56 protein-coding genes and 2 pseudogenes (2 of these 58 only partly in view) are annotated in these 57,502 nt (G+C 48.6%); 24 read left to right on the top strand and 34 right to left on the bottom strand.

Features of this window, described 5'->3' with window-relative positions; all coding sequences use genetic code 11:
* The 6 genes from DWZ45_RS08205 to DWZ45_RS08180 all read left to right on the top strand — a co-directional run.
* Positions 1-147, top strand: partial view of an Asp23/Gls24 family envelope stress response protein gene (locus DWZ45_RS08205; protein ID WP_118468531.1) — the 3' end only. 243 nt of this gene lie to the left of the window's left edge; the window shows 147 of its 390 coding nt (coding positions 244-390); its start codon lies beyond the left edge, outside the window; its stop codon occupies positions 145-147.
* A 562-nt stretch (positions 148-709) separates the two neighbouring features.
* Positions 710-1,846 (top strand): sodium ion-translocating decarboxylase subunit beta, encoded by a 1,137-nt coding sequence (locus DWZ45_RS08200; protein WP_107001324.1) that lies wholly within the window; start codon positions 710-712, stop codon positions 1,844-1,846.
* Positions 1,847-2,193: 347 nt separating this feature from the next.
* The gene (locus tag DWZ45_RS08195) at positions 2,194-3,366 is read left to right on the top strand and encodes a M14 family zinc carboxypeptidase (RefSeq protein WP_107001325.1); all 1,173 of its coding nucleotides are present in this window, start codon (positions 2,194-2,196) and stop codon (positions 3,364-3,366) included.
* A gap of 259 nt (positions 3,367-3,625) precedes the next feature.
* The gene (locus DWZ45_RS08190; protein WP_107001326.1) at positions 3,626-4,591 is read left to right on the top strand and encodes an alpha/beta hydrolase; all 966 of its coding nucleotides are present in this window, start codon (positions 3,626-3,628) and stop codon (positions 4,589-4,591) included.
* A gap of 3 nt (positions 4,592-4,594) precedes the next feature.
* On the top strand, positions 4,595-5,452 hold the full coding sequence (locus tag DWZ45_RS08185; protein ID WP_118468529.1) for a DUF6282 family protein: 858 nt from the start codon (positions 4,595-4,597) through the stop codon (positions 5,450-5,452).
* A 146-nt stretch (positions 5,453-5,598) separates the two neighbouring features.
* Entirely contained in the window at positions 5,599-6,981 is a 1,383-nt protein-coding gene (locus DWZ45_RS08180; protein ID WP_118468528.1) for a sodium/glutamate symporter, read from the top strand.
* 84 nt (positions 6,982-7,065) lie between these two features.
* On the opposite strand, the gene DWZ45_RS08175 is transcribed toward DWZ45_RS08180, so the two are convergent.
* The 3 genes from DWZ45_RS08175 to DWZ45_RS08165 all read right to left on the bottom strand — a co-directional run bounded on the left by DWZ45_RS08175 (position 7,066) and on the right by DWZ45_RS08165 (position 10,573).
* Complete coding sequence (locus DWZ45_RS08175; RefSeq protein WP_118468526.1) at positions 7,066-8,013, bottom strand: DMT family transporter; 948 nt, start codon at positions 8,011-8,013, stop codon at positions 7,066-7,068.
* 148 nt (positions 8,014-8,161) lie between these two features.
* A complete protein-coding gene (locus DWZ45_RS08170; protein WP_118468524.1) occupies positions 8,162-9,730 on the bottom strand; it encodes a BCCT family transporter in 1,569 nt (522 codons plus the stop codon).
* Entirely contained in the window at positions 9,731-10,573 is an 843-nt protein-coding gene (locus DWZ45_RS08165; protein ID WP_227589755.1) for a carbon-nitrogen hydrolase family protein, read from the bottom strand.
* Positions 10,574-10,827: 254 nt separating this feature from the next.
* Here DWZ45_RS08165 and DWZ45_RS08160 point away from each other — a divergent pair, with 254 nt between their 5' ends.
* Entirely contained in the window at positions 10,828-11,694 is an 867-nt protein-coding gene (locus tag DWZ45_RS08160; RefSeq protein WP_118468522.1) for a MurR/RpiR family transcriptional regulator, read from the top strand.
* 42 nt (positions 11,695-11,736) lie between these two features.
* On the opposite strand, the gene DWZ45_RS08155 is transcribed toward DWZ45_RS08160, so the two are convergent.
* The gene (locus DWZ45_RS08155; protein ID WP_118468520.1) at positions 11,737-12,231 is read right to left on the bottom strand and encodes a DUF5721 family protein; all 495 of its coding nucleotides are present in this window, start codon (positions 12,229-12,231) and stop codon (positions 11,737-11,739) included.
* Positions 12,232-12,588: 357 nt separating this feature from the next.
* Here DWZ45_RS08155 and htpG point away from each other — a divergent pair, with 357 nt between their 5' ends.
* The 5 genes from htpG (at position 12,589) to DWZ45_RS08130 (ending at position 18,630) form a co-directional block, all read left to right on the top strand.
* Positions 12,589-14,592 (top strand): molecular chaperone HtpG, encoded by a 2,004-nt coding sequence (htpG, locus tag DWZ45_RS08150; RefSeq protein WP_118468518.1) that lies wholly within the window; start codon positions 12,589-12,591, stop codon positions 14,590-14,592.
* Positions 14,593-14,802: 210 nt separating this feature from the next.
* Positions 14,803-15,069, top strand: a complete 267-nt coding sequence (locus DWZ45_RS08145; protein ID WP_118468516.1) for a hypothetical protein — start codon at positions 14,803-14,805, stop codon at positions 15,067-15,069.
* 48 nt (positions 15,070-15,117) lie between these two features.
* The gene (locus tag DWZ45_RS08140; RefSeq protein WP_182426650.1) at positions 15,118-16,185 is read left to right on the top strand and encodes a CPBP family intramembrane glutamic endopeptidase; all 1,068 of its coding nucleotides are present in this window, start codon (positions 15,118-15,120) and stop codon (positions 16,183-16,185) included.
* A gap of 273 nt (positions 16,186-16,458) precedes the next feature.
* Positions 16,459-17,301 (top strand): DegV family protein, encoded by an 843-nt coding sequence (locus DWZ45_RS08135; protein ID WP_118468513.1) that lies wholly within the window; start codon positions 16,459-16,461, stop codon positions 17,299-17,301.
* A 69-nt stretch (positions 17,302-17,370) separates the two neighbouring features.
* Positions 17,371-18,630, top strand: coding sequence for a CapA family protein (locus tag DWZ45_RS08130; RefSeq protein ID WP_243015241.1), 1,260 nt, complete (start codon positions 17,371-17,373; stop codon positions 18,628-18,630).
* A gap of 2 nt (positions 18,631-18,632) precedes the next feature.
* Here DWZ45_RS08130 and DWZ45_RS08125 read toward each other — a convergent pair whose 3' ends face one another.
* Positions 18,633-19,571 (bottom strand): TIGR01212 family radical SAM protein, encoded by a 939-nt coding sequence (locus DWZ45_RS08125; RefSeq protein WP_118468509.1) that lies wholly within the window; start codon positions 19,569-19,571, stop codon positions 18,633-18,635.
* Positions 19,572-20,114: 543 nt separating this feature from the next.
* Between DWZ45_RS08125 and DWZ45_RS08120 the strand changes: the two genes are divergently transcribed.
* The 3 genes from DWZ45_RS08120 to DWZ45_RS08110 all read left to right on the top strand — a co-directional run bounded on the left by DWZ45_RS08120 (position 20,115) and on the right by DWZ45_RS08110 (position 23,197).
* Positions 20,115-21,404 carry a galactokinase family protein gene (locus DWZ45_RS08120; protein WP_118468507.1) on the top strand — a complete coding sequence of 430 codons (1,290 nt, stop codon included), beginning with the start codon at positions 20,115-20,117 and terminating at the stop codon, positions 21,402-21,404.
* Between the two features lie 30 nt (positions 21,405-21,434).
* Positions 21,435-22,079, top strand: a complete 645-nt coding sequence (locus DWZ45_RS08115) for a cytidylate kinase-like family protein (RefSeq protein WP_107001503.1) — start codon at positions 21,435-21,437, stop codon at positions 22,077-22,079.
* Positions 22,080-22,354: 275 nt separating this feature from the next.
* On the top strand, positions 22,355-23,197 hold the full coding sequence (locus DWZ45_RS08110) for a DUF975 family protein (protein ID WP_118468502.1): 843 nt from the start codon (positions 22,355-22,357) through the stop codon (positions 23,195-23,197).
* 193 nt (positions 23,198-23,390) lie between these two features.
* Here DWZ45_RS08110 and DWZ45_RS08105 read toward each other — a convergent pair whose 3' ends face one another.
* Entirely contained in the window at positions 23,391-24,725 is a 1,335-nt protein-coding gene (locus DWZ45_RS08105) for an MATE family efflux transporter (protein ID WP_227589759.1), read from the bottom strand.
* A gap of 369 nt (positions 24,726-25,094) precedes the next feature.
* Between DWZ45_RS08105 and DWZ45_RS08100 the strand changes: the two genes are divergently transcribed.
* The 9 genes and pseudogenes from DWZ45_RS08100 to DWZ45_RS08055 all read left to right on the top strand — a co-directional run bounded on the left by DWZ45_RS08100 (position 25,095) and on the right by DWZ45_RS08055 (position 34,717).
* Positions 25,095-27,941 (top strand): TetM/TetW/TetO/TetS family tetracycline resistance ribosomal protection protein, encoded by a 2,847-nt coding sequence (locus DWZ45_RS08100; protein ID WP_118468499.1) that lies wholly within the window; start codon positions 25,095-25,097, stop codon positions 27,939-27,941.
* 543 nt (positions 27,942-28,484) lie between these two features.
* A complete protein-coding gene (locus DWZ45_RS08090) occupies positions 28,485-29,075 on the top strand; it encodes a Fic family protein (RefSeq protein ID WP_333491456.1) in 591 nt (196 codons plus the stop codon).
* A gap of 41 nt (positions 29,076-29,116) precedes the next feature.
* Positions 29,117-29,328, top strand: a pseudogene (locus DWZ45_RS08085) (plasmid segregation actin-type ATPase ParM); the annotation flags it as partial.
* Positions 29,327-29,524, top strand: a pseudogene (locus DWZ45_RS08080) (helix-turn-helix domain-containing protein); the annotation flags it as partial. The pseudogenes DWZ45_RS08085 and DWZ45_RS08080, both read left to right, overlap by 2 nt.
* Positions 29,525-29,644: 120 nt before the next feature.
* Positions 29,645-30,082 (top strand): radical SAM mobile pair system MarR family transcriptional regulator, encoded by a 438-nt coding sequence (locus DWZ45_RS08075; protein ID WP_118468495.1) that lies wholly within the window; start codon positions 29,645-29,647, stop codon positions 30,080-30,082.
* Complete coding sequence (locus DWZ45_RS08070) at positions 30,079-30,768, top strand: radical SAM mobile pair protein A (protein WP_118468493.1); 690 nt, start codon at positions 30,079-30,081, stop codon at positions 30,766-30,768. Before DWZ45_RS08075 ends, DWZ45_RS08070 begins: the two co-directional genes overlap by 4 nt.
* On the top strand, positions 30,756-31,664 hold the full coding sequence (locus DWZ45_RS08065) for a radical SAM mobile pair protein B (protein ID WP_118468491.1): 909 nt from the start codon (positions 30,756-30,758) through the stop codon (positions 31,662-31,664). Before DWZ45_RS08070 ends, DWZ45_RS08065 begins: the two co-directional genes overlap by 13 nt.
* Positions 31,665-32,089: 425 nt before the next feature.
* Positions 32,090-33,343 (top strand): ATP-binding protein, encoded by a 1,254-nt coding sequence (locus tag DWZ45_RS08060; protein ID WP_107001346.1) that lies wholly within the window; start codon positions 32,090-32,092, stop codon positions 33,341-33,343.
* Positions 33,344-33,955: 612 nt separating this feature from the next.
* A complete protein-coding gene (locus DWZ45_RS08055) occupies positions 33,956-34,717 on the top strand; it encodes a hypothetical protein (RefSeq protein ID WP_118468489.1) in 762 nt (253 codons plus the stop codon).
* A 277-nt stretch (positions 34,718-34,994) separates the two neighbouring features.
* Here DWZ45_RS08055 and DWZ45_RS08050 read toward each other — a convergent pair whose 3' ends face one another.
* The 28 genes from DWZ45_RS08050 to DWZ45_RS07910 all read right to left on the bottom strand — a co-directional run.
* A complete protein-coding gene (locus DWZ45_RS08050; RefSeq protein WP_107001168.1) occupies positions 34,995-36,503 on the bottom strand; it encodes a recombinase family protein in 1,509 nt (502 codons plus the stop codon).
* 400 nt (positions 36,504-36,903) lie between these two features.
* The gene (locus tag DWZ45_RS08045) at positions 36,904-37,104 is read right to left on the bottom strand and encodes a hypothetical protein (RefSeq protein WP_107001169.1); all 201 of its coding nucleotides are present in this window, start codon (positions 37,102-37,104) and stop codon (positions 36,904-36,906) included.
* Positions 37,105-37,594: 490 nt separating this feature from the next.
* The gene (locus DWZ45_RS08040; protein WP_107001170.1) at positions 37,595-38,017 is read right to left on the bottom strand and encodes a sigma factor-like helix-turn-helix DNA-binding protein; all 423 of its coding nucleotides are present in this window, start codon (positions 38,015-38,017) and stop codon (positions 37,595-37,597) included.
* 808 nt (positions 38,018-38,825) lie between these two features.
* A complete protein-coding gene (locus DWZ45_RS08035) occupies positions 38,826-39,362 on the bottom strand; it encodes a hypothetical protein (RefSeq protein WP_107001171.1) in 537 nt (178 codons plus the stop codon).
* Between the two features lie 634 nt (positions 39,363-39,996).
* The gene (locus DWZ45_RS08030; RefSeq protein WP_107001172.1) at positions 39,997-41,412 is read right to left on the bottom strand and encodes a relaxase/mobilization nuclease domain-containing protein; all 1,416 of its coding nucleotides are present in this window, start codon (positions 41,410-41,412) and stop codon (positions 39,997-39,999) included.
* A gap of 79 nt (positions 41,413-41,491) precedes the next feature.
* On the bottom strand, positions 41,492-41,782 hold the full coding sequence (locus DWZ45_RS08025) for a CD1845 family protein (protein WP_023042378.1): 291 nt from the start codon (positions 41,780-41,782) through the stop codon (positions 41,492-41,494).
* A 161-nt stretch (positions 41,783-41,943) separates the two neighbouring features.
* Complete coding sequence (gene vapD, locus DWZ45_RS08020; protein WP_016306491.1) at positions 41,944-42,312, bottom strand: VapD family protein; 369 nt, start codon at positions 42,310-42,312, stop codon at positions 41,944-41,946.
* A gap of 3 nt (positions 42,313-42,315) precedes the next feature.
* Positions 42,316-42,654, bottom strand: a complete 339-nt coding sequence (locus tag DWZ45_RS08015) for a hypothetical protein (RefSeq protein ID WP_016306492.1) — start codon at positions 42,652-42,654, stop codon at positions 42,316-42,318.
* Positions 42,655-42,814: 160 nt separating this feature from the next.
* Positions 42,815-43,156 carry a plasmid mobilization relaxosome protein MobC gene (mobC, locus tag DWZ45_RS08010; protein ID WP_015553878.1) on the bottom strand — a complete coding sequence of 114 codons (342 nt, stop codon included), beginning with the start codon at positions 43,154-43,156 and terminating at the stop codon, positions 42,815-42,817.
* Positions 43,156-43,338 carry a DUF4316 domain-containing protein gene (locus tag DWZ45_RS08005; protein ID WP_107001173.1) on the bottom strand — a complete coding sequence of 61 codons (183 nt, stop codon included), beginning with the start codon at positions 43,336-43,338 and terminating at the stop codon, positions 43,156-43,158. The genes mobC and DWZ45_RS08005 overlap by 1 nt, the downstream gene beginning before the upstream one ends.
* A 12-nt stretch (positions 43,339-43,350) precedes the next feature.
* Positions 43,351-43,941, bottom strand: coding sequence for a hypothetical protein (locus DWZ45_RS08000; protein ID WP_227589686.1), 591 nt, complete (start codon positions 43,939-43,941; stop codon positions 43,351-43,353).
* 132 nt (positions 43,942-44,073) lie between these two features.
* Entirely contained in the window at positions 44,074-44,475 is a 402-nt protein-coding gene (locus tag DWZ45_RS07995) for a cysteine-rich VLP protein (RefSeq protein WP_050005650.1), read from the bottom strand.
* A complete protein-coding gene (locus DWZ45_RS07990; protein WP_005927616.1) occupies positions 44,476-44,673 on the bottom strand; it encodes a hypothetical protein in 198 nt (65 codons plus the stop codon).
* Positions 44,670-45,317: a DUF4366 domain-containing protein gene (locus DWZ45_RS07985; RefSeq protein ID WP_107001175.1), complete on the bottom strand. Its 648-nt coding sequence runs from the start codon at positions 45,315-45,317 to the stop codon at positions 44,670-44,672. The genes DWZ45_RS07990 and DWZ45_RS07985 overlap by 4 nt, the downstream gene beginning before the upstream one ends.
* Positions 45,304-45,570, bottom strand: a complete 267-nt coding sequence (locus DWZ45_RS07980; protein ID WP_005927622.1) for a DUF4315 family protein — start codon at positions 45,568-45,570, stop codon at positions 45,304-45,306. The genes DWZ45_RS07985 and DWZ45_RS07980 overlap by 14 nt, the downstream gene beginning before the upstream one ends.
* Before the next feature lie 22 nt (positions 45,571-45,592).
* On the bottom strand, positions 45,593-47,260 hold the full coding sequence (locus DWZ45_RS07975) for a C40 family peptidase (protein ID WP_107001176.1): 1,668 nt from the start codon (positions 47,258-47,260) through the stop codon (positions 45,593-45,595).
* 279 nt (positions 47,261-47,539) lie between these two features.
* Positions 47,540-49,807, bottom strand: coding sequence for a VirB4-like conjugal transfer ATPase, CD1110 family (locus tag DWZ45_RS07965; RefSeq protein WP_107001296.1), 2,268 nt, complete (start codon positions 49,805-49,807; stop codon positions 47,540-47,542).
* Positions 49,808-49,886: 79 nt separating this feature from the next.
* Positions 49,887-50,273 carry a PrgI family protein gene (locus DWZ45_RS07960; RefSeq protein ID WP_016306500.1) on the bottom strand — a complete coding sequence of 129 codons (387 nt, stop codon included), beginning with the start codon at positions 50,271-50,273 and terminating at the stop codon, positions 49,887-49,889.
* Positions 50,274-50,317: 44 nt separating this feature from the next.
* Complete coding sequence (locus tag DWZ45_RS07955) at positions 50,318-50,971, bottom strand: hypothetical protein (RefSeq protein WP_107001178.1); 654 nt, start codon at positions 50,969-50,971, stop codon at positions 50,318-50,320.
* A gap of 9 nt (positions 50,972-50,980) precedes the next feature.
* A complete protein-coding gene (locus DWZ45_RS07950) occupies positions 50,981-51,403 on the bottom strand; it encodes a SpoVG family protein (RefSeq protein ID WP_227589684.1) in 423 nt (140 codons plus the stop codon).
* Positions 51,404-51,445: 42 nt separating this feature from the next.
* Positions 51,446-51,985, bottom strand: coding sequence for an MT-A70 family methyltransferase (locus DWZ45_RS07945; RefSeq protein ID WP_107001180.1), 540 nt, complete (start codon positions 51,983-51,985; stop codon positions 51,446-51,448).
* A 41-nt stretch (positions 51,986-52,026) separates the two neighbouring features.
* Positions 52,027-52,893, bottom strand: a complete 867-nt coding sequence (locus tag DWZ45_RS07940) for a VirB6/TrbL-like conjugal transfer protein, CD1112 family (protein WP_009901636.1) — start codon at positions 52,891-52,893, stop codon at positions 52,027-52,029.
* Between the two features lie 39 nt (positions 52,894-52,932).
* Positions 52,933-53,148: a Maff2 family mobile element protein gene (locus DWZ45_RS07935; protein WP_016306504.1), complete on the bottom strand. Its 216-nt coding sequence runs from the start codon at positions 53,146-53,148 to the stop codon at positions 52,933-52,935.
* Between the two features lie 89 nt (positions 53,149-53,237).
* Positions 53,238-55,061, bottom strand: a complete 1,824-nt coding sequence (locus DWZ45_RS07930; protein WP_107001181.1) for a VirD4-like conjugal transfer protein, CD1115 family — start codon at positions 55,059-55,061, stop codon at positions 53,238-53,240.
* The gene (locus DWZ45_RS07925) at positions 55,058-55,528 is read right to left on the bottom strand and encodes a PcfB family protein (protein ID WP_107001182.1); all 471 of its coding nucleotides are present in this window, start codon (positions 55,526-55,528) and stop codon (positions 55,058-55,060) included. Before DWZ45_RS07925 ends, DWZ45_RS07930 begins: the two co-directional genes overlap by 4 nt.
* Positions 55,529-55,619: 91 nt before the next feature.
* Positions 55,620-56,669: a hypothetical protein gene (locus tag DWZ45_RS07920; RefSeq protein ID WP_107001183.1), complete on the bottom strand. Its 1,050-nt coding sequence runs from the start codon at positions 56,667-56,669 to the stop codon at positions 55,620-55,622.
* Between the two features lie 14 nt (positions 56,670-56,683).
* The gene (locus DWZ45_RS07915; RefSeq protein ID WP_107001184.1) at positions 56,684-57,397 is read right to left on the bottom strand and encodes an antirestriction protein ArdA; all 714 of its coding nucleotides are present in this window, start codon (positions 57,395-57,397) and stop codon (positions 56,684-56,686) included.
* A 4-nt stretch (positions 57,398-57,401) separates the two neighbouring features.
* Positions 57,402-57,502: the end of a DNA cytosine methyltransferase gene (locus tag DWZ45_RS07910; protein WP_107001185.1), read on the bottom strand. Its footprint extends 985 nt past the window's final position; the window shows 101 of its 1,086 coding nt (coding positions 986-1,086); the start codon falls outside the window, past its right edge — the gene reads right to left on this strand; it ends in the stop codon at positions 57,402-57,404.

The following is a 57,502-nucleotide window of genomic DNA, read 5'->3' as shown; positions in this document are numbered from 1 at the left end:
TTAAATATGAAATATGGCTACAGCATCCCGGCAGTCAGTGAAAAGGTGCAGGACAAAGTAAAGACAGCGATTGAAAATATGACCGGTCTGATGGTTCTGGAAGTTAATATTAAGATCGCGGGTGTCAATATGCCGGCGGAAGCATAGCAGGTTTCGTGTTTTCGTAGCTTTTCATTTTCTTAACACAAAATACTCAGTTTGACCTTGACGGGGAAAAAACCGTATGATATGATGATCGCGTTAAAAGGGAGTAGTTATAACCATGTAACCAACAGACCCTGAGGATAGTAAACCTCATGGTTACATGCCTTGCGTAAGTCAGATGGCAGTGTGCTTTTGTAACAAAAAGCGTATGCCGTATGATTCAAATGTGAGGAACAAGACTTTTAGCATATGTGGATGAAACGTATGCTGAAAGTCTTTTTTGTTTCATAGGAAATTGCGTCCTATGAAACAAAAAACGCTCCGCGAGGATGCGCACTCGCGCGAAGCAGAAACATGTCGCAAGCGACCGCGCTCGGCGCGAGAATGTGCCAAGGCACATTCTTTTTCATGTTTCATAGGAAATTGTGTCCTATGAAACAAAAACACTCGCATGGATGCATGTCTGGCGCGAAGAAAGACAGCTGCCAGAGCAGGTGTATCCTGGCAAGGGACTCCAGGAAACAGAATATTTATGAAGGAAAACAAAATTAACAGGAGGAACAACATGGAATTTTTATGGGAAGGCGTCATGGCGATCACGCCGCAGCAGGTTGTGATGTATCTGATCGGCGGGCTTTTGATCTGGCTGGCGGTCAAAAAGGAATACGAACCGGCGCTGCTTCTGCCGATGGGATTCGGCGCGATCATGGTAAACCTGCCATTATCCGGCGTCATTAACCAGGTGACGGAGGGCATCGGGGAGACACAGGGTATTATACAGTGGCTGTTTGAGACGACGATCAGCGCGTCGGAGGCGCTTCCGATTCTGCTCTTTATCGGAATCGGGGCAATGATTGACTTTGGACCGCTTCTGTCACAGCCGATCATGTTTTTATTTGGTGCGGCGGCGCAGTTTGGCATTTTCTTTGCGATCTGTGCGGCATCGCTGATGGGATTCGAACTCAGGGATGCGGCATCGATTGGAATCATCGGTGCGGCGGATGGACCGACTTCCATTCTGGTTTCCCAGATCATGCATTCCAACTATGTGGGCGCGATCGCGGTGGCGGCGTACTCCTACATGGCGCTGGTGCCAATCATCCAGCCATTTGCGATCCGTCTGGTGACGACGAAAAAAGAACGCCGGATTCACATGACCTACAGTCCGAAAAATGTGTCCAAAACGACCAAGATCGCATTTCCGATTGTAGTTACTATCATTGTCGGACTGATTTCTCCGGCATCGGTGGCGCTGGTCGGATTTCTGATGTTTGGAAACCTGATCCGCGAGTGCGGCGTGCTTCCGGCACTTTCCCAGACGGCACAGAACGAGCTGGCAAACCTGATTACCTTGCTGCTTGGCATCACGATTTCGTTCAGTATGCGTGCGGATGCGTTTGTGCGGGTTGACACGCTTCTGATTATGGGAATCGGTCTGATTGCATTTATCTTTGATACGATCGGCGGTGTGCTGTTTGCTAAATTTATGAACCTGTTTTTGAAGACGAAAATCAATCCGATGATCGGTGCGGCGGGCATTTCTGCATTCCCAATGTCCTCACGCGTGGTGCAGAAGCTGGCGATGGAGGAGGAAAAGGGAAATATTATCCTGATGCATGCGGTCGGCGCCAATGTATCGGGGCAGATCGCCTCGGTCATCGCGGGCGGACTGGTTATTAAGCTGGTAAGCCAGTATTTGTAATATAGGTCTGTCGGGCAGATAAAATGGAAAAGGAAGGCTGCACTTGAATGATGAAAAATCAAGAGACAGCCATTGCACTGATTGAGATGGAGGAAAATATCGGATGTGGAATAATTTTTTGATTTCGCTGGCAATTATGGGAAAAGGAATGGCGGGAATTTTCGTCGTTGTCCTGATTATTACGGCAGTGGTGCTGATTTTAGGTAAGTTAAAGTAAAATATAAATTGGAAAAAGTATCTTTCTTTTTTCTTTCAGTTTTATGCAGTTCGTTGACATTCGACAGAGGTAAATCTATAATAGAAACATTGTTTGTAAGAGTTTGAAAGGGCCAGAAGGAGACATGAGAATGAGTCAACGAAATAAAATTCAGCGCCTGCTGCGAAAAGGCGCTTTGGCAACTTGTTTATCCCTGTCAGTTGTGTGCAGCAGCTTATCGGCAGTTACAGCGTATGCAGGACCGGCGGATGATCCGGCAGCGGCAGCACCAGTGATCGGACCGGGCGGTCCGGGAACCACGAACGCGAATGCGGGACAGCAGGCGGATAATTCCTATTATAATCAGACGTTATCCAATCCGGTTGTCAATCCGGTGGACAAGTATTCCTATAGCCAGATGGTAAACGATATTTCGGCGCTGGCAAGCCGTTATCCGGGAACGGTGACAGTGAAATCGATCGGAAAATCGGCGGACGGACGTGATATCTACGATGTGATTGTCGGCAATCCGAACGCATCCAAGAAGATTCTGTTCCAGGGGGCGATTCATGCCAGAGAGTATATCGTTGTACCGCTGATGATGCAGCAGCTCGAGTATCTGGCAGCTGGATTTACGAATAATGGTACCTATATGACGCAACCGCTTTCTAACATATTGGGACAGGTGGCATTTCATTTTGTGCCGATGCTGAATCCGGATGGAGTCACGATCAGCCAGATGGGCGAGAATGGTATCCAGTCGGAGGAACTGCGCCAGACGATGCAGGCGGCGTACGCGGCGGACAAGGCATCCAGCCGGACAACGGTCAGCTATGAAGAGTATATGAGACGCTGGAAGGCGAATGCACGCGGTGTCGATCTGAACTATAACTTTGCAGCAAACTGGGAGGGAATCAATGTGTCTTTAACCCATCCGTCTGCAAATGGTTATAAGGGAACCAACCCACTGTCAGAGCCGGAGAGCCAGGCAATCGCGAACCTGATTCAGGGAACGGGATTCAATGCGGTTATCAACTATCATGCGATGGGAAATGTGATTTACTGGGATACGCAGAACAACCAGAAAGCGGCAGAGTCCAAGGCGCTGGCAAACGCTGTTCATGCCTTGAATGGTTATTCCGTTCTTGGAAGCAAGGGCGTCGGCGGCTTGAAGGACTGGCTGCAGCAGGCAGCAGGCATCCCTGGTATCACGATCGAGGTAGGACGTTCCACCTGCCCGGTATCTTTCTCGGAATATCCGGCGATCTGGAACCAGAATAAGGCAGTCCCGGCAACGCTGGGATATTATGTGGCGACACATTGATGATGGAATAAAATGAAGATTAGATAGAAAAAGGATGTGCGACTGGAGTTGGAAGTGGTCGTACATCCTTTTTTGTTTCAAGATTTGGGACGAATCAACAAAAACAGGAAGCTAAAACTATACAAAACGGAAAATACATTCTTTTTTCAAAAATATGGTTGACAAATTCTGCAACATGATCTAATATAAAATCACAAAAGGAACAAAAATTCCATAACCGACAAAAAAGAACAAATTAAATGAAATGGAGGATTTCAACATGAAAACAAGAGAAGTTGTATTCTACAGCGAAGGCGCAAAGATGGTAGGAGATATTTATCTCCCGGATGATTACAAAGAGGGCGAGAAGAGACCAGCAGTTCTGTGTAACTCTGGATGGACCGGCGTTAATAAGTGCTATCCGGCACTGTTTGCAAGAGCTTTAACAGCAAGAGGATTTGTATGCATGGGCTTCGATTACAGAGGATTTAAGCCGAGTGAGAATGTTCATCCATGCCTGCCGAAGTACACAACCCTTGAGACAGAGGTTGAAGACGTGGCAAACGCATTTACCTTTATGCAGATTCAGCCGGAAGTAGATCCGGAACGCTGCGGACTTCTTGGATGGGGTGTCGGCGGTGCTGTATGCGTAACCGTTGCAGCGCGTGACAAGGAAGTAAAAGCGATTGCAACCCTGAACAGCTTTGTAAATGGCGAGCGCTGGATGCGTGACGGCATGGGAAATGATAAGTTTGGAAAGAGCGTTGCACGCCTCAGAGAAGACCGTATCAAGAGAATTACAACCAACGATCCGGTTCTGATGCATCCGTACACCGATTATCCGAACATCACAGAGAGCGGCGATTTCTATACAGACCATGTATTAAAAGAGATCAACGGCGGTATCGGCGATTCTGTCAACAAGGATAACGGCGAGGAGTTCCCGACCCCGATGAGCACCGCAATCGGCGAGAGCTTCATCCGTTTCAACGTAGAAGACCTGCTTCCGAGAATCGCACCGCGTGCTGTCTTTGTAGGTCATGGCTATTATAACGAGCTGCATCAGCGTGTAGAGGCGGAAGAAGCATACCGTCTGGCACAGGAGCCGAAGCAGTTATACTATGTAGATGGCAAGCACAATGAGTGGATGTTTGACGACGATCCGAAGTTCCAGGCACTGGCTGACGCGCTGGCAGCATTCTACAAGGAGAATCTGAAAGCATTCCAGTTTGGTTTACAGAAATAATCTATGGACAGAGAAAAAGAGATTGCATATTTAATGCAGGGAGCGTATGACCTCCATATGCACGCAGCCCCGTCCCCCTTTCATCGAGTTTTGGATGATTACGGGCTGTTAGAAGAAGCCGGGAGAGCCGGAATGGCAGGAATTATGCTGAAATCTCACTATGAGTCCACGATTGCGCGGGCAATTCTGGCTAATATCCACTGTGCTTCGTGTACGAAAGCCTATGGCGGTCTGGTGTTAAACTGGCCAGTCGGAGGACTCAATCCATATGCGGTTGAAAATGCGATGAAGCGCGGATGCCGTATCGTGTGGATGCCGACCCGGGACGCAAAGAACTCTTTGTGTTCCGGGAATATGCCGGGAGATTTCTTTGACCGCTCTGGAATCTCTATCCTGACCGAAACAGGGGAGCTGAGGGCGGAGGTTTTGGAGATTTTGAGGATTGCCAGAAAGTATGATGCGGCAGTCGCGACCGGGCACATCAGCCCGGAGGAAAGTATTCTCCTGTGTCAGGGGGGAATCCGGCAGGGAAACCGTATGGTTCTGACACATCCAGAATTTCCGCGGACGCGTGTCGATGTAAAAACGCAGAAACAGCTGGCAGCTCTGGGCGTTTATATTGAAAAATGCTGGTATAATGTGGCAGAAAAGGAATGCACGGCGCAGGAGATGGCAGACCATATCCGGGTAGTCGGAGCAGAACACTGTTTTATGGTAACGGATCGGGGGCAGACTTCAAGAGAACACCCGGTGGAAGCGATGAAGTTGTTTATGCAGACATTGCTGGATGAGGGAATCACGGAAGATGAGATTTATGTGATGACGCATACGGTGCCCCGGAAGGTGCTGGGAGAGTTATAGTAAATTTGATAATTGAATATGAAAAAATAAAAAGGTCAGAAATCAATTATAAGTTTACTTATAAGAATTCTTGACCTTTTTATTTCTTTCGAGAAGTACTTTTAAGAAGGTAAGGGATAATATAGTGTACTGGAAGGAGGATATCTATGGAATATACCAATATGTCGTTTCTATATGATTTTGCATTTATGTCGCTGCTGCTGATTATAGCCCAGTTCCTGCGTTCCCGTATAAAATTTTTGCAGATGTTTTATATTCCAGCGTCTGTTCTGGCAGGTCTGATGGGACTTGTCCTGGGACCGCAGTTTTTAAACGTGATTCCGTGGAGCGGTAAAATAGGAAGTTATGCTTATATGCTGGTATGTGTATTATTTGGCGGTTTGTTCCTGGGGAAAAAAGATAAAACCAATGTAAAACAGATTCTGACAAAGGTGGGCGATTCCTTTTGTGTCAATATGGGAGCTGAATTTTTCTGTTTTGGTATTGCACTGCTGGTAGGCGGTGCACTGATGAAAATTTTGTTTCCAAATGTATTTACAGAAATTGCCCTGCTGATGCCATCTGGATTTTGCGGTGGACATGGCTATGCTTCAACGATTGGAACGGCACTTAACAATTCACTGGGACGTGAAGATGGCGTTGTACTGGGGCAGACGTTTGCAACCGTGGGTCTGTTAGTTGGTTTGTTTGTAGGAATTGCCTGTATTAACTATGCAACCAGACATGGAGGAACACGTCTGGTAGAAAAAGCGGAATCTCTTCCGGAAGAGTGCCGCACAGGAATCGTTCCAGTAGGTAAGAGAAATTCGATGGGAGAAGAAACCATCAATCCAATGAGTATGGATCCGTTGGCATTTCATCTTGCACTCACGCTGACTGCAACACTGTGTGGTTATAAGTTCTACGATTTTTATAAACAGTTCTTACCGAATGTAGAATTACCGGTTATGTGCCTGGCAATGATATTTGGTGTCATTATTAACACGATTATAGGGCATACTCGTTTTAAAGACAGTATTGATGAGCATGTGGAAGGACGGATTGGTTCGATGGTAACCGATTATCTGGTTGGCTTTGGTGTGGCATCTATTTCGATTTCCATTGTACTTGAATTTGCAGGTCCGATTTTAGTTTTATGTGTATTAGGAATGCTGACATCCCTGTTTTTAGTATTTGTAGTTGGACAGAAGCTGTTCCGCAATTTCTGGTTTGAACGATCAATTTTTGTATTTGGATGGACAACAGGAGTGGTGGCAATCGGTGTTACGCTTCTTCGAATTGTAGATCCGGAAGGAAAGAGCGGCACATTGAATGACTATGGATATTCGTATACGCTGCAGTCCGTGATTGAGGTCTTTATCATCGCATTTACGCCAATTTTGACGGTTTCCATGGGATGTATTGCAGTTGGTGTGATTGAAACGGGAATTGCTGTGGTGCTCTTCCTGATATGTGCAAAATGCTTTGGTGTACATAATGAGAAGATGAATGAGCTTCGGGAAGGTGAAGCAGAGGTCATAAGTAAATAAGTCTTTGTATATTCTGAAAAATGTGTGGTTGGACATGAAAATGAACAGCCACACATTTTTTATTGATAGAAAGTTCGCCTCGGACTAATGTAGGTGAAATAGAGGAGAATGATGAGAGAAAGAAAATCTCCCATTTTTATGGTGAAGTGCATTGACTCCCCAGATTCCCAGAAGGACGAGAGCAATACCGAAAAATTCATGGAAACCGAAAGGCTCGCTAAGAATAATAACGCCTGTAAATACAGCTGTAACAGTGGAGATGCCGCTGAAGCTGGATGCAGTAGCCATGGACATATGGGTAAAAACTATGTTCCGCAGTGCTGAAGCATAAAGTGAGGACCCGATGGATAAGGCAAGAAGACAGCCAACGATAACAGGATCCGCGAGCGGACGAAATAACTCGATGGGATCGTTGGAAACAAGGTGCGTTATCAGAGAAATGCTTCCATAAACGGCGAACATAGCGAAGCTCATAGCATAGGTAATGTCCAGAGGTGTCAGATGTTTTCCGAGCTTCCGGATACAGAGATTTAAGGAAGAGGACATAAAGGCAGCCATTAACAACAGGAAAAAGCCCCATACGGTTGCAGCCTTATCCTCAGAATTTCCGGCAACAATGAAAATACCTAAAAAGCTAAGAAGAATAAAGAAAAATTGTCCTGCAGAGGGCTTTTCGTGAAAAAACGGAATGGCAAGCAAGGTGGTGATTAGCGGGATTAATGCCAGAATCACACTTGCTTTCCCAGAAGGATAGAAGCACATGCCGGTGGTTTCAAAAAAGCCATTAAGCAACTGGAAAATACAGATAGGAAGAATACATATGCCCATATCACGAAGAGAATGTAGATGAATTCGTTCGGTATGTTTTAAGGCGTAAAGTAGCACAAGACAGATTGCAAAACGAAGTGCAATTAGTAGTGCGGTATCTCCATTTAGGCGTGCAGTTAAGATTTTTAGCGGTAAATAAGAAATGCCAAATAAGAAGTTGTATAGGATAGCTCCTAGGATTGGATTAGTTTGTGCAAATTTCATGACGTTCCTTTCAACATGATTATATGATAAATGGTTCAATATAGGAAATATATGTCAAAGAAACCTCTGTAATCAAGGAAGAATTGCAGAGGTTTCTTTAATTTTTATATGTTTTTATATTTTGTGCGAACGCTTTTAATTTGAAAAGCTATACCTTATCGGAACTGCCAGATCCTGTTTTATCAAATTTTTTATAATTTTTAATCAGAATTCCCAGACTGGCGGTGGCGCCGATCATGATGAGGGCGGCGAACATTCCGCCGAAGTTTGCGATGATCTTGACACCATTGACACCAACGGTTGCGATCATGATGTAGCCGACTGCCATCGGAACGACACACCACACAAGCTTTAACCACATCGGGGAGTCCGGGGAATCCGGGTTGATACCCTGAGTGGAGATGCCTGCCATAGCGATACAGTTGGAGTTGCAGGCGGTAATGGTGCTGAGGAAGATCAGAACCACGAATAACGGGATGATCAGATTTCCAAGCGGAAGAGCTCCTAACATATCATAAGGAACATTCTCAACGCCGCGGTCATAAGATGCAACGAGGTCGAACAGTCCAGAAGTCTGAACCCACAGAGAGGTACCGCTGACTAAAACCATCCACAGGGCACTGACAGAAGCACAAAGACCTACATATAATCCAAGCACGTGTTTTACCTTGCGTCCATAAGCGATCTGTCCCATGAAAGCGCCAGAGGTAGGTGCCCATGCCATCCAGCTGAACCAGTAGAAGGTGGTCCACCACTGCGGCCACTGGGTTCCAACGGATTCACCAGTAATCAGGATACGTTCAATAAAGGTACCTGCGAAACCGCCCAATGCCTCGGTAGAGAGGTTGAACAGGAAGGAGGCATTTGAAAATACCAGCAGGAAAATCAGGAAAATAGCAAAGCCGTATACGTTGATATTGGAAACATGCTTCATGGCTTTCTGGATACCAGAAACAGCCGTAGCAACCGTGACAGCGGCAACGACAATACCGACCATAAACCAGAGGCGGGCATTAGATGGAAGTCCAAGCATTTTAGAGATACCACCGGAAATATTCATGAATGCCTGTGCAACAGAACCAGCCATACCGGCACCGATGGCAAATAAGGTGATTGCGTCGATGGTCTGCATCCAGCGAGGATGGTAGCAGCGGTCACCCAGAAGAGGGGAAACTTCACTGGCGATGGAATACGGCTTTTTCGCGTTGTAATACATGAAAGCAAATACAACCGCCGGAACCGTATACATACAATATGGAACGATCGTCCAGTGAAGGAACATGGTTTCCATGGCAAATTTCAGGGAACCGCTGGTAGAAGGTTCAACGCCGTATAATTCAGTCGGCGGGTACGCGTAATGCGCGATCGGCTCTCCCGGTCCCCAGAAGAGGACACCGGCTGCCATGGTTGTTGTGAGGGCGATAGTAAACCAGGAAAAATTGCTTAGTTCTGGTTTGGCGTCCTCACCGCCGATTCGTACATCGCCAAATTTGGAAAACATGGCAACAACGGCGACGATTACGATTGCAAGGGCGAGAATGCTGGCAGCCCAGCCGAGATTTTTGATGATCCAGTTGTTGATATTATTGATGACTCCCAGAAAAGTTTCCTGATCGACAAGGCTTAAAACAAGGAACGCGACCAGAATAATAAACGGCGGGAAAAAGGTCATGATGCGAATTTTTGAGTTTTCATTTTTAGCATTTTTATCAGTCATTTATGATTCCTCCTTGTAGAGTGTATCCCAGATAGGACGATAGTCCTCCGGGTGGCGGTCGGTCAGAACGGTATTGAAATCACGTTCTTTTGCAATCCGGTTTAAATCAACGCTTCCATATAAAATGGCTTCTTCCTGAACACCGCAGCTGTCAATCCGTTCTCCAATAGGACTTACCAGCTGGCTTTTTCCTGCGAAGATCTCATCGCCGGACAATCCACAGCGGTTGACTGCGGCTATGTATACAAGATTGTCCAGGGCACGGCACGCAAGGTTTAAATCCCACCATTCTTTGAAATAGTAGCTGGCGCGCCATGCGGCCGGGACTAAAACCAGTTCGGCACCGGCCAGTGTCAGCAGGCGGACGGTTTCCGGAAAGCATACGTCGTAGCAGATGACGACGCCGATCTTTCCGAGTTTTGTCTCAAAGACCGGGTACTGGGTGCCGCGCTGCAGATAAGTTCGTTCGTCTCCGACGGGATGCGTTTTTGAATAATGCCCGAGAATCGTGCCGGTATCATCGATCAAAAAAGCAGAGTTTTCGACTCCAGATGGGGTGGAAAAAAGAATCGGAGCCAGAATAAAGACTGAAAGTTCCTTTGCCAGACTACGCATCCGTGTCAGGGAAGGTCCATCTTCGATTTCGGCGAGCTTCATCATATCTGGGATGCAGGTGCCGAGATAGCCGACATTAAATACCTCTGGCAGACAAATCAATTTTGCACCGTGAGCGGCTGCTTCCCGGATCTGTTTCTCTGCTTTGTCAAGATTATTAGAAACATGGAACAAATCGCAGTCCATCTGGAGCATGGCGATTTGGTAAGGTGATCGAGTTTGTTGCATTTGAGTATCCCCTTCCTAAAATAGAATATTTATTTCATAAACGACATTTATGATATAATTATAGAATTTATAAAGGAATAAATCAACCAAAATACAATAATAAAGAACAAAATTTACCTTTTTTACAAAGAAATCCTCCGAAATTTGTCTGCTTTGACGAAAAACAAATGTCAAATTGACGAATTTCTAAGGAAAGTATATAATAAAACCAAACGAAAATCGAGTGAGAATCTTGGAATGAATGAGGATAAACGATGGGCAATGAAGTATTGGAACAGATCATAAAAATCAAGGACGCCGTACCGAAAAAACAGAGAATACTCTGCAATTATCTGGCGCTGAATTATGAAAAGATCGGCGTGATGACGGTGGCGGAGCTGGCGGAAAATGCGGGTGTGGGAAGCACGACGGTCATGCGTCTGGTACAGCTTCTGGGCTTTGACAGCTACACTACATTTAAGAAAGCATTGGCACAGGAATCGCTTTTGAAAAATACAACGCCGTACCGCAGCCTGCGGCAGGAATTTTCCCGTACCTCGGAGACGGCGAGCCGGGATACGTTCCATATGGCGATCGCGGACGGAATCCAAGTGCTTGAAAATCTCTGTACGCCGTCAAACATTTCCCAGTTTGAGGCGGCAATCCAGCTGATGCTGGAATCAGATCAGCTCTATATATTGGGAATGCGTTCCAGCAAGGCGCTGGCGCTGTATTTTGAATATGTGGCAGAGCGCTTTTATCCGCATATCCGCCAGCTCAGCCTGGAGGAAGAGTTTGTCTATGACCGGATTGCAATCAATACGACGCCGAAGGATGTGCTTTTAGTGTATTCGGTCTGGCCGTGTACGAAAAAGACGATTCGTGTGGCAGAGTTAGCACATAACCTGGGAATCCCGATGATACTGATCACAAATACGAGCTTAAATCCATTGGTAAAGATCGCAGATGTAGTGATTGATACGAATTCTGTGAACCATCCGAGCGGTGATACTGCTTTGATGCTGGTAACGGAGGCGCTCATGAGTGAACTGGGAAGACGGACCGCACCGGAATCCACGAAGAATATTGAAAAAATCGAACAGGCATTGAATGACAATGGACTGATTCTCTGGGAGAATTAATCGAAGATGTGCAACTGAAAACCCGATAAAACAGGGCTGCCGTTATTCCTCAAACGGCAGCTCTTCTTTTCGCAAAAATGTCCGGATCGACTCGTCCCACTCGCGTTCCAGCGTCTTGTCTAACGTAAATTGGTTGAGCGACAGCCCGGTGACACAGCTTAAATGCTGGTTTTCATAATGAATATTTAAGAACAGTCCGCCGACCTGCTCCGGGAGCCATTGGCTTTTGCGGGCGGTCAGAAACTGTTCGGTGGCAGCCTTCGGAAGCTTCAAAATGATGGAGAAGCGCTCCGGAAGCTTTTTTCCTTTTAGGAGGGAAAAACAGAACGGGCGCAGAGTTTTCCAGGTTGAATATTCTTCAATCTGCCCATCGGCACGCTCTTCTTCGGAATAAAAGCTTTTATGGACGCGTCCGTCGATGGAGAAGGTGTTGAACGTTACGATCTCCGCTTCCTTGAGCAGAAAGCGGTCAAATGTCTCTCCGATGAACAGTTTCTTGGTAAATAATTTTATATCACAGATATTGCAGGCAATCATATGTGTCCTCGCTGAGATGGTAAATTCGTTATTTTCTGTGTAATGTAGAAACAATAACGTAGATTCTATTTTATCGCAGGCGGGAGGGGGACGCAAGTGACTTCTTATTGGCAAGACGGAGAATTTTGAAATTTTATTAGCACTCAACAAAAATGAGTGCTAATTTTCTATTGACATCTTGGAACGCTGGTATTAAAATAAGAGTCACGGTGATGGAAAATCACAAAAAAAAGAATTTTACAAGCGTATATTTATGTAGCTGGATAGCAGGATTGGACGCGGCAGAGTGAAACTGCCAGACTCCATTTCCGGGAGCGGATATCCACTGTATTTTGCAATCAAAAGGAGTGTATAGATATGGCAGCAAAAACAGGAAGTTTATCAATCAACAGCGAGAATATTTTCCCGATTATTAAGAAATGGCTTTATTCCGATCATGATATTTTCTATCGTGAGCTGATTTCCAACGGATGTGACGCGATCACGAAGCTGAAAAAGCTGGCGCTGATGGGCGAGTATGAGGAGCCGGGGGAGACGGAGTATAAGATTCAGGTTACCGTTAATTCTGAGGACAAGACGATCACCGTCGAGGATAATGGTATCGGTATGACTGCCGAGGAAGTGGAAGAGTACATTAACCAGATCGCATTTTCCGGTGCACAGGATTTCCTGGCAAAATATAAGGACAAAGCAAACGAAGACCAGATCATCGGTCATTTCGGTTTGGGTTTCTATTCTGCATTCATGGTAGCGGACAAGGTTACGATCGATACTCTTTCTTATAAGAAAGACGCAGAGCCGGTTCACTGGGAGTCTGAGGGCGGCACTGAGTTTGCGATGGATAAGGGCGATAAGGAAGGCAATGGTACCAAGATTGTCCTTTATTTAAATGAAGACAGCACTGAGTTCTGCAATGAGTATCGCGCACGTGAAGTCATCCAGAAGTACTGCTCTTTCATGCCGGTTGAGATTTACCTGAAAAATGCAACGGCAGAGCCGGAGTATGAGACGATCGAGAAGGATCAGCTGACCGACAAGGACACCATTGTTGAGACGGTGGTCGAGGAAGCAAAGACCGAGGAAAAGGAGAAAGAGGACGGCACAAAAGAGACCGTGGAGGTATCTCCGAGAACCGAGAAATATAAGATCCTGAAACGTCCGGTGGCACTGAATGACATTCACCCGCTGTGGAACAAGCATCCGAACGAGTGTACCGAGGAAGAATACAAAGAATTTTACCGCAAGGTATTTATGGATTACAAGGAACCGCTGTTCTGGATTCATTTGAACATGGATTATCCGTTCAACCTGAAAGGCATTCTGTACTTCCCGAAGATCAACATGGAGTACGAGAGCATTGAGGGCACTATCAAGCTGTACAACAACCAGGTATTTATCGCGGATAATATCAAGGAAGTTATTCCGGAGTTCCTGATGCTCTTAAAGGGCGTGATCGACTGCCCGGATCTGCCGTTGAATGTATCGAGAAGTGCGCTGCAGAATGATGGATTTGTAAAGAAGATTTCCGATTACATCACCAAGAAGGTAGCGGACAAGCTGACCGGTATGTGCAAGACAGACCGTGAGACCTATGAGAAATATTGGGACGATATCGCTCCATTTATCAAATTTGGCTGCTTAAAGGATCAGAAATTTGCTGAGAAGATGGATGATTACATCATTTACAAGAATCTGGACGGAAAATATCTGACGCTGAAAGACTGCATGGATAAGGCGAAAGAGGAAGGTCATGAGAACCAGATCTACTATGTAACAAATGAGAAAGAGCAGAGCCAGTACATCAACATGTTCAAGGCAAACGGACAGGATGCGATCATCATGTCTCACAGCATTGATAATCCATTCATCAGCCAGGAAGAGCAGAAGCATGAGAACCTGAAATTCCTGCGTATTGATGCCGATGTCAATGACACGCTGCGCGAGGAAGTGAAGGAAGAGGACAAGGAAGCGCTCAAGAAACAGGAAGAGACGCTGACAGAGACCTTCAAGAAAGCACTGGGCGATGATAAGCTGCAGGTAAAGGTTGAGAAGCTGAAGGATGCTGAGATTTCTTCGATGATCACCCTGTCGGAGGAAACACGCCGTATGCAGGATATGATGAAGATGTACAACATGGGCATGGACGCGTCGATGTTCGGCGGCAGCGGTCAGGTGCTGGTACTCAACGCGAACAACAAGCTCGTTCAGTACGTCTTAGAGCACACGGATGGCGAGAATACACCGAAGATCTGCGAACAGCTCTACGATCTGGCACAGCTCAGCCATGGTTCCCTGACACCGGAGCGCATGACGAAATTCATCGCACGGTCGAATGAGATTATGGGTATAATGCTGAACTAAGGATGTTTGGTTCACGACTGTTTTATATAGGAAAATATGTTAAAATATCATATATGATATAATAACGGAGCTGCTGCACGTAAATGTGGCAGCTCTTTTATTACCTGTCGTAAGAGAGCAAATGGGATTCACTATTTCACGAATTTAGTATTTATGATAGAATAGGAGCACTTAGCAAGGTTTTTTCAGATTTGACGGGGAGGTGCGTGTATGTTTGGAATCGGAGGATGGAAACAGGTTGGCGCGACATTTGATATGAAACGGCAGGCGGCGATCCGGGAGCAGCTGGAACAGGCGGGAATTGAGTATCAGGTCAAGGTGGAGAAACGTCTGAAAGCGGGCGTGCTTTCCGGCAATCAGCGGGCGAGGCTGGGAAGTGCGGGAGAAAATGCGGCATCGGAACGGGAATATCTGTTTTATGTGCAGAAAGCAGAGGAGGAAAAGGCGCGCCGTGTGATAGAAAGCGCCGGAAGATAAAACAGGTATTTTCTGGGAATGAAAGACCTGAATGACGAAGGAGAGAAAATGGGAGAGGGAAACTGGAACGAATCGGATCTTTGGCAGTGGGAGGCAGATGAAAATGGTCTGCAAACGGAACCTGAGCTGCAGAATGCGGTTCAGAGTCCGAAACAAATCCGAAAAACCTGCCGCCGCGAGGTGCGCCGTGTCTGCAATGTCCTCGGCTGGGCGCTGGCATTTTTCAGCGTGATGGCGGTGCTTGTCAGCATACTTCTGGAAGTGGCTGGCAACGTATGGGCGGACGGAGGCGTGATCAGTACGTTTTTGAACTGGATGGTAAATGCAGCGTGGTATGAGGACGGCGGAAGCACGCTGGTCATCTATGCGCTGGTTCTTCCATTCGTATTTTTAATTCTGCGCCTTGTTCCGGAAGAACGGGCAGAGAAAATGAAGATTAGTTTCCTGCAGTTCTGTATGTTTTTTATTTTGGCACAGGGATTTGGAACTATCTTTAACCTGCTGGGAAATGCAATCAATGATGCGGTGGCGGCAAGTAGCGGCGGCGATGCATCCGCGATGAACCCGGTCAACGAGATGCTGGATTCGCTCTCGCCGGTAATGATTTTATATGTAGGGTTTTTAGGACCAATTATTGAGGAATATATCTTTCGATGGAAACTTTTAAACCGATTGCGCCGTTTTGGCGATAAGGCGGCGATCACCTACACGGCGCTGATGTTTGGTCTGATGCACGGAAATGTGACGCAGTTTCTCTATGCGGCGGTGATTGGCGTGGTTCTGGGATATGTGGCGGTGAAGACGGGACGGATGCGTTATAACTGTCTGCTGCATATTCTGATCAACAGCTGGTCGTTAGTGATAGCGATGCTTGGAACACAGGATACGCTGCTGCCGCTGTTTATCACGTTTCTGATGACCGGGTTTATGGGCTGCACGATCATCGGGGCGTTTGTTCTGCTGATTTTCAATTTCCGGAAAATCTGGCTGTCCGATGGGGCAATCCCAGAGGGAGTGAAATTCCGCAATATATGTGGGGCAATGTATGGGAATCTCGGGACAGTGGCATTTATTCTGGTAAGTTTGATTACGATGGCGTTTTTCTTGTCGAGATGATGTGGTGGTCAGCTGCTGTTCACAAGCAGGCACTTTTGGAAGTGAAAGTGCCGTAAGATAACGTGGTGGCAGCAGGAATTAGTTGTATTTAAATGCGAAGCCACGGTAAAATCTGTTACTGGGCACGTGTGCGTGAACAGTAACACTGTTCATGTGTTTGTCATGTATTTCAGTATGTATTTCACGGGATTATGCTTGACTTCCTACTGTGTGATTACTATAATAAATAGTAATGAATACTACGTGATGTGAATTGCGTAACGGGAGGACGTTATGTTATATAAAATTATTGGTGACAGCTGCATGGATTTGACGGAGGAACTGAAATTGGATCCGCATTTTCAGATGATTCCGCTGACCCTGCAGATAGGGGATTACAAGGTAACGGATGATGAGACATTTAACCAGAAGGAGTTTCTGGCAAAGGTAAAGGCAAGTCCCGAGTGCCCGAAGACGGCGTGTCCATCGCCGGAGAGCTTCAAGGAAGCATTTGAGGGCGAGGCAGAATATATTTTCGTGGTAACGCTTTCGAACCATCTGAGCGGCTGCTACAACTCGGCGGCTTTGGCAAAACGCCTTTATGAGGAAGAGAACGGAACGGACGGAAAGAAGATCGCGGTCATTGATTCCCTGTCGGCGTCGGCGGGCGAGTTAAATATTGCGCTGTTCATCCGGGATCTGTGCGAGAAAGGTCTTCCGTTTGAGGAGATCTGCAGGCAGACAGAGGCATATCGGGATTCGATGAACACGTATTTCGTCATTGAGACGCTTGATTTCTTAAAGAAAAATGGCCGTCTGACCGGTTTGACGGCGTTTATCGCGTCGGCGCTGAATATCAAGCCGGTTATGGGCGCGGACAGCGGTACGATCATCAAGCTTGATCAGGCGCGCGGCATGACCCGGGCGCTCGACCGGATGGCGGAGATTGCGTGCAAAGAGGGCGGCGATACCGCAAGCAAACGTCTGGTGATCGCACACTGTAATAACCTGGAACGTGCTAAGCACGTGAAAGAGATCATGTGTAAACGGGCAAACTTCCGTGAGGTAGTGATCACGAATACGGCTGGCGTTGCAACCGTATATGCGGGCGACGGCGGAATCGTTATGACACTGTAGGGAGAAAGAGTGGGTGATGACAGCTGGAAAGGTGGAAAACGCCGGACAGCTGCGATTGATTGAGGAAAAATGAAGCATACATTTTTTAGTAAATGCACGAAAATGCCGTTCAGATACCGGACGGCATTTCTTTTATCTAGAATTGGAAATTTGACAATTTTGGCAGGAATGGCGCTTTTGCTTGGCGGATGCCAGGCGGGAGGTTCCATATGGAAAGAGACAATCTCATTGGAGCCAAAAGACAAAACGGTATTGGAAGAAACGCTTGATCCGGAAACAGATATAGACGGGCAGGTGGAGTCAGAACAGGTAGATGGCGCGGAACTGGGGGTGGAAATGCAGGGGCAGGACGAATCTGGCAAACTTGAGGCAGAACCGGGAGAAAATGATTCAAATGAGTGTTCGCTTCTGTTTGCCGGAGATATCTATTTTTCCAACCATGTTTTAAATGCCTACGACCGTGTGGGAGGTATCGGTGGCGTCCTCGGAGAGAGCTTGCGGGAGACGATCGCGGAGTCTGATATTTTTATGGCAAACCTGGAATTTCCGTTCAGCGACCGGGGAACACAGGCGGCGGATAAACAGTTTACGTTCCGGGTATCGCCGTCCCGCGTGTCTATTTTACAGGAGATCGGACCAGACATCGTGACGGTGGCGAACAACCATGCGCTAGATTACGGCACGGACGCACTGCTGGACACGTGCGATACGCTGGACAGTGCCGGGATTTTGCATGTTGGGGCGGGAAAAAATCTGGAAGAGGCGAAACAGCCGCAGATCATTGAGAAAAATGGAAAAAAGATTGGTTTTCTGGGCGCGTCGCGCGTCTTTCCGACGGGCGGATGGGCGGCAGGATCGTCGCATCCGGGCATGTTTTCGGCGTATGACACGGCTTCGGTCGTGCAGGAGATCCAGAAGGTAAAGAAAGAGTGTGATTATCTGGTTGTCTATGTCCACTGGGGTATCGAGCGGAACACGCAGCCAGAGGCGTACCAGCGGGAGATGGGACATCAGTACATCGACGCGGGCGCTGATCTGGTGGTTGGCAGCCATCCACATGTGCTGCAGGGGATTGAGCTGTATCATGGAAAATGGATTCTGTACAGTCTGGGAAATTTTGTGTTCGGAAGCTCGATTCCGGAGACAATGCTGGTGCAGGCGTCGGTAGATGCACAGGGAGAGACGGCGCTTTCAATTGTGCCTGCAACTTCATCTGCCGGATATACGAGAGAGCTGGACGTGGGGAAGAAAGAGGCGTTTTACCAGAAGATACAGGGGCTTTCGGACGGCGTGCAGATTGATGAGAATGGAAAGGTGCAGGTGCAGTAAAATCAATTCGTGAAATCCTGCCCCTGAAAACACCCGCTTTCCCGCAGTGCCTTGGAAAACGTATTCAAAAATGCCCGCTTATTTCCACTCCATTCCGGTGCGACCAGCAATTTTTTCGGTCCATCGCCGCTGATCCGGTGGATGACCATATCGGGCGGCAGCAGGCGGATACATTCGATCAGCAGCTCAATGTATTCGTCCATTGAAAAGACCGGAAAAGGTGCCTGTTCGTAGAGCTCTGCCAGCTTCGTGCCGCGTAAAATGTGGAGAAGCTGAAGTTTGATGCCGTCGATAGCAGGCTGGAAATCGACCAGATAGCGGACGGTATCGAGCATCTGAGCTTTCGTTTCATCAGGCAGCCCCAGAATGACATGGACGATGACGGTCAGACCGGCGGCTTTCAGTTCACGGACGGCATTTTCAAAGACCGGGAGGGAATAACCGCGCTGGATGCGCGCGGCACTTTCCTCATGGATGGTCTGAAGTCCCAGTTCCACCCAGACCGGTTTTCGGCGGTTTAAGCGGGCGAGAAGCTCCAGGACATCCGGCGGCAGGCAGTCCGGGCGGGTTCCGATGGACAGGGCAGCCACGTCCGGGTGGGCGATTGCTTCGGAAAAAAGCGGCTCCAGATAGGAGACAGGCGCATAGGTATTTGTGTAGGACTGGAAATATGCGACATATTTTCCACCCTTTATTTTATTTGCGACACGCGCCTTTGCCGCTTCGATCTGTTCGGTCACGGAGGTGTGAGCCGGCTCTGCAAAATCGCCGGAACCGCCGTGGCTGCAGAAAATACAGCCGCCCGTTCCCAGCGTACCGTCCCGGTTGGGACAGGTCATGCCGCCGTCGAGCGCCAGCTTGTAGATTTTCTGCCCAAATTGGTCTTTCAGCCATGCGTTTAACGAATAGTAGGGACGACCGTCGGAGTAGCAGCGGGGCATGGAGGAATCCGGGTGTTTGCCGGAGGCGGTGGATGCAGGATGGAATGTTTCGGGTAATGATAGGTATGTTTGAGTGGTTTGCTTCATACGGACTCCTGTGTTTTACTATATAAATGAAAGCTTACCAGAACCACAGCATTTTGTAAACACACGAAAGAATATCGTATTGAGGCATTTTGAGGAAAATGATATAATGAGCGCAGAAGAAAAGAATGCGGCTGCGAAGCAGACATATTCTTTTCTTGCGCCATTAACGAACGAACAGCCATGCGAAGCAGGGCGGTAGAGCGCGATAGCGCGGGTTCGTGAGTTATGATATAATACATACAAGAAGTCAGATTGAATCAAAATGTCTGAAATCATAACCATATATATAAAGGAAACAATTGTTCACGGGTAGGCACTTTTGGAACTGAAAGTGCCGTAAGAAAACGTGGTGGCAGCAGGAATTTGCCGTATTAATATGCGAAGCCACGGCAAATTCCGTTACTGGGCGCGTATGCGTGAACAGTAACAAACAATTTGGGGAAAAGGAGAAGGGATATGTCAGTCAAAGAAACACTGAAACAGCTGGAATCTGAGAAAACGAAAGTGCTGATGGCAGAATTATACGGGGCAGAGAAAGCGGAGGAGAACCGGGCGCGTTACCGCTATGTGGCAGAGCGCTTTGAGAAAACATATGGGGAACGTGATATCAAGCTGTTTACTTCCCCGGGACGGACGGAGATCAGCGGCAACCACACCGATCACAATCATGGCAAGGTGCTGGCGGGCAGCATCAACCTGGACTGCGTCGGCGCGGCGGCACCGAACGGAACCGACACGATCCGCATATTAAGTGAGACATTTCATCAAAATTTCAGCATCCATTTAAGCGATCTGAAACCGAGCACGGGTATGAGCGGCACCATCGACCTGACAAAGGGCATTTTAAAGGGCTTTGAGGAGAGAGGATACAAGGTCGGCGGATTTGACGCATACATTACCAGCAATGTTATCAGCGCGGCGGGCGTCAGCTCTTCGGCTTCCTATGAGATGCTGATCTGCTCTATGTTAAATACGATGTTTAACGAGGGAAAGATGGATGTTGTCACCTACGCCCACATCGGAAAATATGCAGAAAACAAGTTCTGGAACAAGGCGTCGGGTCTGCTCGATCAGATGGCATGCGCGGTCGGCGGTCTGATTACGATCGATTTTAAAAATCCGGAAGCGCCGGTTGTGGAGAAGATTGATTTTGATTTCGGCGCGCAGGATCACAGCCTGATGATTGTAAATACGGGAAAAGGCCACGCGGATCTGAGCGCAGATTATTCTTCCGTTCCAAACGAGATGAAAAAAGTAGCACAGTACTTTGGAAAAGAGGTCTGCGCGGAGATTTCCGAGGAAGAGGTGATCGCAAACCTGGCGAAAGTGCGTGCATTTGCGGGAGATCGTTCCGTGATGCGTGCGTTCCATTTCTTTGAGGAAAATAAGAGAGTGGAGCGGGAAGTAAAGGCCCTTCGGGAAAATGATTTTGCTGCCTTTTTGGAGGGAATCACAGCTTCGGGCAATTCTTCCTGGAAATGGCTTCAGAATGTATACACGACTGCAGACGTGCAGGAGCAGGGCATCAGCATTGCACTGGCGCTGACGGAATTGTTTATCGCGAAAAAAGGACGCGGCGCGTGCCGGGTTCATGGCGGCGGCTTTGCCGGTGTTATCATGGCGATGATTCCGAACGATCTGGTGGACGAGTATACAGAATATATTGAAAATGCGATCGGAGAGGGCAATGTATACCGCATGAGCATCCGCCCGCACGGCGCGATCTGCGTGAGCGAGCGCATCTAAAAATTGGGACCTGGAAAGGCGGTGGAATTTATGGGAAATAAAAATCTGATTATCACAATCGAGAGGGAGTACGGAAGCGGAGGACGTATTGTGGGACGCAAGCTGGCAGAGGAGCTGGGGCTTCATTTCTACGACGATGAGATCTTAAAGATGGCGTCGGAGAAGAGTGCGGTCGGAGAGGAATTTTTCCGTTTAGCGGATGAGAAAGCGGGAAACAACCTGCTTCACCGTCTGACTGGCGCGAAGAAGGCAGATGTGTTCGGAAAGCCGTCCCTGAAAGGCGATGTGACATCGCCGGATAACCTGTTTAAATTCCAGGCGATGGTGATGCGGGAGCTGGCAGAACAGGAACCGTGCGTATTTGTAGGCCGTGCGGCTGGCTATGTGCTGGATCAGGACGAGGAGATCGAAAATCTGATCCGCATCTTTGTCTATGCCGACCGTGTGCGCCGCGTGCAGCGCGTTATGGAAGTAGACTGCATCAGTGAAGAAAGAGCGAAGAAGCGCATCCGGAAGATTGAGAATGAGCGGAAGAATTATTATAAATATTTTACCGGAAATGACTGGAAAAATATGAAGAACTACGATCTTCCGATCAATACAACCCGCCTCGGACTGGACGAGACGGCGGAGCTGATCAAGGAATATGTGAAGCTGCGCGGGTATATGAAGTAGGGAAAAATGAAAACAACCTGTCTGTGATGCAGGCTAAAAATTTCAGTTGAAGATTGTAGGAAGCAGGGCAGATTTGGAAGATGAGAAGTGCCAGCGGATCGCCAGCTCAATCAGCTCCCAGAATGCTGGGAGAGTGATTCCGGCATTCTGAATTTTCCTTTGACGACAGTAGAATCATTACGACCTTATTACAAATTATTTACGGTTTGAAGCGGTATATTGACGGTTAAAATGGAAAATGATACAATGATTTCAGAAAGAAAGGGGGCAAAAGCATGAGAAGTGCATCTGAATTTAGGCAAATGGCGCGTGAGACACTGCGCGGAAACTGGAAACTTGCGATGGGAACGGGATTAGCAGCGTCCCTGATTGGTGCGGAGATTGCCGATACGGCGCCAAATGGAATATCAGAGCTGCAAAAAGTGATACAGGCACGACCGGAAGTGAAGAATGTGCTGACGCAGGTATTTCTGATGCGCAGCATGCTTCTGCCCTTGGTGCTTTTGCTTATCTGGGGCTTGATGGTGGTTATTATTGGAGGTGCGGGGCAGATGGGATACGCCCGTTTCCATCTGAATCTGGCAGAGAAAAAGGAAGCATCCTTTTCTGATTTATTTTCCCAGTTTTCGCGGATCACAGATGGCGTGGCGATGGTATTTGTGCGCGGCTTTTATATATTTTGCTGGACCTGCCTGTTTTTCGTTCCGGGTTTCATAAAGACGTACAGCTATGCGATGACACCATATGTGCTGATGGAACATCCAGAATATTCCGCCAACGAGGCGATCACCGAGTCGCGCCGCCTGATGGATGGGAAAAAATGGAATTTATTCTGCCTGACCTTTAGCTTTATCGGCTGGCGGCTGATCTGCAGCATTCAATATATAATACCAGCGGTTCTTTTGTATACACAGGGAAGGCTCAGCGGTGTGACCGTGCTGTTTCTGGTAGGGCTGATGGGACCGCTCAATATTGGCTATCTGTTTCTGCGCCCATATGAGGAGGCGGCATTTGCGGCATTTTATAGGGACGTGCGGGATGAGAAGAGGGAAATAGAAGAGATAGAAATGCGGGATAAGTGGAGTGAGAATGAGCCGGAGAAAAGTGAAAATGCGTGAACTCTGTCTGTACAAAAATGAAATCATTTGCATAGAACTGTGCTTGTGTAAGGATAGACGGAACAATAAAAATCTTTGAAAATCAAATTGGCGAAAGCCCAAAATAAGAATCTGTAATCAAAAATTTCCTCAGAAAGTGGTCAAAATGAAAGCTTTCTGAGGAGTTTTTTTGAGTTGTATTATTTATTTTGTTTTAGTCCATCCGTGCTTTCTCAGACAGCAAATGTTTCTGGCAATAGAAGAATGCCGGAATCAGAAATGCATCGGCGAGCAGCCATGCAAGCGGCGAGGCAAAACAGATGATGATGTAGCCAAAGATCGGTACCAGCAGGAAGCCGACCATGGCGCGGGCGATCATTTCGCAGACACCTGCCAGGATGGCGAGCAGGCTGTAGCCCATTCCCTGAATCGTGAAACGCCATACATTGACGATTGTCAGAGGTATGTAGAACAGGGAGTTGAAGGTCAGGAACTGGTGCGCCTGATGGATTACAACTGTTTCCGAGGCATCGACGAAGAGAAGCGGAATCACGCCGCCAAACACAGTCAGCACGATGCACGCCGCAATGGAGTAGATGCCGCCGATGAGAGTCGCGGACCGGACGCCCTGGCGGATGCGGTCTACCTTTCCGGCACCGGCGTTCTGTCCGGCGTAGGTTGCCATCGTGCCGCCCAGCGCGTCAAACGGGCAGCAGAAGAACATGCCGATCTTCTGACCTGCGGTGACGGAGGCAACCGCGATGGAACCTAAGGAGTTGATGGCAGTCTGGATGACAACCGAGCCGATCGCGGTAATCGAATACTGGAGTCCCATCGGCACACCCATTTTGCAGAGAATGTAAATGTGTCTGCCGCTGATGCGCGTTTCCTCATGGTGCATATGCAGGATTTCAAATTTTTTCTTCATATAGATCAGGCAGAGAATACCGGATACTGCCTGAGAGATAACAGTTGCATAGGCAGCTCCGGCGGTGCCGGTTCCGATCTGTACGATGAAAAGCAGATCCAGCGCAATGTTTAAAAGGCTGGATAAAATCAGGAAATAGACCGGCGTTTTGGAGTCGCCGAGCGCACGGATGATGCCCGCCAGCGTATTGTACAGGTAGGTTGCCGGGATACCGGCGAATACGAAGAAAATGTAGCTGTACGCGCCGTCAATGATATTGTCCGGCGTCTGCATCCAGACGAGAATCTGGCGTGTCATCAGGCAGACGATCACGGTCATGACCACGGCAAAACAGGAGGCGATCCATCCGGCATTAGCGACGAAACGGCGCATGTCCTTGTAATCCTGTGCGCCGAACCGCTGTGCAACCGGAATGGAAAACCCGGTGCAGACGCCGATGACGAAACCGTTAATCATAAAGTTGATGGCGGAGGTGGAACCGACCGAAGCCAGTGCATCGACACCGAGAAATTTTCCAACAATGATCGTATCGACCATGCTGTAAAACTGCTGGAACAGAAGTCCCATCAGCATCGGAACCGCAAAGCCCAGAATCAGCTTTGCCGGGCTCCCGTTTGTCATATCTTTTATGGTAGAGCGTTGCGAAGAGCGGCTCATGGAAAAACCATCCTTTCTAAAAAACGATTATAAAACTCTGAGAGTAGATTTTATAAGAAATACATAAAATTGGCAATCCGAAAAATCACGAAAAAAAGAAAAATAGAGGCACTTTTTTTGTGATATAGAAGAGAGGAGTGTCTGCGGATAGCAGCTTTCTGAGTAGAGAATGGAATGTATGAATTGTGTTACTGAGCACACGTGCGTGAACAGTAACGGAATTGTGAAGAAGCTGCGAGCTGGTTAGCACGCGGTATTTTACAATCAGTGACATACATGGTATCATAACAGATAGAGTGATTTTTATATAGAACGGAAATGAGGGTAACATACATGAAGAGACTGGCGGTGGGAATCCTGGCGCACGTAGATGCGGGGAAGACAACATTATCAGAGGCGATGCTCTATGCGGGCGGCATGATCCGCCATCTGGGGCGGGTGGACAAGGGCGATGCGTTCCTGGACACATATGAATTGGAGAAAAAGCGCGGAATCACGATTTTTTCCAAGCAGGCGCGGCTTGCATGGGATGATATGGATGTGACGCTCTTGGACACGCCGGGACATGTGGATTTTTCAGCGGAAATGGAGCGGGTGCTTCAGGTGCTGGACTATGCGGTGCTGGTTATCAGCGGTTCAGACGGCGTGCAGGGACATACAAGGACGCTGTGGCGGCTGCTGGCGCGCTACCAGATTCCGGCGTTCCTTTTTATCAATAAAATGGATCTGGCGCCGGGACGGGAACAGGAGGTCCTGCGCGACCTAAAAGAGTCGCTGGGCGGAAATTTCGTTGATTTTGGGGCGGACTGGACGGAAAGTTTCTATGAAGAGGCAGCAGTCAGCGGCGAAGCGGAATTGGAGGAATTTCTGGAGACGGGACAGGTGTCTAAAGATGCGATCCGCAGCCGGATTGCCAGCCGGGATCTGTTTCCGTGTTATTTTGGTTCGGCGCTCAAAAATACGGGCGTGGAAGATTTTATGCGCGGTTTGGAAGAATATACGCTGGAACCAGTGTATCCGGACGAATTTGGGGCGAAAATATTTAAAATTGTGCGCGACAGCCAGGGCGAACGCCTGACTTATATGAAGATCACGGGCGGCGTGCTGCATGTCAAAGACCGGATCGGCGAGGAAAAGGTAAATCAGCTCCGTCTGTATTCAGGCGATAAGTATGAGGCGGTGGGCGAGTCACCGGCGGGTATGATCTGTGCGGCAACGGGACTTTTGCACACGAAACCGGGCGAGGGGCTTGGAGTCTGTGAAATGGGCGCGGAACCGGTGCTGGAGCCGGTTTTGACGTATCGCGTCGAGCTTCCGGAGGATGTGGATGCGGCGGCGATGCTGCCGAAATTGCTTCAATTAGAGGAAGAAGAGCCGGAGCTTCATATTGTCTGGGAGGAAGAAAAGAAAGAGATTCACGCCCAGATCATGGGCGAGATCCAGATGGAGATTCTGAAAAGCCTGATTGCAGAGCGTTTTGGGGTAAATGTCCGGTTTGGCGGGCGCAGCATTGTATATAAAGAAACGATCACCGATACGGTCGAGGGTGTCGGGCATTTTGAGCCGCTCCGCCATTATGCGGAGGTACATCTGCTTCTGGAGCCGGGAGAACCGGGCAGCGGGCTGGTATTTGATACCGATTGCAGTGAAGATATTTTAAGTAAAAACTGGCAGCGGTTGGTGCTGACGCATCTGGAAGAAAAGGTACACCGGGGTGTTCTGATTGGGGCGCCGATCACGGATATGAAAATTACACTGAAATCGGGACGCGCCCATGTGAAACATACAGAAGGCGGCGATTTTCGACAGTCCGTGTACCGGGCGGTCCGTCAGGGACTGATGCAGGCGCATTCGGTGCTGTTGGAACCATTTTATGCCTTTCACCTGACGATACCGGACAAGATGGTGGGACGTGCAATGACCGATCTGGAGCGGCGGTTTGCCGTCTTTGAGGGACCGGCGCTGGAGGACGGGCAGGCAATATTAACCGGACGTGCCCCGGTATCGGCACTCGATGGATATCAGACGGAGGTGACGGCGTACACGGGCGGATTGGGACAGATGATCTGCACGCTCGATGGCTACGGACCGTGCCACAATGAAGAAGAAATCATTGCGGCAGCCGGGTATGATCCGGATGCGGATCTGGCAAACCCGAGCGGATCTGTTTTCTGTACGCACGGAGCGGGATTTGTCGTCAACTGGGATGAGGTCAAAGACTATATGCATCTGGAAAGCTGCCTGGGCGATTCCAATGGAAAACGGCGGATGGATGCGATCCCTGAGCTGGGTGCGCGCTCCTCGGATGGACAGGGCGGCGGCGCTTCGGAAGAAATGTGGATCGGAACGGACGAGGTCGATGCGATTCTCGCTCGCACCTACCATGCAAATAAAAAGGAAGACGGCGGAAAACGCCGGTGGGGCGGAAAGAGCAAACGCCCGGCGGAAACCTATGGTGCCGGAGTGTACGGAGAGACGGCGCGGAGGCAGGAAGCGGTGAGACAGAAGAGCGATTCGAAAGTCGGGCCAGCTGAAACTTTGGCATCTGGAAGTGAAGGAAAATCGGGAAGTTCTGTGGCTGGAAATGCAGGAAAATTGGAACATGCAGGCAAAGCGCCGGAAAGTGGCGGAGCGGGCAGCAGAACCGGCGACTCCAAAGGGAAAATGGCATCGGCGGTACGGGAATACTTGCTGGTAGATGGCTACAACATTATTTTCTCCTGGGATGAGTTAAATGAGCTGGCGAAGATCAACATTGATAGCGCCCGTGGTAAGCTGCTGGATATTCTCTGCGATTATCAGGGAAGCCGCGGTATCGAGGTGATAGCGGTGTTCGACGCCTACCGGGTGCAGGGACACCGGACGGAGGTGACGGATTACCACAACATTCATGTAGTCTTTACGAAAGAGGCGGAGACAGCTGACCAGTACATCGAGAAATTTGCCCATGAAAATGGGCGGAAATATACGGTGATGGTAGCGACCTCCGACCGTCTGGAACAGATCATCATCCGTGGGCAGGGCTGCGGGCTGTATTCGGCGCGGGATTTTGAGGAAGAGGTAGACCGTGTGAAGAATCAGACACGTGAGCATACCAACCGACCGCATAGCGGACATAAAAATTATCTGCTGGATTCGGTGCCGGAGGAGGTGCTGCGGCAGGTGAAGAAGGACGAGTAATGTATAAAAAGCGGATTTTCGTATAGATTACTCGAAGGCATGAATCAGATCTTTCTGCATAAATTTCATCAGTTCTGCTGCCGCTGCGCTCAGGCTGCCGGTTTCGATGGCGGAAAGCATGGTTCAGTTAAGGGAATATGCAGAAAAATCTGCATTGTACATTACAAGGAAAATACTCACATGTGCTGCAAAAATATTTTAAGGTATGACGAAAAGACAGAATGCACATCGGTCACGTTAAGAAATATAATAGGGATGAGATTTGAGTTGCTCGATACATGAAATCCCTGTTTCTCTTTGGGCGGAGGTTAATAGGATATTTAAGGTTGGGTCTGATAGGAGTCAGATGCCTTTGTATGAGAAGCGTGCTCTCAGTTTCGTCACCGCTGCTTTTCAGATTTGCCCTGCATCTGTGGCATAAACTGTATATACTCCTTAAAAGCAAGTTTCAAAAAATTGAAGAGAAACCGTATATAGATAATACCTTGCCGGACTTCATTTTCGATGGAGTCCGGCGTTCTGTATCCAGAAATTGCATTTCATATGTCGGCAAAAAGTGTTACACTGTTGGATATTCTGAAAGAGCAGAAGGCAAGTAAATACTCCGGAGGGATCTACCACAAAACACAGATTGATTTGACATACTATTCCAACCATATAGAAGGAAGCCGAATGACCCACGATCAGCCCCGATATATCTTTGAAACCAGCACCATCGGTGTAGAAAAAGAAGTGCTGAACGTGGATGATGTGATTGAAACAGCAAATCACTTCTGCTGCATTGACATGATCATTGATCATGCAAAAGCAGCTCTGACGGAAAAATTCATCAAAGAGCTTCACTTGGTTTTGAAGAACGGCACCAGCGATTCCAGAAAAGATTGGTATGCGGTTGGCGATTATGAGAAACTTCCGAATGAAGTCGGCGGTATGGATACCGCCCTTCCGGAAGAAGTTGCCGATAAAATGAAGGTATTGCTGATGGAATATAATGCCAAAGAAGAAAAGACCTTTGAGGACATTCTGGACTTTCATGTGAAGTTTGAGCGGATTCATCCGTTCCAGGATGATGATGTTATAATAAGGACAAAGTTAGAGAAACCCAGTAAAATCAAGGGGTTAGCACTAATTTAGTTCTTATTTTTATACCAATTTAGCGGTGGGATAAGGCAGCGCTGTTATATCAAAACCGAAAATCCAAGTCAGTATCGCAGATAACAGATTAGAAGTAATGGGCATTGATCATGGCTGGTCGATGATGAAAACAATATCTCAGGTATTTGTCACAGGAGTTAAGGAGATAACAACAACTCCGGCACTCTTTGGTGATGTACTTGAGTATGAGGGAAAGTACTACAAGATTGGAACTGTAAGGCAGGAGGTCAAATGGTATTTCACAAAAGGTTTTGACAGATAGTTTAAGACAAATGATGAGTGATGGACTGGCATATCGCCACGATTACCATGAGCAGCCACCGAGAGTTGAATACGGCTTAACGGAACTCGGAACAAAAATGCTTCCAATTGTTAATTCACTTGCTGACTTTGGTAACTACTATAAATCACTTATTGAACAGAATTAAGTACGTTAGTATTTGAAAAGCTCGAACAATCGGAATTTACTTCTACTTAGACATACAAACTGTTGACAGTAAAACTCCTATATAGTATTATTTGATAAAATACTATATAGGAGTTTTTGTATGAAAATGAATGGCGGATTTCTTGTTACCAAAATAAAACAACTTGGAGATCGAATCTTTGAGAAGATTCTCAGCGAAAAGAATATTGATGCGTTTAACGGAGCCCAGGGGCGTATTCTTTATGTGCTGTGGCAGGAAGATGGAATCTCAATCAGATCACTCTCGATTAAATGTGGATTAGCGATAACTTCTCTTACTACGATGCTGGAAAGAATGGAAAATAAAGGGCTGATAAGACGCGTTCAGTCTGAAACGGACAAAAGGAAAACACTCCTGTTTCTGACTGAAAAAGCACATGCCTTAAAGGACGAATACGATTCTGTATCTGATAAAATGGGCAGTATTTACTACAAAGGTTTTTCGGAGGAAGAAATTACCCAGTTTGAGGAATACCTCGACCGTATCAGAAAGAATCTTGAGGAGTGGCAGAAATCATGAGTATTTGTATCAAAGATCAGATTCAAAACATGAATATCGTCATCGGATGTACAGTGGGGTGTGCATATTGCTACGCCCGCAATAATGTGAAACGCTGGCATATGATTGATGACTTTGCTGACCCTGAATTCTTTCCGGGTAAGCTCAAGATGATGGAAAAGAAACGTCCGCAGAACTTTCTTCTTACCGGCATGAGCGATCTTTCCGGCTGGAAGTCAGAATGGAGAGACGAGGTATTTGAAAAAATCCGTGAAAATCCACAGCATCAGTTCCTGTTCCTTACAAAGCGACCAGATCTGCTGGATTTTGATACAGATTTGGAAAACGCATGGTTTGGTGTTACGGTGACGAGAAAAGCAGAACTGTGGCGTATTGACGCACTACGGGAAAATGTCAGAGCAAAACACTATCATGTTACCTTTGAGCCGCTATTCGACAATCCAGGTTCAGTTGATCTTTCCGGGATCAACTGGATCGTTGTCGGCACCATGACTGGAGTTCAGAGCAGGAAGGTTCATACGGAGCCGGAGTGGGCATGGTCTCTGACAGATCAGGCGCATGCGCTTGACATTCCGGTATTTATGAAGGAAGATCTTGTCCCTATCATAGGGAATGAAAATATGATTCAGGAAATGCCGGATGAATTCAATAAAGTGTTGGAGGTACAGAGATCATGGCAGAAGTAATAAATGGAATCCTCATTAATGAGGCGGAAACAAAGAACATCATGACCAAGTCCAGTCTGCCTGTAGGCGGTTACTCGGTCAATCCATATGTAGGCTGTACACACGCCTGCAAGTATTGCTATGCTTCTTTTATGAAGCGCTTTACCGGACACAAGGAGGAATGGGGCACTTTCCTTGATGTGAAGCATTGGCCGGAAATTAAGAATCCGAAGAAATATGCCGGACAGCGGGTGGTCATCGGTTCTGTGACAGATGGCTACAATCCACAGGAGGAGCAATTCGGGAATACCAGAAAACTTCTGGAGCAGCTGATCGGCAGTGACGCAGATATTCTGATCTGCACAAAGTCGGATCTTGTGGTACGAGATATTGATCTGCTGAAGAAGCTTGGACGAGTAACCGTTTCATGGTCGATCAACACACTAGATGAAAATTTCAAGAACGATATGGACTCTGCTTCTAGCATTGAGCGCCGTATCGCTGCTATGAAGCAGGTATATGAAGCAGGTATCCGTACAGTCTGTTTCGTATCTCCGGTATTTCCCGGTATCACGAATTTTGAAGCAATCTTTGAGCGGGTAAAGGATCAGTGCGATCTGTTCTGGCTCGAAAATCTCAATCTTCGAGGCGGTTTCAAAAAGACAATTATGGATTATATCGCCGGAAAATATCCTGATCTTGTACCACTTTACGACGAGATCTATAACAAGCATAACCGCAGCTACTTTGAAGCACTTGAAGTAAAAGCTGAGGAAATGGCCAAGAAGTATGAGTGCCCATTTGTGGATAATGAAATGCCTTATGGCAGAGTCCCGCAGGGACATCCGGTGATCGTAGATTATTTCTATCATGAGGAAATCCGAGGGACAGAGAATACAGGAAAAAGAAATCGTTAATCTAAACGAAAATTAAACTGATGATGGTGGAGAGATTTATTTATCGCCATTTGAAATCGAGAAGTTCTTGTTTGAAAAATAGAGAAATTGTAAAATTGAAGAAAAAAGAAATGCACAGTTCTTAGCTTATCGGGAACTGTGCATTTTTGTAAATAAATACTTTTAATTAGCCGATACACACAAAAGATTGGAAAGTCATTTGGAAAAGCAGAGGATAACGCACTTACTATAAGGCATTTACTCATGCTCAAATTGGAAAAACATTGTTTCACCAATTCAGGAATCTTTGGGCAATCAGTATAGAAAGAAAGTTTATTTATGAGCACACAACAAAAAGTAATCAAAAAAGCAATCGTAAAAAAATACGATTGCTTTTTTGCGCATTTCTGCATATAATATATAAGACAGAAATGGAGGCGATTGATATGCGTGAAACAAGAACATTAGAGTTCAAGGAAACGATTACCAACACTTTTTTAAAAACAGTCAGTGCTTTTTCAAATTATGACGGCGGAACCATCTTTTTTGGAGTGGATGATGATGGAAATATAAAAGGTTTGCCGGATGTAAAACAAGCCTGCTTGGATATTGAAAATAAAATCAATGACAGCATTACACCGCAGCCGGATTATACGCTTGAGGTACAGAATAATGACCAGACGATAAAGCTTACTGTGAAAAGCGGATTACAGAAGCCGTATCTATATAAATCGAAAGCATACAAGCGGAATGATACAGCAACGATAGAGGTAGATACTCTGGAATTTTCAAGGCTTGTATTGGATGGAAAAAATATTCGATTTGAAGAATTGCCTTGCAAAGATCAGGAGCTGTCCTTTGAAATTTTACATCGTAAGCTGAAAGAGACTGTCCGGATTGAAAATTTTGATAAGGACACACTGAAGACATTGAACTTATATGACGATGTAAATGGATTCAATAATGCAGCAGGGCTTTTGGCAGATAAAAATCATTTTCCGGGAATCGATATTGTCAAATTTGGAGAAAATATCAGCATCATTCAAAAGAGATCGACTTTTGAAAATATATCGGTTTTAGAGGTTTATGAAAAGGCAATCGATGTATTCAGAGACTATTACCAATATGAAGTAATACAAGGTGCTGATCGAAAGAAGATGGAAAAAGTACCGGAAGCTGCTTTCCGGGAAGCAATCGCCAATGCTCTGATTCATAGAGTGTGGGACGTGAATTCGCAAATCAGAGTTTCGATGTTTGATGATCGAATTGAAATAGTTTCTCCTGGCGGATTGCCGTCTGGAATCACAGAGGAAGAATATCTGTCTGGTAAACTTTCTGTTTTAAGAAATAGAAATCTTGCCAATGTATTTTACAGATTGGGATTTGTAGAGATATTCGGAACGGGAATTACAAGAATAAAACAACTGTATGCAGAAAGTTTGATAAAACCGGATTTTGAAGTTTCAGAAAATGCGATAGAAATTGTGCTTCCGATATTTGAAAAAAATGCGGATCTGACAGAAGACGAAATCGTGATCTATAAACTTTTAAGCAAGACGATGTTGAAGCCAATCAGCGAAGTTGCACCATATGTACCTTTCGGTAAATCAAAGACAATAAAGCTGCTAAAAGAAATGTGTCAAAAAGGTGTGATTGCAGTGGAAGGAAAAGGCAAAGGCACAAAATATATCATTAGATAAGACTTTAATTTCCAAAGTAATGTTTCGGAAATTAAAAAAGCAGAAGGTTCATTTGCATTAGGTGCAGTTAATTGTGCAATGGCTTCCTGCACAAATCATGAGAGAGATTGTACTTCTGGATAATTTGCGGCGGAACTTATGCGTTTACAAATGGTGTACTTACGTTGACTTCGTGCCATAGTTGGGCACCTCCTTATTCTCTTGATTATACTATGAAATCCTTGAGAATAGGCTGTCAACTTTATTTATACACCATCAAAAAGAGTGAGTGCGGTATAACACTGGGAGAAAAAATAGGGCTGCTGTACGAGTGGTAAAATTTACAGCCATTTGTACAGCTTTTACCTACTAAGAGTAAGAAATAATATGCTAAGATATATCGAGATAGGGTTCTAAGGAGAAATAGATAGAACCCTTGTAAATACAAGGAAAATAGAGGTTATACCAAGCTATGCGAGAAAAAATAAAAGTGCTCATGGTTTGCCACGGCAGTCTATAATAAAATGGTTAGAATGTAGTAAAATAGGGCTTTTGAACATTTTGTAATTAAGTTTTTACCTATGATTTACTTATTTTGTTTTAATAAGTATATGAAAAGAGGAATTTAGAGAGATGAAAGAAATTTTACTAAAGATATTTGATAGTGAGATAATGTATTATGTGGTAATACCTATAGTTATAGTTCTGTTGGGATGGGTAAAAAACGAGCGTGATCTTAAGGAAAAGAATAAAGAATTGGGGTATTGGATGCTGAAATGTAGAAAAATACCAACTTTTCCAGATATTATAATAAAAATTTATAAAATGATGGCGATAAATTTGCTGATTACACTTGTGGCTAAAAAAATGCTTTGTTATTGGAAAGGTGTGGTTTTTTCATATATTATTTGTGGAATTTGGTATTTAGGAATCAATGCTATAATCACTTTTAGAAATTGCAAAAGTTATAATAGTAAAATTGAGTTTTGGCAGGATGGTAAGCTAAAGAGGAAACTTGTAATTACACTTTACTTAATATATGCAATTTCTTTGTTGGCAGATGTTTCGAAAAAATACTCTTGGATAGTAGAGGGTATATTTATTATATTGTTAATGGTTTGGATAATCTGTTTGCTCAATTATTGTGATGTGGCTTTCATTTTGGATAATAGATATGCGGATATTTATGTAAAGGGGAGTGAAAGGGCTCAATTTGCCGAGGCTGGAAGTATAAGGAAGCATGGAGAATGGATAATTGTAAACAGATATGTAAATGGGTATGATGAAGAAATAAGAATTAAAGAAAGTGATATAGTTAGGATTGATTACTATGGTGAACCAATGATTACGGTTGAGAAACGTAATTTATTTTCCAAAAGACGGAGTAGTGAATAAATGGAATATACATATAAGAAATTTTGCTATTAAAAAAAGTATCTATGAAAGTTGATGGTTTCTAGTTATTTTAAGAGGGGTTAATAAAATAGTTGTTATCCAGTTTAATAACCGGAAATGAAATTGCTGTTATAAAATAAATTTTTATAACGGAGGTTCGGTTACATGGAAAATGTATATGGCTACATAAGCAACGGTGTACAAGGGGTACAAACAAGATTAAAAAGAAAAGATAGATTTGAAAGTAAGTAGAGTGGGATAATCCAGAAGTTAGAGCTTAGATTTTCCACTCTACTTGAACGTGGTCGCTAGTTGCGCTGATTGAAATAATCAGGCCGTCAACGGCTTTCCTTTTGTCGTCAAATTCAATGCTGTCCCAATGGTCGAGGTAATAAGAGAGTTCCTGCTCCTTTTGGGGTGACATTGTTTCAATGGACATTTCCGCAATCTCCTTTGAAATGGTCTGGCGGCGAGTGTCCAGTTCTTCAATTTTTTTGTTAGCATAGGCAAGAAGTGTTGCGTTGGCTCCGGTTAGCGTATCAAGTAGTTTTTCAATCTCGGCTTCAACTTGCGCCAGTTCAATTTGATGGGCGGTCAGTTTGGGATTGACTTTTTCCTCCCGGCTATGGCGGACTTGAAAATTTTTAAATCTCGCCCGCATAGCACTGAAAATAAATTCCTCAAATTCAGATTTACGGATTTTACCACAGCCCGGGCAGCCTTTATTTTCAGTCCGTTTACTACAGCGAAAATAGCCTTCGCTGTTCGGAACGTGTGTTGCCTTTAAGGCATATCCGCAACACCCGCATTTAACTTTTCCGGCAAGCCATGTATTTTTCGGCTTACGTCCTTGTTGAAAACTCTTATTTGTCATTAGCTTCTTCCTGCATTTCAGCCATACATCAGACGGTATGAGCGCTTCATGTGGAGCGATTACAAGTATCTGGTCTTTCAGGCTCCTGTCTTTATCCTCCTTCACGTCCCGGCCCTGATAGAGATAACAGCCATTGGTTCCGGCAAAATCGGAAGCGTCATTGACAATAGCCGCCCCCTGGCTTTTAAAAAATTCGTAGAGTTCTAAATCTGCTTGTGCGTAAACAGGATTTCTTAAAAGCTGTGAAATAAAGGTACGGAATAGCGATTTACCGTAAACTTTGATGTTCTGTTCCTCAAAGTACCGTGTAATGTCACCAAAAGACGTTTCCGGCTCGGAATACATTTCAAACATGAGCTTTACATATTGGGAAGTTTCGGGGTCTGCCACCATCTTTTTTGTGCGGATACCTTCAACCACTGTCGGCTCCAACTGATAACCATAGGGGGCCTGTCCGCTCATGTGAAAACCTTTCAGGCACCGGGAGTAGTAAGCGTCCGTGACGCGTTTCTGGATTGTCTCACGTTCAAGCTGTGCGAATACGATACAAATATTCAGCATGGCCCGCCCCATTGGGGTTGAGGTGTCGAACTTTTCTGTGGACGAAACAAACTCCACGTCATATTCCTGGAACAGCTCCATCATGTTTGCAAAGTCCAGAATGGAACGGCTGATTCTGTCCAGCTTATAAACGATTACCCGCCGCACCCGGCCCTTTCGGATTTCTCCTAACAGCTTTTGAAACTCCGGCCTGTCCGTATTCTTCCCGGAATAGCCTTTATCCTTGAATACTTTACAGCTTCCGCCTTTCAGCTCATACTTACAAAAATCAATCTGGCTTTCAATGCTGATACTGTCCTTACGGTCTACCGACTGTCTCGCGTATATACAATCTTCTCTGATAATGTCCATATTGGGCTCCTTCCGTATGGAATGGAGCTACCAACCTTACAATTATATTATACCATAGGCAGCCCCGGACAACAATGTTGCGGTTGATTAGTAAAATCTGTCCGTGTATTTACTGAACACATCATATAAGTGATTTTCGATTTCTCTTTTTCGCTTGTTCTTTTCATCCGGGGATAGTACCGGAATTAGATTTTCCAATACGATAAGTTTCCCTTGAAAATATACGGATTGTTTTTCGCTTTGGTATGTAACAGATTGAACCATCGAAAACCTCCACTTTTCAGTACGGATGAACAGCGGCCAGCTTCCCTCTTGTCTGCTGGGGAAACCTAAAAAAGCGGCTCCCTGGAAGGAACTGCCCTTTGAGCTTTCCCCAGCCTCGGGCCACGTTGGCCCGAAGCTAATAATCGCCGTTATAATATTTCTGTTCAGCCTCGTTGAGTGTGTATAAGTCAAACACTCCATAAAGCTGATTTACTACACGGCTAATATCTTTATGGGTGAATCCACAGTCCTGCATGGCCATAATCACATAGCCCCGGCAGGCGTCATTACTCCATATATTCAGCGTTAATTCTGGACTAGATATATTTTCCTTCATAAAATTCTCCTGTTCATAGAAAAATATGGGGCCCAGCCAGAACGGTTGCCCTATCATCAGACAGTAATAGAGGAAGGGCCCCACAGGTTAGAAAGTTTTTTCAGATAGACCGGACGGACAGTTGGCTTTTTGTCCCATAGCATTTCAGCTCTCCCCATTCTGATGGCAAGGCGATCTCATTACCTGCGACGGCTCACGGTTCGCAACACCGCTGCACGCTCGGATTGTGACTAATCGCAAGTATCCGGGTTTTGTGTTTTGTCCGGCAGACCTGCCACAGTCTGCCTACGGCATGGGCCTGGTCGCTCTCTCTAGTGTAAAAATAGAGGTCATGGCGGGCCTGTCACTGGACACAAGCACCCTTCGTATCCGTCTATCTTTTATTCAGTTTTCAATCTGCGTGAGGCGTGTCCCGCTTCGGGCCAATGTGGCCCGAGGCTTTGACTGCCTCTCATAAGCCATTTCATTTTTGAGGCGAAATCGGTACACCTTATAAAAATTTTTTTAAAATTTTTTCCAAGTTCCGAAGACCGCGCTCAATGGCGAGCCGCACGACCTTTTCATCCACACCCTCGGCCCGGGCAATGTCTTGTTTCGTCAAGCCGAGAATGAAATGAGCGTAAATGCGCTTTGCCTGTTTGTCGGGCAGTCGTGAGATGGCGGTATAGAGTTCTTGTATCGTCACTTTACGCTCATACAGTTCATAGGGAGAGAACGCAACGAAAAGCGCCTCATGCTCAATTCCATCATTCCGATCCAGGGAGTAATAGGCTTTGTGCCGGTATGTACGCAGACGGTAAGCGGCTTCCTTCCGGTCAAACTCCTTGAACATTTCAACAACATCTTCTGGTACTTCCATAAAGTAGTCTGACGTATAAAAAGGGTAATAGTCCCGTAAATTTATAATAGCCATATTGAACCTCCGCTTTGTTTTGTGATGGATGGACAACAAAACAGAAGCGGCGGGGAGCGTATATGTAGGCTGAAATTTCTGAAATTTTCAAAAAATAACAGTGAAAAATCTATAAAATAGTAAAGATGGCTACTCGTTCTAAAAAAGCCTCGACAGCTTATCTCAAGACTGGCTCTGTTTCGATAGCAAATCCTGAAATAAGGTGTCGAACATAAAAAAAGCTCAAACAAATAACAGCTTGTTTGAGCCTTAAAAAAGTTTAAATTGGAATAAAACTCCTCCCATCTAGGAGGAGGTAAAGCAAAAGGGGCGTTGCTTCATCTATTTTTTCTCAATAATCTAACTCATGTTATTAGCAACCTCCGCGTAAAAATCTCGTAGTTCTTTTATTATCATATAATGTATTTTTTGCAAAATTTGTCGTAGATAGGAGGCAAAAATAAAAAAATAGAGTAGAGGATATGTTAATGGTTAACGTACCTCTACTCTATCTAATTGTTACTAAAAATTTTCTTTTAAAAAGGTTGTTACAAAACAGACTCAATTTACTATATATAGTATATGTCAATTATTAAATCTACCATATACAGAACATTACTTTTCTCTTTGCAACAACCCTTTTAAATTGTATAATTGCTTTCACTTAATCAGCATTATTTTTTATCTGATTGAATAGCCATCCTATAATTCGAGCTATACAGTATAAAACACCAAGTCCAAGGACGGAGCATACAACTAGAAAAAATATAGACATTGCCGACATATTTACATCAACACCTTTTTGAATAGGACTCTACTTATATTATTCTTAATTTAATACGGTAGAAACTTCTCCATTAAAAACTTCCGTTCTTAAAGCGAAAGAAAGTGTTCCTACTCCGCCGACTACATTTGCTCTCATAGAGCCAGTCACTTCGGCCGCTTTGCTTGAGGTAGATGTTGCACGGCCAATGGCTAAACTTTCATCTTCAACCGTTCCGCCAACACAGTAGGTATTTAAATCACGTGCATTAGAAATTTTCCACTGGCTACCACTCTTTGATAAGTCAAATCTGTAATCCATACCTGCGACACCCCAAAATGCATCCGATTTCCACGTTCCTTCAGTAGCAGGATCACGAGTTAAAGGAGGCGTATAGCTAAGTGTCACTGTTACCGGCTGACCGTCCTTCTCGAAATGTAATGTTTCCGAATAGGGCTGGCTTTCGTCAAAATTATTCAGATCGACACTGAATGTTTGTCTCTGTTCTGGAGAATCAGCAGCAAGAGCACTAAATGCGCTACCAACTACCATGAGACTCAGCGCTACCAACAGACCCAATGCCTTTTTCAAACCTTTCTTCATAAATGACCTCCTTGAGACTTTACCATAGTAACAAACTCAGATTTTTTAGCGCCCACCATTATGTAAGGCACTATTCTCTCAAATTCTCCTCCTCTATAGCCCCAATGGTATCCCTCCCTTTACTAATCGGTTATGAGCTTTTTATAACTAACTGTAGTATACCACAGAATCCCTATATATGCAATATAATCTAAAAATGGTAAATAAAACTTAATAAATTGTTAATTATCAACATATATCGTATATTTTTCTGATATAAAAACCGGGTATTCAAGTTTTGTGTTTTGATGTTTGAGTTAAAACGATAAAAAGAAAGAGAACTTGTTGATATAAAAAAATATCATTCTTTTTGCATAAACATATAAAAACTCGAAAAGCGATTGATAAATCACCGAAAATTTGTGGCGAATTTTCTTAATATAGATATTTTAAGGAGGTATTGCGTAAAACAATAGATGTTGTATAAACTCAATAATCTTTTTTGCAGTATATTGCTAAATAGCTAAATGGCAAGCAATGCCTCTGTGGCCACAAGTGGCACAAAGGCTGCTTGTTGGGGCTCGCCCCAAACCCATATCTTCGGGCCAACATGGCCCGAAGTGTCAGCGTCGCTTTGCTCCTTATTTTCATAACCTTAACGCTCCTTTTCCTGCTTTCTTCCCGGCTCGGTGTAGCCCATCAGAGTGTCAATGTTCGCCTTGATTGTGACGATCTCCTGCATATCCCGTCGTGCCTTCTGGTATTCTCCATAGAGCTGTTTTTTCTTTGCTGTGAGCTTACGGCCTTCTTCCTTCAGCACATCCATTTTGGGGAGCTTTGCCCCGCCCAGCAGAGAGCGCATTTCCGCTTGTGCAACCCGGTACAGTTCAAGGTCGGCCTCATGCTCCGCAAGGAATTTCCTGCTGTACTTCGTCGCCTTATACTGCTCAAAGACTGGGCGGGTTTTGGCATACTGAACCGTTGCAGCCTTTAGCCCGGCATTGGTTTTCATAGCCTGTTCCGTCTGCTTGACCTGCTCGGAAATAGCATGGAAACGGTCTGCCGCCTCGGTGGCTTTCTGCGCCAACTGCTCATAATCGGTCAGGTTATTGTCCTGTATATAGGCAAGAGCGGCGGCCATCTGCTTAATGTTAAATACCTTCGCCCAGCGTTCATATCCAGGCCCCTTACCGGCAGCCAGCTTTGCTTGAATATCCACCGCCAGACTGATTTTCCGTTCCGAGCGCCCGGGGCGTTTTTCTTTGCCCTCAATGGCAGACAGAACATCTTGCAAGTCGTAGCCGTCTCCCAGCGTGGAAGCCCGCAGACGGGTAAAGCGTTCCTGTCCCTGCCCGGTCAGCCGGAAACTGATACCGCCGCCCCGAACCGTCTTGACCTCATATCCGGCCCGCTTCATCAGATTGAGAAATTCGTCCAGATCAGCGGGGCGTTCCGCCAGCGCAGTATCAATGGCAAGGCGCAGTCTGTCCTGATAGGAAAGCGGCCCTTTTCGTTCTTTCTGCCATTCTCCATAATTCCGATACTTGCCCTTGCTCCGGGGCTTCGGGTTCTCTACAATGGACAGCCCGTTTTCAAGGCACAGCCTGTCAGAGAGCCGCCGGAGGGCGAAGCTGGAGCCCCAAAAGTTTCGGAATTTCCGGGTGCAGTCAAGGGTGGTGGAGTTGTAATAAATGTGACAATGGATGTGCTGCTTATCGGTGTGCGTGGTAACGATAAAAGCGTGCCGCCCCTTTGTCCAGCGCATAGCCAGCTCATAGCCGATACGGTTCGCCTCCTTCGGGGTGATCTCGCCCGGATAGAAGGATTGTCGTATCTGATAGCACAGCACATCATTTTCTTTTTTCTGTTCCCGGCCCGTCATAGCGGCATAGCTGGCTTTTGCCAAAAGGAACTCGTCCGCCACGGTGGCCGGATCACATTCATAAGCGGAGATATACTTTCCTCTTTCTGTTTTCTCCGGGTCCTTGCCATAGTCCAGACAATCCCGGATTGCCTCGGCAATCGTTTCGCCTTCGCCCGCATGGCGCTGCAACAAAGTTGTGGTAGCCAGAAATCATCCCTCCTTTCCATGAGAAAAGGGCGGCCCATCCAGACCGCCCCGACTTCGGGCCAACATGGCCCGAGGCTGTTTAACTTGCCAGAAACCGGTACAGAGCGGATTTGCCTCCGTCCAGCGCCCAAAGAAGGGAGCCCGCCGCCGCTTGCAGTCCATACGGCGAAAGAAGGAAAGCGAGAAACAGAAATACAATCCCGCCTATGGGCGTCGGCGTGAAAAAGAGAGCGACACCCAGCACCACCAGAATCACAGAGGCAATCGTCAGCAGGACGGCACAAATATCAAACAGGAATACCAGCAGAGCCGCCAGAAGGGACAACGCTAAAGCAAAGGGAGCAACCAATATTTTCAGCAGTATCTTCATCTCCAAAACCTCCTTTATCTATCCTTCCTACCTCTATTTTATCATGCCTGCCCGGGGACATAAATGTTGCGAAAGATTAGTGAATCCTGTCCCAAACCTTCGGGCCATGATGGCCCGAAAACAGAAAAAGCAGGACACATTCATGTCCTGCCAAATTTCTGCTATTCTGTTTCCTGCTGCGGGCAATCGGGAACTGTCAGCAGCGAAGTGTCGATAACAATATCCTCTGCTGGTTTCAAGAGCTCTGTCAAATCGTGCTGCCGTCCCACGTTGGTCACATCAATTTTATTCACGCATATTCCAATCCACGGAAACTGTCTGCTTAATTCATCCATCAAGTCGTATATATCAGCAGTTGCCAGCTTATCATCCGATATGTAGCCGGAGCCTTGACGGTGAGAAAAACGATGCCGTTTGAAGAACCGGCGCAAGTCGTCATACGCCTGCCGGTAATTGGCTCCGGGGTAATGCTCTTTTAATTGATGGGTGTCCAGATCAAAATTTAAGGCTTTGAAATATTTTCTCTCCAAAACTCAAGCCCTCATTGCTGTTTTTTCCTGATAGTGGGTCAACAGATCTTCTTCATTGAAATCATCTGGACTGTCAGAATCGTCACTGTCACAAAGACGCCACACAGAAACATTATCCATGAACCATGTCTGCCGCTTCAAGGTATTGACGATCCGGCCGAACAGACTAAAATCCCTCGCTCTGCCGCAGTCACGGAATACCAAAGCGCCGGAACCATCCTCCATACGGGGAAGGCCCACGGTTTGGAATGTATGATTGATTGTGTTGTAAATGCCATCCAGCCGGTACTTATTTTCGGCTGTGATTTTATCATCATTCATGCGAATAACCATTTTCAGCATGGTATCAGCCTCCCTTCTTGAATTATTATATCATTATAGAGCTGGTTCTACAATCTTGAAAATCTGAATTTTTTATGACGGGCTTCGGGTCATGCTGGCCCGAAGTGGTAAAAAAAGAGCAGGGCGGCAAGCCCCACAACGGAAGCCTGCCGCCCTCGTCTTACTTTGCCACCAGCTCGGAAAGCTCCCGCAGCACTTTTGACACCTCGCCCCACAGCTTTTCATAGTCCCGCTTCAATCCGTCGATTTCCTCCGGGTACACGCCATAGGTGTGTGCGTGTACGGCGACCTGATTGAGATTGTTGGAACAGCGCCGTTGCAGAGAGATCAATTCTTTTACGGGCGCAAGGTCGATGTGCAGGATATACCCGTTCAGAGCCATTTTCCGTACATAGGCCCCGGCGTTGGAAATGCCCGCCTCGGCCATCCGTTCATGGATGGCTGCCAGCTCGTCCGGCGTTACCATGACGTGCAGATGGACATTCCGCTTGCGGTTCTCCATCATCGTTCCAGCTCCCGGCCTTTCCGGCGCTTTTTGGGTTCCTTTACCTTATCCAGCGGTTTTGCGTCCAGCTCCGGGGGCGTGGGTTGGATGGGCGTGTTGTTGGGTACGCCGTCAATCATGTTGCAGTTCTGCTCCGTGGAGAGCTCGGCGGTTTTCAGATAGTTGTCTTTTTCGTGCATGGCGATCCTCCTTTATCGTTCCTCATGGTTTTTATGGCTCCGCTTCTGGCCGGGCTCCTTCGGGGGTTCCTGCCCTCTGGTTCCTTCTTTGAGCCGGGCGGTAATGGATGAGCGCACCCGGTCAGGATTGCCCGGTGCTGGTTTCAGTTCATAATCCTCCATTTGCTTTTCGGTCAGCGGCTTTGTGTAGGTCAGTTCGCCCCATGCCATCAGCCTGCCGTCTGCCACAGGACGCCGCCTGTCATCGTCGTAGTTGACAATGGAAAGAGGCTGGTTATCCGGCGGCTTCGGGTAAGTTCCTATGTCCACGGGCCGCTGGGTGGAATAATAGCGGTAAACGCCTTCCGGTCCCAGCTCGGTATGCTTGACCGCCGCATGGTAAAGCTGCTGATAATCGTCCACCCGGCGGTCAAAATCCCGCTGCGCCCATGCCTGGCTGTTTCCATAGCGGCCCCAGTAGTAATCCCGATGGCCGTTTTCCCCCTCGGTAAACTGCCAGGTCACAAAGGGGCTCGGCGCTCCCGGATTATGCCCAAGCGCAAAGCCGTGTCCAGTTTCAAAGGTGGCAGCTTTCAAAATCACATATCCTTGTACTGTCTCCAAGAGATCCCTCCTTTCTGTGCCTCGGGCCAACATGACCCGAAGTGCTGGATGTTACGAAATAAGAGGGCAGACCGGGGAGGAATGTAATAAGATATTCCCACCCCGGAAACACCCTCAAAAAAGCCCGGAATGTCAAGCCTTTGGAGGCGGCAAATCGTAACAGCCGCCCGGCCTTTTCTCCCGCATTTTCCTCATGCGTTCCCGGCTTTTCCGGCGGTTCCCTTCGGCCTTGCAGGCGTCGGAACAGTAGGCTTGACGCCCCTCGGGCAAAAACGCCTTTCCGCAGACCGCACAGGCCCGCAGCTCCGGGGAGATGCCTTCCGTTGTCAGCGACGCTTGAAGCTCCGGGTTAAGAGGCAGGACAGCCTCACGGAAATAACGGCAGTACGCCCCTGTCCAGCACTTGTGCAGCATATAGCAGGCACAGTCAAGAGGAAGGCACAGGCCGCTTTCCCGGTCATAGTTGGCGCACATCCCCGTGACCAGAGTGCGGATTTTCTTCTTCTCGTCACGGGTCAGCTCCCGGGCGTCCATTTATGACTTCGGGCCACGATGGCCCGAAGGGCGGGGCTCCACGATCAGCGCCCGGAACTTCTTCCGGCACTGTTTTTTCTTTCCTTTGCACTCCTTGTAGTAACGGCATCCCTTACAAGGATCGTCATTGTCCCAGCCGGGGTGCGGTACTTCCTTCATCATTCGTTCAAAAGGGCTGCTTGTAAAATTCATTCTCATTCCTCCGTATCTTCCTCCCACGGCGGGGTATCTTCGTCCTCGGGTTCCTCTGCGATCTCCTCCAGCTCCCCGTCCTCATATTCGCAGTAATCATCCTCCAAATCCGGGGCCTCATGCTTCGGCTTGTAAATCTTGAAATAGTAACCAATCCCACCGCCGGCCAGCACCACCGCACCGATCAGGAGCAGAGAGAGAAGGGGGCTGTCCTTTTTCTCCGGCTCGGGTTCCGGTACTTCCTCCACAGGTTCGGTGGGCTTTGGCTCTGGCTCCGGGGTCACTTCTTGGGGCGGTTCCTTACCCTGTTCGGCAAGAGGCAGAAGGTCGTCTGTGGTAACGGTATTGAGGAAATAGACGTTCTCGCTGGTTTTCTGTTTGTCGATCACCAGATAAAACACGCTCTCGTCTGCGGTGGTGATGGTGTAGAACTCTTTACCGTCCTCGTCGGTGGCGTTGTCCACCACGGTTCCCGTCCCGTCCGGGGTAAAGGGGTTCTGGGTTTCCGGCTCCGCTTCGGTTTCCACCGGGGCGGGAGCTGTCTCCGGCTGCGGCTCGCTGCTCTGGGCGTAGGCCGGGACCGTAAAGATCAGGCAACACAAAAGGCTGGCAGCCATCGCCGCCAGCCTGCGGTATTTAGTTTTCTTCATGGGCTGTGTCCTCCTTTTCGGGTGCCTCCGGCTTCGGGTCAGTATGGCCCGAAGCGGTAAGGCTGTTTTTGGGGTCATTCAAAAAAGCCATAAGCTGGGCGGGGGTCAGTTTGAGCGAGCGCACCGCCTGCACGATCTGGCTGTTTTCTTCCTCCTGTTTCTGCTTTTCCAGCTCCCGGATTTTGGCCTGCCACTCGGCTGCCTTCTCCCGGGCTTTTTCCAGTTCCTTATCGAGCTTGTCGATCTTGTTCATGCAAGGACTCCTTTCCTCTGGCTCACAAACGCCCGAAGGCATAGAAATGTGTCTGCCAGTAGCTTGAATTGATGTTTGCGTATTGGATGGGCGAACCACAATGAAGCATCATCCCGTCGCCCACATAAATCCCCACATGGGACACAGGGCCGGGGCTGTCATAGGTTCCCGTGAAAAAGATAATGTCGCCGGGCTTTGCCTCGGAGGGAGAAATGATAGCGCACTGGTTGTAAATGCCCTGCGCCGTGGTACGGGGCAGGTTGTGGACGCCGCTGGCCGTGTACACCCAGCAGACAAAGCCCGAACAGTCAAAGGAGGTGGACGGGCTGGAGCCGCCCCACACATAGGGCCAGCCGATATACTTTGTGGCTTCTTCCATGAGCGCCGCAAAAGCCGGGTCATCCAGCGCCTCGCCGGGTATCTCATAGCTGGGGCCGGTATCTTCGCCGCCGTTGTAAATCCCTTCCCACAGATAGGGCTTGTTGCCTTTGAGCTGCTGCATAACGGTGTAGATTTCCCGCTGCTGTTCGTTAAGCCTCGGCAGGATCACGGCAGGCAGCGTCTTGTTTGTGAGGGTCACATTTAAGATGTAATACTCATAGGGGACTTCCTCGGTGGTGGTTTCCCCTGTCTCCGGGTCGGTGCTGGTTTCGGTGCGGTAGCGTATCTCGACTTCCTCCGTCAAGGTCAGTTCATACTGTGCCTCAAAGATCTCCCGCAGCTCGTCCTGCACCTGTTCCCGGAAATACACATGGTACTTTGCCGAGAGATAGGACGCCAGCTCATAGGGGTTATGGCCGATCTCGTCCACGGAATAGCGGTACTCGTCATAGCCGGGATGGGTGCTTTCGATGTTTGCCACCGTCTGCGCCAGCTCGTTTTCCAGCGCCGTGTAGTCCTCGTCTACGCCCAGCAGGTCCGTATCCTCCGAGGCGTAGGAGGTGCCGGATAACGCATTGGCAAGGCCGCTGCCAAGCGTGGGGAAGATGGAGCTTACCGCCGACACAAGAAAACAGAGCAGCAACAGCAGGAGCAGGACCAGCACCGCCACGGGATGACGGGTCACAAACTGCGCCGCCCGCCGGGTCGCAGTTCCCGAAGCGGCAGCGGTTTTCTTTGCGGCCTTTGCGCCCTGTTTTGCAGCCGCCTTTGCTTCTTTGGAATACCGGCGTTTCAGTTTCCATTTCTGCTGCACACGGGAAAGCGGATTGCTGGCAAGCTCCGGGTGCTCGGAGGCCATCTTCTGAAAATCCATATTGGCCCGGGCTTTTATGTCCTTCCGTTCCCACTTTGCCACCTTCCGGGCCGGGTGTTCCTGCCAGCGGCGTTTGGCATACCGGGTCAGTTTCCGGGCTCCGGCCTCGGCCACAAGTTCCGACTTATGGGCTCCTTCCACACCCACATTTTCATGCTCGACTTCGTGGATCTTGTTGTGGACATAGAACCATGCTTCTGTACGGGCTCCCCGGACTGCCTTTTTTGCAAGCCCCGGCGGTTTCTTCGCTGCCCGTTTTGCCTCGGTCTTGTCCAGTTTCTCCCGAGCCTTTCCCAGCTTTTTCCCGGCGTGTTCCGCTTTTGCCTGTGCTTTCTGGTACTTGTCCTTTTTGCTCCCGGCATTCTCTGCGGAGCCCTCCGGCTCCTGTGCCTTGCTGGTATCCTGCGGCCCGCCCGCTTCATCCTCCTGCCTCATGCGGTCAGAGGGACGGCTTTTGCGGCTGTCCTCTTGAAACTTGCCGCTTTTGGACTTCGGGCCATCGTGGCCCGAAGGGCTGTCCTGCCCGGTATCCTCGTCCTCAAACCGCAGGCGTCGGGATGGTGCAGGGGAAGGCCCTTCCCGTTCCGCCGGTCCGGGGCGATTGCCCCCGGTATCCTCCGTCGGCCCCGGCCTTTGAAAACTCCGTTTGTCCGGTTTCTTTCCGATGATGTATCCCTCCTTTCCAAACCTCGGGCCAGCATGGCCCGAAGTGTGTTATGCCCGGTTCATTTCCTGTTTTTTGTCCTCCGGGCGGGTGGTCATAATGGCGTACAGCTCGGTGTTCTGCGGGAAGCGGTCAACAAACGGGATGGTGGTGTTCCCGAAGAACAGCAGCCCTTCGCCGGAATTGGTATGGGTCACATAGGAAAGCTGGTGGGGGCTGATCCCAAGCTGTTTGGCTAAAATCTGCCGGTCCCCCTGTGCCTGCGAGAGCAGCACAAGGAAGTCCGAGTTTTCAAAGATGTTCTCGATCTCCGGGCTTGCCAGAAAATCCTTTACGTTCTGCGTTAAAGCACTCGGAACGCACCCTTTTTTCCGCAGCATTTTCCAGATCGCTACACAATAGCTTGCCGTCAGACGGTCACGGAGCAGCACATGAAATTCGTCAAAGTAGCACCATGTAGCGATACCGCGGAGGAAATTCATGGACACCTGCGAGTTTACCAAGTCCTGCATAATGAGCATGGCAATCGTCCGAAGCCCGGCTCCCAGCTTTTTTAAGTCAAGGCATACCAGACGGCGGTTTAAGTCCACGTTGGTTTCATGGTTGAACACGTTAAGGGAACCGGACACATAGATTTCAAGAGCCGTCGCCAGCCGCACCGCCTCGCCCTCCGGCTGGGAACAGAGCAGGTCATACAGGGTTTGGAGGGTCGGCATTTTGCTTGTTTCCGGGTCCTGCAAGTGTTCCCGGTACATCTGGCGCACACAGCGGTCAATGACGGTACGCTCCACCGGCTGCAAGCCGTCCTTGCCGCCAACGATCAGCTCCATCAGCGACAGGATAAAGTCGGCTTTCAGCGCCATCGGGTTTTCCTCGTCGAAGCTCAAATCAATGTCCATCGGATTGATGTGGTGGGGGCTGTCCGGGGCGATCTCGATGACCTGTCCGCCCAGCCGCCTGATAAGGGGCGAATATTCGCCCATCGGGTCCACCACGATAATGCGGTCTTTTGTGGCAAGGAACACATTCACAAGCTCCCGCTTTGCGGCAAAGGATTTGCCGGAGCCAGGCACGCCGAGGAACAGGCCGTTGGGGTTTTTGAGCTTTTTCCGGTTCGCCATGATGACGTTATGGGAAAGTGCGTTGAGCCCGTAATAGACGGCTTCGCCATCCATGCGGAGCTCCTGCGTCATAAAGGGAACGAAAATGGCCGTGGAGCTGGTCGTCATGCCGCGCTTGATCTCAATGCCGTTATGGCCCAGCGGAAGGCTGGAAAGAAAACCGTCCTCCTGCTGGAAGTCCAGCCGCTTCAAGGTGCAGTTGTATTTCTGGACGATACCGGACACCGTGAACAGGTCATTGTCCAGCTCCCGGCGGGTCGGAGCCATGTTTACCACAAGGAAGGTCAGCAGGAACATTCTTTCATTCCGGCTCTGTAAATCTTCCAGAAGGGTCTTTGCGTCGTTGCTGTATGTTACGAGGTCGGGCGGAAGTATGTCCATGTCGTACCCTGACCGGGCTGCCTTCTTTTGTTCCTCCACCTTCATCTTGTCAATGTCGGAGACTTTGGCCTTGATGGATTTTACGGCGGCGGCCTGATCAACGGTCTGGATATGGAGGGTGATGGTCATTTCCGCATCCATTTCCAAAAGCTCCGCCAGCAGCTTGTCCGAGAGCTCCGAGGCCAAAATCTGCAAGTAGGAGGCAGCGCCCCAAGTCGTCCCCACCCGGAACAGTCGGCTGAAACGAAAATCGAAACTGTCCGGGGCGATAAAGTCTTTGGTGGAAAGCCCGGTTTTGGGGATCATATCCCATGAAAACCGGAAGGGGGAGCCGCTGCCGGGGTGGAGCTGCCCGTGAAGAAGCTCCAGCCGTTCCAGCCCTGAAAGGGAGCGGCACTTGACGCCCAGCTTTTTGAAGTTCCCGCAAATGTCCGCCTCTACACGTTCCAGCCTTGCCCTGGCGGTGGAAAGGTCGTCCACGTTCACGCCGAAGGTCAGGAGCTTTGTGCGGACAATGCCGTTGTTGCTTTTGGCGATCTGGTTTTCCAGCATTTCCACATACTCACACCGGACGCTGTTGTAATCGTCATCCTGCATGGGGATGTTCACGCTGTACCGGCTGCCCGGGCGGCTTCGGTGGTTGAGGAAGGAAAGCTGGAACGGAAGGCTGCTGTCAAAGTAGTTGAGGCAGGCGCTCCACCCGTCAAAGATGGCCGCCTGATCTTCGGACTGTGCGAGCTGGTAGTTGATGTCCTCGTATTCAATGGTTTTGGTGTAATAGCGGTCCGTTACCCGGCACACCCCATCCCGGTACATTTCCCGGTAAGGGAGGGTCTGCTGGGCGGTGGTGGGAATGTTCTTTCCCTTTGTGAACAGGCCGGTAAGGCCCTGCTTTTCAGGCTTTCTGCCTGCGGGCTTTCCGGCCCTTCTGCTGTTTTGCAATCGGCTGCGCCTCCTTTCTGGCGCTAAGCAGCGCATAGAAGTTTTCGGTTTTGTAAGGCCGCACCCGGGGATAGAGGAACCGGGTGCGGATGATGTTTTTCAGCACTTTTTCCAATGGCAGGCCGTCCCGCTCATACATAGCCAGAAAGAAGAACGGGAGCATGAGGCCGATCATTAGGAACATGGCGGCGCTGTTCCCGATACTGTCACGGGAAAGCAGGTAGGCCGGGAGCCCCACCGCCGCTGCGCCGGAAAAACAAACAAGCTGGCGCTTCGTCAGATTGAAGGCCAGCTTTGTCTTAATTTTGGAAAGGTCTTTTGGTACTGGCACATAGGCCATTTGGGTACACCTCCTTTACTGCTTCGGGCCAGCATGGCCCGAGGTCATCTTGCGGCCTCTTTGGCCGGGGCTGTACTGCGGGCGGCTTCGGCGGCCTTACGTCCGCTCTGCCTTGCCCGCCAGTATTCGGGATTATACTGCCGGATGGACTGGTTGAGGTTTTCTTCAAACTGCCCTTTGTCCTTAATGCGGTCAGGTATGTTCCACAGCTTTTTGTCCAACAGTTCCCGGAGCACCACACTTTCCTGCGCGTCCTCCTCATAGCAGATATAGCCCTTATCCTTGAAGCCGCACTTTTTCGCTGCTGGGGAGAGGACGGCGGCTACCTCGTTTGCCACCATCGTTCCGCCGTGGCTGGCGGTAGATACCAGAAACACCCCTGGACAGAGGGTTTCACAGCTCTGCACATCACCCCACGGGGAACTTTTCGGCGCATGGAACATTCCGCCCGTCCGGCTCCGGTCCGCCTGCATGAGCGCCGCCTTTTCCAATATGGCGCGAAGTTCCGGGGAAAAGTAGGCGTATTCCCGCAGGACACGGGCGGCCTCCCCGCCGCAGGCGTTCATCAACAGGGTATAGGCATCGCTGTCCGCTTTGGTACAGCGGCCCAGCAGTTTTCCGTCGTAATAGCAGGCCGCGTCATAGCCCGTCCGTTTGCGTGGCATGGTTCCCGCCTCCTTTCTGCTTCGGGCCAGCATGGCCCGAGGTCAACGCTCTGCGCTGCGGCTGGGCTTTTCCTTCGGAGGCCGTTCTGCCTTTGCCTGTTCGGCAGCCGCTTTTCCGGCTTTGAGCTGGTCGCTGATGGATGCACGCCCCACAGAGCCACGCTCCGCCATCTGTTCCAGCTTTGCCTCATAGGCTTGCAGAACAGCGGTGTTGAGCTGTTCCCGGAACTCCTTTGTGACAGGGTAGGCCATATCCCGGTAGCCGCCTTTGCCGTCTGGCTGGCTGGGCATCCCAAGAAAGAGCCCCTTGCTGCCCTGTACGATTTTCAGATTTTCCACCACAAAGCAGTCATTGAATTTCACGCTGGCAAAGCCCATGAGGTTTTTCACAGGTTCGATGACCCGCACGCTTACATCCAGCTTTATAGGGGCAGCTGGTGTTCCGCCCGCATTTTTTTCCTGCATGGATTTCTCCTTTCCGCTTCGGGTCAGCATGACCCGAAGCTGTTACAAGTTTACAGTGCTTTCAACTTCGTTTCCCCACACGTCCCATCCGGGCTTTTTTTCTCTGGCGAACAATTCCACTCGTGGTATATCGCCCATCAGTTCTACAATTTTCCGCCTGGCCTCGTCCGGCTTTTTACTGTGGCGCTCTATCGGGGAAACAATAAGCTGGTGAACACCGGTAGACTTACGCTTCGGATGTCCTTTTACTGCTAAAAGACAAATTTCTGCATTGCCTCTGGTCCAATACCCCAGACCGTAAAACCATGAGTAGGAGCGCCGGTTCCTCTTTATCCATACAAAAGCCACAGAACGATAAGAAAAGCCCCATGCTTTAATGACCTTTAAGGCTTCCGGCAGTTGTGGGAATGTTGCCCACAGAAACAAAACGCTGTCTTTTGCAGCCAAGTCGGCCACTGGAAGGGAACAAATTTCTTCAATACTCATAGTGGGATAATGAAGCTCTGCTGATCCCTGCCTGTTTTTCTGCTCATACCGCCACGGTGGATCTGCATAGATTATCGAAAATTTTTCTTTCGGCATGATCCTCCTTTCCGCTTCGGGTCAGCATGGCCCGAAGTCTCTTAATGGCAGCCGAAGATGGATTTTGCAAGACTGCCTGTTTTGAATAAGGTAAAACACAGCAGCACCGTATATCCCACGCAGCCCCAGATCGCCCCGATGGGGTCGCCGTCGGTGGCGATACTCTGGATCAGCACCGCATAGATTGCGACACAGACTAAGATCAACAGACCTTGAAAGCCCACCGCAAAGAGGGAGCGGAAATAGTTCTGCCCCATGTGTCCGGTTTCCCTGTTGGGGACTGTGGCAAACGGGATAGGCGCTAAACTTGTGAGTAAATAGATTTCAGTCATACGGCCATATACGATGACGAAGATCACGATATTTAAGGCAATCATGGTAAGCTGGATCAGGAAGGATTGTAGCCAGAGTCCGAACAGAGGACCCAACTCCATCGCTTCAAGTTCTGTCCGTAGACTGTCCAGCACATCCGGCGTGATCTCTGTCCCGTTCTGGATAATGCCCGCTGACTGCTGTATCACATGCTGGCTCACATCAAAGACCGCCAGCACGATATTGAAGGTATTCGTCAGGATCATCACAGCCACAAAGGTTTTGAACACCCACTTAAAAAACATCCATGTGTCAACTTCATGGAGGTTGTTGCGTTCTATGAGCATCTGTATCAGCTCATAGGTCATTACAAAAGTGAGGATGACCCCGGCGATTGGCAGGATGGCAGTTTCAGAGATCTGTCGTATCATGGAAAAGACCCCGGCGTTCCAGTCCGCCGGGGTCGTGCCGACCTGTGTGGCGATCTCGCCAACGCTCTGATTGACGTTATCGAAAAGGCCGTCCAGATTTCCCATGATACCATCGACGAGCAGACCTTTCAGCCATTCAACGATTGCGTCGATGATAAAGTCCATACATCAGCTCCTTCTGGAAAAAGGGACAACGGGTGACACTTAGCTGAACAGACCGGACAGCAGAGGGATAAGCTGAAGGCCGATCAGAACGACACCGCCGCCAGCCATGAGCTGCTTAATGCCCTGTGATTTTGCCGCAGGGTTGTCCGACCCGTAACCTTCCAGAAGGTTGATGACACCCCACACCGCCAGACCGGCGCCAAGAGCCATGACCAGAATTTTAAGAATGTCGATTGCCTGATTGAAAAATTCCATATACGTTCCTCCATTTTGTTTGTTTGATGGTTTTGGGTACAAAAAAAGCCGCCCACATCGGCGGCGCTTCGGGTCATCATGGCCCGAAGTTACACGAACTCGTCGCTGTCCAGATCATCGAAGTTCAACAGGTCAGCTTCTTCGTCCGTGTCGGAGCCGTCCACTTCGTACACCGTGTATTCGTCCTCCGGCTTTAGTCTCAATGGCCGGTGGCGGAACAGGCTTTCCAAGCGGAAGGCGTTTTTCTTTTTATCAAATTCGGCTGTGTACTTGTAATTCGGGTGCTTTTTCAAGTCATACTTCGGGGACAGGAAGGGCGGGAGCCCCCGAAGCTGCAAGATACATTTATCCCCGGGCATGGTGGTGATCTCGCTGGTAGTCATCAGCTCCCGGCCAAGCCGCTGCATATTCTGGCTGTAACTTTCAGACTGCCCCCGGCTCCGGCCTTCGGTCTGCATGGAGATGGTGGCCTTGCCCAGCCAGTTTTCCGAAATATCCTTTAGGGTGGAAGCCTCCCGGCCTCCGAGGAACACGATACTGTCCATGTTGCCCATGATGGTTTCAGAATGGTCCTTGTACAATGCCTTGCACTGGCTCATAGCCTGATAAAAGAGTGTCAGGCTGATCTCACGGGAACGGATGACAGCCACAATTTTCTCCAGCCCCGGCACCTGCCCGGTGTTGGCAGCCTCGTCCCACAGCACCCGCACATGGTAGGGCAGACGCCCGCCATAGGTATTGTCAGCCCGTTCACACAGAAGGTTGAACATCTGCGAAAAAGCGAGGGCAACCAAAAAGTTGTAGGTGGTGTCCGTGTCGCTGATAAGGAAGAACAGCGCTGATTTTTCATCCCCCAGCTTATCAAGCTCCAGTTCGTCATAGGACATGATCTCCCGAAGCTGGGGAATGTCAAAGGGGGCAAGTCTGGCTCCGCAGCTAATCAGTATGCTTTTAGCTGTCTTGCCGCTGGCCAGCTTGTATTTCTTATACTGTCTCACAGCGAAGTGCTGGGGACTGCGGCGTTCCAGCCCATCGAACATATAGTCAACCGCATTTTTGAAGGTTTCGTCATCTTCCCGGACTTCCATGCTGTTTATCATTTCCACCAGCGTATTCATGTTGCGTTCTTCCTCCGGCCCCTCAAAGACGATATAGGCCACAAGGGCGCAGTACAAAAGGGTTTCGGCTTTTGTCCAGAACTCGTCGCCCTCCTTGCCATCGCCTTTGGTATTGGCAATCAGGGCGGTAACGAATTTCAAAACATCGCTTTCCGTCTTGATATAGGCCAGCGGATTGTAGTGCATGGATTTGGAGAAGTCGATACTGTTGAACACCCGCACCCTGTATTTTTCCCTTTGCAGGAACCGCCCGCACTGGTCGAGGGTGCCGCCCTTCGGGTCTACCACCACATACGAGGAATGGGCTTGAAGGAGCTGCGGGGTCAGCCAGAACCTTGTCTTTCCCGAGCCGGACGAGCCGATGACACAGGCGTTTAGGTTCCGGGCATTGGCAGGTACCTTCGGACGGGTGTTCATGGTAAGGAACTCCGTCCCGGTTAAAATGACATTGTTCTGAAATTTAGGGTCTACAAACGGCTTTATATCCTCCTTTGTTCCAAAGCGGGCGGTGCCGTACTCCGCATCCCGCCGGAATTTTTTTGCCTTCCTGATCTTTGACTGTATCAGCAGATACATCCCAGCCGCACCGGCAAGGCCCACCAGCAGGTCAATACCGCCCAGCCCCGGCCAGTAGGTTTCAAAGGCTTTCGGGAAGGTGTCGAGCATCCCCATGAGCTTTGTCCCGAAGTCTGTGCCGGGTGCAGTCCGGTAGGCCGTCCCGATTTTGGAAAAAAACCAGAACACAAAGAGGTACGGCAGGTTGGGGAGCACATATTTTCTGATCTTGTCACTCAACGTCCGTCCTTCACCGCCTCTCTGGTCCGCTGCTTCTCCTTTGCCTGCGTCCTGATCTGCTCCGTGAATTTCCGAAGCTGGCCGAGGATAGAAGGCTTGTCCTGCTCTTTGTCCAGCACCTTTGCACTGTACTTCTGGAAGGCCGCCGTGATAGCGTCCGCCTGATTGGCTTTGAAAAACAGCAGGTAATGGCCGGGGCTCACTTTATGGAAAGCGTAGTCCACATGGAACTCCTTCGCGATCCGGTCAAAATCCTTCGGGGCTCCCACATAGGGCATGGCGCTTTTGCCGCCATAGTGGTTCATCAGCTTTTTCACACTCTGGCGTCCCTGTGGGGTCAGCGCCTTCCGGTGGTGCTTTTGCAGCGTCCGCACCACCTTCCCAAGAGCGGCAGCCAGCACTTTTCCCGTGAGCTTCGTTGTCCTGATCGAAAGGGCAACCGTTTTTTGGTTTACTTCTTCCTGCATAAAACCTCCTTTCCGTCGGGGTTCCCGCTATCCGGGAGGCCCCCGTACAATCTCGGCGAACAGAAAGCCTCGGGCCAATGTGGCCCGAGGCTTACCGCTCGGCATCCCTGCCGGACGGAGCTTTCTTTTCCGGCTCCGTCTGGACTTTTTCGCCCTGTTCCCGCATGGTCTGCAAGATAGAGGGCTTCTTTTGAAGCTGGGAGGGCTTTTCGCCGGACAGCGGCTTGATACATTCCAGCCGGTCAGCCGCCCGGATGGCGTTGTCCGTGAGCTGCCTCTGCCATGCACCCACGCTGGGAGCCCAACGAAAGCCGCTGCTTTTCAGCTCGGCCCGGGTGTCCGCGTCAGGCTTTCCGTCAAAGAACACCTGCAAGCGGTTGTCCTCCCGGTTCATTTCCACACGACCCCCATCGAACTCCCAGCCGGAAAATTCCTGCTGTGCCTGTTTGGAAAGCTGTTCGATACGGGCCTTTACCCGGCGGATCTCCGCGTTGTTGTTGGTAAGCTGGTAGCTTTCAAAGGGCCTCGGGTCGCTCCGCCAGCTTGACGCCATGCTTGCTTTCAGCTTTTCGATCTGGTCCGGCGACAGCAGCGCACAGCCATCCAGTTTGCCATGCTTGCGGTAATAGGCGTTGACCTCCTTCATAATGAGCTGGGAGCGTTCCAGCCCGTCCAGCTTCTTCTGGAGCTTTTCAATCGCTGCCGGGTCATCGGCGCTGATCCCGCCCATGCCGGTACTGCGTATCTTATCCAGCAGCCCTTGAATATACTGCCATTCCTCCATGTTGCTGTCCCGGGCCCGGTTCTGTTTTTCCTTCTTCCCCACCGGGAAATTGGCAGGTCCGGCGATCATCACAGAGGGAACCCTTGCGTCAATGGCAAAGCCCTGGTTCATGTTTTCAGCCAGCTTTCGGGCATAGGTGTCTAACAAATGGTCGATCTTCTCATGGTACATGGGGGCCACCCGGGATTTCTGCTTTTCCGCTATGGCGGCGGCCTTGTCCACCATTGCCCGGTATTCCGCCGTTGCGCTCCCTTCCTTGTAGTCGGAAAAGCTGTTCATTTCCTTTGCCCGGCGGGCGGCTCCTTCATTGATAGGGTAATAGTTGATGGTATGCACCTCCTTCATGCTTCGGGCCATGCTGGCCCGAAGTCCTACCGTTCTTCATGGGAAGGCCCCGCCTTGTCCTTTTTCGGAGCGGGCGGGGCTTCTTGAAACCGTTTGAGTGCAACGAGAATGGAGTGGACAGGTTCGGCCTTTTCAGGATAGGCAAATATCCGGTGTTCCGGCGGAATGTCCTGCGGCCCGTGGTAATACTCCTTGAAGCCCTCCGGGACTGCCGACACATATCCACCGGGAGCGAATACGCCGCCCTCGTTGATACGCACATCCCGCCCGTATGCTTCATAATCGAAGTAGTTCTGAATGTGCTCCGGTATGTCGATGGTCCCAAGCTCGTCGGCGTAAAGGCGGCCCAGCCCTTCATCATCGGAAATATCCGGGTAAAAGCGGTAAAGGTCAAGGTTCTGCGTCAGGTTTATCAAATCCTTCACGCTCCGTGTGTGGTTTCCCAAGACAAGAGCGGCTTCAAAGGTTTCCAGTCCGCCCTTATCCCGTACTTCCAGCAGGGCGTGGCCCAGCTCGTTCAGCTCGTCGATGTTCTCACATTCGTAGAGATGATCGTAGAGCCCCAGCACATCGCTGTCAAAGCTGGTAAAGAACACTTCGCTGTACCGTTTCCCGTCTATCCCGATTTTGGCAAGGGCGGCCTGCAACTCCTGTGTCGTCGTGGGGAAATGTACCGTTGTCCCTACCTCAATCCCCATCAAGGGGTACAGGGCGGTGTTGGTTATATAGGCTTCAAACATGGGCTCATTCCTCCTTTCCGGCCCGGTCAGCCAGCACCTCATAGATCCCGGCCATAATGTAATCGGCGCAAGGGAGGGCAATCGCGTTCCCCAGCGCCTTGTAGC

Origin of the sequence: Clostridium sp. AF32-7AC (assembly GCF_003477925.1) — a bacterium.
In the GTDB taxonomy this organism is placed as follows: domain Bacteria; phylum Bacillota; class Clostridia; order Lachnospirales; family Lachnospiraceae; genus Otoolea; species Otoolea fessa.
The sequence above is the reverse complement of the archived record's forward strand: the minus strand, read 5'-3'. Positions and strand labels throughout refer to the sequence as shown.

Excerpts from the sequence above, each read along its gene's own strand:
- DWZ45_RS07965 (WP_107001296.1), bottom strand. The coding sequence starts at position 49,807 with ATGTACCGGGATGGGGTGTGCCGGGTAACGGACCGCTATTACACCAAA.
- DWZ45_RS08155 (WP_118468520.1), bottom strand. The coding sequence starts at position 12,231 with ATGATTGCCTGCAATATCTGTGATATAAAATTATTTACCAAGAAACTG.
- DWZ45_RS08175 (WP_118468526.1), bottom strand. The coding sequence starts at position 8,013 with ATGAAATTTGCACAAACTAATCCAATCCTAGGAGCTATCCTATACAAC.
- DWZ45_RS07935 (WP_016306504.1), bottom strand. The coding sequence starts at position 53,148 with ATGGAATTTTTCAATCAGGCAATCGACATTCTTAAAATTCTGGTCATG.
- DWZ45_RS08140 (WP_182426650.1), top strand. The coding sequence starts at position 15,118 with ATGGGAGAGGGAAACTGGAACGAATCGGATCTTTGGCAGTGGGAGGCA.
- DWZ45_RS07980 (WP_005927622.1), bottom strand. The coding sequence starts at position 45,570 with ATGAACAAGATCGACAAGCTCGATAAGGAACTGGAAAAAGCCCGGGAG.
- DWZ45_RS07920 (WP_107001183.1), bottom strand. The coding sequence starts at position 56,669 with ATGGCCCGAAGCATGAAGGAGGTGCATACCATCAACTATTACCCTATC.
- DWZ45_RS08180 (WP_118468528.1), top strand. The coding sequence starts at position 5,599 with ATGGAATATACCAATATGTCGTTTCTATATGATTTTGCATTTATGTCG.
- DWZ45_RS08200 (WP_107001324.1), top strand. The coding sequence starts at position 710 with ATGGAATTTTTATGGGAAGGCGTCATGGCGATCACGCCGCAGCAGGTT.
- DWZ45_RS08170 (WP_118468524.1), bottom strand. The coding sequence starts at position 9,730 with ATGACTGATAAAAATGCTAAAAATGAAAACTCAAAAATTCGCATCATG.
- DWZ45_RS07940 (WP_009901636.1), bottom strand. The coding sequence starts at position 52,893 with ATGGACTTTATCATCGACGCAATCGTTGAATGGCTGAAAGGTCTGCTC.
- DWZ45_RS08145 (WP_118468516.1), top strand. The coding sequence starts at position 14,803 with ATGTTTGGAATCGGAGGATGGAAACAGGTTGGCGCGACATTTGATATG.
- DWZ45_RS08060 (WP_107001346.1), top strand. The coding sequence starts at position 32,090 with ATGCGTGAAACAAGAACATTAGAGTTCAAGGAAACGATTACCAACACT.
- DWZ45_RS08125 (WP_118468509.1), bottom strand. The coding sequence starts at position 19,571 with ATGCCCCGCTGCTACTCCGACGGTCGTCCCTACTATTCGTTAAACGCA.
- DWZ45_RS07990 (WP_005927616.1), bottom strand. The coding sequence starts at position 44,673 with ATGAGAATGAATTTTACAAGCAGCCCTTTTGAACGAATGATGAAGGAA.
- DWZ45_RS07985 (WP_107001175.1), bottom strand. The coding sequence starts at position 45,317 with ATGAAGAAAACTAAATACCGCAGGCTGGCGGCGATGGCTGCCAGCCTT.
- DWZ45_RS08050 (WP_107001168.1), bottom strand. The coding sequence starts at position 36,503 with ATGGACATTATCAGAGAAGATTGTATATACGCGAGACAGTCGGTAGAC.
- DWZ45_RS08045 (WP_107001169.1), bottom strand. The coding sequence starts at position 37,104 with ATGAAGGAAAATATATCTAGTCCAGAATTAACGCTGAATATATGGAGT.
- DWZ45_RS08115 (WP_107001503.1), top strand. The coding sequence starts at position 21,435 with ATGGGAAATAAAAATCTGATTATCACAATCGAGAGGGAGTACGGAAGC.
- DWZ45_RS08090 (WP_333491456.1), top strand. The coding sequence starts at position 28,485 with ATGTCGGCAAAAAGTGTTACACTGTTGGATATTCTGAAAGAGCAGAAG.
- DWZ45_RS08070 (WP_118468493.1), top strand. The coding sequence starts at position 30,079 with ATGAGTATTTGTATCAAAGATCAGATTCAAAACATGAATATCGTCATC.
- mobC (WP_015553878.1), bottom strand. The coding sequence starts at position 43,156 with ATGGAGAACCGCAAGCGGAATGTCCATCTGCACGTCATGGTAACGCCG.
- DWZ45_RS07950 (WP_227589684.1), bottom strand. The coding sequence starts at position 51,403 with ATGCAGGAAAAAAATGCGGGCGGAACACCAGCTGCCCCTATAAAGCTG.
- DWZ45_RS08100 (WP_118468499.1), top strand. The coding sequence starts at position 25,095 with ATGAAGAGACTGGCGGTGGGAATCCTGGCGCACGTAGATGCGGGGAAG.
- DWZ45_RS07915 (WP_107001184.1), bottom strand. The coding sequence starts at position 57,397 with ATGTTTGAAGCCTATATAACCAACACCGCCCTGTACCCCTTGATGGGG.
- DWZ45_RS08110 (WP_118468502.1), top strand. The coding sequence starts at position 22,355 with ATGAGAAGTGCATCTGAATTTAGGCAAATGGCGCGTGAGACACTGCGC.
- DWZ45_RS08035 (WP_107001171.1), bottom strand. The coding sequence starts at position 39,362 with ATGAAGAAAGGTTTGAAAAAGGCATTGGGTCTGTTGGTAGCGCTGAGT.
- DWZ45_RS07955 (WP_107001178.1), bottom strand. The coding sequence starts at position 50,971 with ATGCTGGCCCGAAGCAGAAAGGAGGCGGGAACCATGCCACGCAAACGG.
- DWZ45_RS08025 (WP_023042378.1), bottom strand. The coding sequence starts at position 41,782 with ATGAAGATACTGCTGAAAATATTGGTTGCTCCCTTTGCTTTAGCGTTG.
- DWZ45_RS08135 (WP_118468513.1), top strand. The coding sequence starts at position 16,459 with ATGTTATATAAAATTATTGGTGACAGCTGCATGGATTTGACGGAGGAA.
- DWZ45_RS08165 (WP_227589755.1), bottom strand. The coding sequence starts at position 10,573 with ATGCAACAAACTCGATCACCTTACCAAATCGCCATGCTCCAGATGGAC.
- DWZ45_RS08190 (WP_107001326.1), top strand. The coding sequence starts at position 3,626 with ATGAAAACAAGAGAAGTTGTATTCTACAGCGAAGGCGCAAAGATGGTA.
- DWZ45_RS08055 (WP_118468489.1), top strand. The coding sequence starts at position 33,956 with ATGAAAGAAATTTTACTAAAGATATTTGATAGTGAGATAATGTATTAT.
- htpG (WP_118468518.1), top strand. The coding sequence starts at position 12,589 with ATGGCAGCAAAAACAGGAAGTTTATCAATCAACAGCGAGAATATTTTC.
- DWZ45_RS08005 (WP_107001173.1), bottom strand. The coding sequence starts at position 43,338 with ATGCACGAAAAAGACAACTATCTGAAAACCGCCGAGCTCTCCACGGAG.
- DWZ45_RS08120 (WP_118468507.1), top strand. The coding sequence starts at position 20,115 with ATGTCAGTCAAAGAAACACTGAAACAGCTGGAATCTGAGAAAACGAAA.
- DWZ45_RS08105 (WP_227589759.1), bottom strand. The coding sequence starts at position 24,725 with ATGACAAACGGGAGCCCGGCAAAGCTGATTCTGGGCTTTGCGGTTCCG.
- DWZ45_RS08130 (WP_243015241.1), top strand. The coding sequence starts at position 17,371 with ATGAAGCATACATTTTTTAGTAAATGCACGAAAATGCCGTTCAGATAC.
- DWZ45_RS08185 (WP_118468529.1), top strand. The coding sequence starts at position 4,595 with ATGGACAGAGAAAAAGAGATTGCATATTTAATGCAGGGAGCGTATGAC.
- DWZ45_RS08075 (WP_118468495.1), top strand. The coding sequence starts at position 29,645 with ATGAAAATGAATGGCGGATTTCTTGTTACCAAAATAAAACAACTTGGA.
- DWZ45_RS08040 (WP_107001170.1), bottom strand. The coding sequence starts at position 38,017 with ATGGCTATTATAAATTTACGGGACTATTACCCTTTTTATACGTCAGAC.
- DWZ45_RS07995 (WP_050005650.1), bottom strand. The coding sequence starts at position 44,475 with ATGGACGCCCGGGAGCTGACCCGTGACGAGAAGAAGAAAATCCGCACT.
- DWZ45_RS07945 (WP_107001180.1), bottom strand. The coding sequence starts at position 51,985 with ATGCCGAAAGAAAAATTTTCGATAATCTATGCAGATCCACCGTGGCGG.
- DWZ45_RS08015 (WP_016306492.1), bottom strand. The coding sequence starts at position 42,654 with ATGCTGAAAATGGTTATTCGCATGAATGATGATAAAATCACAGCCGAA.
- DWZ45_RS08195 (WP_107001325.1), top strand. The coding sequence starts at position 2,194 with ATGAGTCAACGAAATAAAATTCAGCGCCTGCTGCGAAAAGGCGCTTTG.
- DWZ45_RS08065 (WP_118468491.1), top strand. The coding sequence starts at position 30,756 with ATGGCAGAAGTAATAAATGGAATCCTCATTAATGAGGCGGAAACAAAG.
- DWZ45_RS07960 (WP_016306500.1), bottom strand. The coding sequence starts at position 50,273 with ATGGCCTATGTGCCAGTACCAAAAGACCTTTCCAAAATTAAGACAAAG.
- DWZ45_RS07975 (WP_107001176.1), bottom strand. The coding sequence starts at position 47,260 with ATGAGGCAGGAGGATGAAGCGGGCGGGCCGCAGGATACCAGCAAGGCA.
- DWZ45_RS08160 (WP_118468522.1), top strand. The coding sequence starts at position 10,828 with ATGGGCAATGAAGTATTGGAACAGATCATAAAAATCAAGGACGCCGTA.
- DWZ45_RS07925 (WP_107001182.1), bottom strand. The coding sequence starts at position 55,528 with ATGCAGGAAGAAGTAAACCAAAAAACGGTTGCCCTTTCGATCAGGACA.